The 57,671-nt window shown below is 41.0% G+C and carries 43 protein-coding genes (2 of these 43 cut by a window edge); 22 read left to right on the forward strand and 21 right to left on the reverse strand.

Annotation, left to right across the window (positions count from 1 at the left end):
- The 9 genes from BUC17_RS06695 to BUC17_RS06740 form a co-directional block, all read right to left on the reverse strand.
- On the reverse strand, positions 1-3,826 hold the 5' portion of the coding sequence (locus tag BUC17_RS06695) for a T9SS type B sorting domain-containing protein (RefSeq protein WP_073362809.1). The gene continues 1,274 nt to the left of window position 1, outside the view; the window shows 3,826 of its 5,100 coding nt (coding positions 1-3,826); it begins with the start codon at positions 3,824-3,826; its stop codon lies beyond the left edge, outside the window.
- Positions 3,827-3,900: 74 nt separating this feature from the next.
- Positions 3,901-4,737: an ABC transporter permease gene (locus BUC17_RS06700; protein ID WP_073362811.1), complete on the reverse strand. Its 837-nt coding sequence runs from the start codon at positions 4,735-4,737 to the stop codon at positions 3,901-3,903.
- 3 nt (positions 4,738-4,740) lie between these two features.
- Positions 4,741-5,640, reverse strand: coding sequence for an ABC transporter ATP-binding protein (locus BUC17_RS06705; protein WP_073362813.1), 900 nt, complete (start codon positions 5,638-5,640; stop codon positions 4,741-4,743).
- A 419-nt stretch (positions 5,641-6,059) separates the two neighbouring features.
- Positions 6,060-7,466: a Fic family protein gene (locus tag BUC17_RS06715; RefSeq protein ID WP_073362816.1), complete on the reverse strand. Its 1,407-nt coding sequence runs from the start codon at positions 7,464-7,466 to the stop codon at positions 6,060-6,062.
- A gap of 153 nt (positions 7,467-7,619) precedes the next feature.
- A complete protein-coding gene (locus tag BUC17_RS06720; RefSeq protein WP_073362818.1) occupies positions 7,620-9,557 on the reverse strand; it encodes a hypothetical protein in 1,938 nt (645 codons plus the stop codon).
- Positions 9,558-10,814: 1,257 nt separating this feature from the next.
- Positions 10,815-11,564, reverse strand: a complete 750-nt coding sequence (tpiA, locus tag BUC17_RS06725; RefSeq protein ID WP_073362819.1) for a triose-phosphate isomerase — start codon at positions 11,562-11,564, stop codon at positions 10,815-10,817.
- Positions 11,564-12,070, reverse strand: a complete 507-nt coding sequence (locus BUC17_RS06730; protein WP_073362821.1) for a TlpA family protein disulfide reductase — start codon at positions 12,068-12,070, stop codon at positions 11,564-11,566. The genes tpiA and BUC17_RS06730 overlap by 1 nt, the downstream gene beginning before the upstream one ends.
- 3 nt (positions 12,071-12,073) lie before the next feature.
- Positions 12,074-13,171 (reverse strand): MauE/DoxX family redox-associated membrane protein, encoded by a 1,098-nt coding sequence (locus BUC17_RS06735; RefSeq protein ID WP_073362822.1) that lies wholly within the window; start codon positions 13,169-13,171, stop codon positions 12,074-12,076.
- 59 nt (positions 13,172-13,230) lie between these two features.
- Positions 13,231-13,773: a DUF1599 domain-containing protein gene (locus BUC17_RS06740; protein WP_073362823.1), complete on the reverse strand. Its 543-nt coding sequence runs from the start codon at positions 13,771-13,773 to the stop codon at positions 13,231-13,233.
- Positions 13,774-13,879: 106 nt separating this feature from the next.
- Between BUC17_RS06740 and folP the strand changes: the two genes are divergently transcribed.
- The 5 genes from folP to BUC17_RS06765 all read left to right on the forward strand — a co-directional run bounded on the left by folP (position 13,880) and on the right by BUC17_RS06765 (position 17,522).
- A complete protein-coding gene (gene folP / locus BUC17_RS06745; protein ID WP_073362825.1) occupies positions 13,880-14,701 on the forward strand; it encodes a dihydropteroate synthase in 822 nt (273 codons plus the stop codon).
- Complete coding sequence (locus BUC17_RS06750; protein ID WP_073362826.1) at positions 14,698-15,336, forward strand: hypothetical protein; 639 nt, start codon at positions 14,698-14,700, stop codon at positions 15,334-15,336. The genes folP and BUC17_RS06750 overlap by 4 nt, the downstream gene beginning before the upstream one ends.
- A 46-nt stretch (positions 15,337-15,382) precedes the next feature.
- Positions 15,383-16,615: a helix-turn-helix domain-containing protein gene (locus tag BUC17_RS06755; protein ID WP_073362828.1), complete on the forward strand. Its 1,233-nt coding sequence runs from the start codon at positions 15,383-15,385 to the stop codon at positions 16,613-16,615.
- Positions 16,616-16,683: 68 nt separating this feature from the next.
- Positions 16,684-17,172, forward strand: a complete 489-nt coding sequence (locus tag BUC17_RS06760) for a DoxX family protein (RefSeq protein WP_073362829.1) — start codon at positions 16,684-16,686, stop codon at positions 17,170-17,172.
- Entirely contained in the window at positions 17,169-17,522 is a 354-nt protein-coding gene (locus tag BUC17_RS06765) for a hypothetical protein (protein WP_073362831.1), read from the forward strand. Before BUC17_RS06760 ends, BUC17_RS06765 begins: the two co-directional genes overlap by 4 nt.
- A gap of 8 nt (positions 17,523-17,530) precedes the next feature.
- Here the strand turns inward: BUC17_RS06765 and rlmH are convergent, their stop codons facing one another.
- Positions 17,531-18,004 carry a 23S rRNA (pseudouridine(1915)-N(3))-methyltransferase RlmH gene (gene rlmH / locus BUC17_RS06770; RefSeq protein WP_073362832.1) on the reverse strand — a complete coding sequence of 158 codons (474 nt, stop codon included), beginning with the start codon at positions 18,002-18,004 and terminating at the stop codon, positions 17,531-17,533.
- A gap of 95 nt (positions 18,005-18,099) precedes the next feature.
- Here rlmH and BUC17_RS06775 point away from each other — a divergent pair, with 95 nt between their 5' ends.
- The 3 genes from BUC17_RS06775 to guaB all read left to right on the forward strand — a co-directional run bounded on the left by BUC17_RS06775 (position 18,100) and on the right by guaB (position 21,664).
- Positions 18,100-19,122, forward strand: coding sequence for a quinone-dependent dihydroorotate dehydrogenase (locus BUC17_RS06775; protein WP_073362834.1), 1,023 nt, complete (start codon positions 18,100-18,102; stop codon positions 19,120-19,122).
- A 42-nt stretch (positions 19,123-19,164) separates the two neighbouring features.
- Entirely contained in the window at positions 19,165-20,028 is an 864-nt protein-coding gene (locus BUC17_RS06780) for a hydroxymethylglutaryl-CoA lyase (RefSeq protein ID WP_073362835.1), read from the forward strand.
- Positions 20,029-20,191: 163 nt separating this feature from the next.
- On the forward strand, positions 20,192-21,664 hold the full coding sequence (gene guaB, locus BUC17_RS06785) for an IMP dehydrogenase (RefSeq protein ID WP_073362837.1): 1,473 nt from the start codon (positions 20,192-20,194) through the stop codon (positions 21,662-21,664).
- Positions 21,665-21,823: 159 nt separating this feature from the next.
- Here the strand turns inward: guaB and purB are convergent, their stop codons facing one another.
- Both purB and BUC17_RS06795 read right to left on the reverse strand, forming a co-directional pair.
- Positions 21,824-23,167: an adenylosuccinate lyase gene (purB, locus tag BUC17_RS06790; protein ID WP_073362838.1), complete on the reverse strand. Its 1,344-nt coding sequence runs from the start codon at positions 23,165-23,167 to the stop codon at positions 21,824-21,826.
- Between the two features lie 55 nt (positions 23,168-23,222).
- A complete protein-coding gene (locus BUC17_RS06795) occupies positions 23,223-23,912 on the reverse strand; it encodes an SIR2 family NAD-dependent protein deacylase (RefSeq protein ID WP_073362840.1) in 690 nt (229 codons plus the stop codon).
- A 236-nt stretch (positions 23,913-24,148) separates the two neighbouring features.
- On the opposite strand from BUC17_RS06795, the gene BUC17_RS06800 reads away from it, so the two are divergent.
- On the forward strand, positions 24,149-24,841 hold the full coding sequence (locus BUC17_RS06800; RefSeq protein WP_073362842.1) for a TrmH family RNA methyltransferase: 693 nt from the start codon (positions 24,149-24,151) through the stop codon (positions 24,839-24,841).
- On the opposite strand, the gene BUC17_RS06805 is transcribed toward BUC17_RS06800, so the two are convergent.
- From BUC17_RS06805 to BUC17_RS06825, 5 genes are all read right to left on the reverse strand, one after another.
- The gene (locus BUC17_RS06805) at positions 24,777-25,484 is read right to left on the reverse strand and encodes a hypothetical protein (RefSeq protein ID WP_073362843.1); all 708 of its coding nucleotides are present in this window, start codon (positions 25,482-25,484) and stop codon (positions 24,777-24,779) included. The genes BUC17_RS06800 and BUC17_RS06805 overlap by 65 nt on opposite strands.
- A gap of 3 nt (positions 25,485-25,487) precedes the next feature.
- Positions 25,488-26,219 carry a hypothetical protein gene (locus tag BUC17_RS06810; protein ID WP_143161741.1) on the reverse strand — a complete coding sequence of 244 codons (732 nt, stop codon included), beginning with the start codon at positions 26,217-26,219 and terminating at the stop codon, positions 25,488-25,490.
- A gap of 63 nt (positions 26,220-26,282) precedes the next feature.
- Positions 26,283-27,053 (reverse strand): carboxypeptidase-like regulatory domain-containing protein, encoded by a 771-nt coding sequence (locus BUC17_RS06815; protein WP_073362846.1) that lies wholly within the window; start codon positions 27,051-27,053, stop codon positions 26,283-26,285.
- 231 nt (positions 27,054-27,284) lie between these two features.
- Positions 27,285-29,123, reverse strand: a complete 1,839-nt coding sequence (locus tag BUC17_RS06820) for a DEAD/DEAH box helicase (RefSeq protein ID WP_073362848.1) — start codon at positions 29,121-29,123, stop codon at positions 27,285-27,287.
- 208 nt (positions 29,124-29,331) lie between these two features.
- Positions 29,332-29,907 (reverse strand): non-canonical purine NTP diphosphatase, encoded by a 576-nt coding sequence (locus BUC17_RS06825; protein WP_073362849.1) that lies wholly within the window; start codon positions 29,905-29,907, stop codon positions 29,332-29,334.
- 179 nt (positions 29,908-30,086) lie between these two features.
- Here BUC17_RS06825 and BUC17_RS06830 point away from each other — a divergent pair, with 179 nt between their 5' ends.
- The 3 genes from BUC17_RS06830 (at position 30,087) to BUC17_RS06840 (ending at position 34,886) form a co-directional block, all read left to right on the forward strand.
- On the forward strand, positions 30,087-32,453 hold the full coding sequence (locus tag BUC17_RS06830) for a hybrid sensor histidine kinase/response regulator (protein ID WP_073362851.1): 2,367 nt from the start codon (positions 30,087-30,089) through the stop codon (positions 32,451-32,453).
- Positions 32,454-32,543: 90 nt separating this feature from the next.
- On the forward strand, positions 32,544-33,803 hold the full coding sequence (locus BUC17_RS06835; RefSeq protein WP_073362852.1) for a cysteate-C-fatty acyltransferase: 1,260 nt from the start codon (positions 32,544-32,546) through the stop codon (positions 33,801-33,803).
- A 324-nt stretch (positions 33,804-34,127) separates the two neighbouring features.
- Complete coding sequence (locus BUC17_RS06840) at positions 34,128-34,886, forward strand: hypothetical protein (RefSeq protein WP_073362854.1); 759 nt, start codon at positions 34,128-34,130, stop codon at positions 34,884-34,886.
- Here BUC17_RS06840 and BUC17_RS06845 read toward each other — a convergent pair whose 3' ends face one another.
- Together BUC17_RS06845 and BUC17_RS06850 are read right to left on the reverse strand one after the other, a co-directional pair.
- Entirely contained in the window at positions 34,887-36,005 is a 1,119-nt protein-coding gene (locus BUC17_RS06845; RefSeq protein WP_073362855.1) for a GTP cyclohydrolase, read from the reverse strand.
- 4 nt (positions 36,006-36,009) lie between these two features.
- A complete protein-coding gene (locus BUC17_RS06850) occupies positions 36,010-36,993 on the reverse strand; it encodes a transporter (RefSeq protein ID WP_073362857.1) in 984 nt (327 codons plus the stop codon).
- Positions 36,994-37,105: 112 nt separating this feature from the next.
- Here BUC17_RS06850 and BUC17_RS06855 point away from each other — a divergent pair, with 112 nt between their 5' ends.
- The 4 genes from BUC17_RS06855 to BUC17_RS06870 are packed head-to-tail and all read left to right on the forward strand — an operon-like array spanning position 37,106 to position 42,605.
- Positions 37,106-37,360, forward strand: coding sequence for a hypothetical protein (locus BUC17_RS06855; protein ID WP_073362858.1), 255 nt, complete (start codon positions 37,106-37,108; stop codon positions 37,358-37,360).
- A 13-nt stretch (positions 37,361-37,373) separates the two neighbouring features.
- Positions 37,374-39,839, forward strand: coding sequence for a YfhO family protein (locus tag BUC17_RS06860; protein ID WP_317044508.1), 2,466 nt, complete (start codon positions 37,374-37,376; stop codon positions 39,837-39,839).
- Positions 39,840-39,842: 3 nt separating this feature from the next.
- Entirely contained in the window at positions 39,843-41,138 is a 1,296-nt protein-coding gene (locus tag BUC17_RS06865; RefSeq protein ID WP_073362860.1) for a glycosyltransferase family 4 protein, read from the forward strand.
- Positions 41,139-42,605 carry a lipopolysaccharide biosynthesis protein gene (locus tag BUC17_RS06870; RefSeq protein ID WP_073362861.1) on the forward strand — a complete coding sequence of 489 codons (1,467 nt, stop codon included), beginning with the start codon at positions 41,139-41,141 and terminating at the stop codon, positions 42,603-42,605.
- 68 nt (positions 42,606-42,673) lie between these two features.
- On the opposite strand, the gene BUC17_RS06875 is transcribed toward BUC17_RS06870, so the two are convergent.
- Positions 42,674-43,300, reverse strand: a complete 627-nt coding sequence (locus BUC17_RS06875; RefSeq protein ID WP_073362862.1) for a hypothetical protein — start codon at positions 43,298-43,300, stop codon at positions 42,674-42,676.
- Between the two features lie 234 nt (positions 43,301-43,534).
- Here BUC17_RS06875 and BUC17_RS06880 point away from each other — a divergent pair, with 234 nt between their 5' ends.
- Positions 43,535-44,716 (forward strand): M20/M25/M40 family metallo-hydrolase, encoded by a 1,182-nt coding sequence (locus BUC17_RS06880; protein WP_073362864.1) that lies wholly within the window; start codon positions 43,535-43,537, stop codon positions 44,714-44,716.
- Between the two features lie 41 nt (positions 44,717-44,757).
- Here BUC17_RS06880 and uvrA read toward each other — a convergent pair whose 3' ends face one another.
- Positions 44,758-47,547, reverse strand: a complete 2,790-nt coding sequence (uvrA, locus tag BUC17_RS06885; RefSeq protein ID WP_073362939.1) for an excinuclease ABC subunit UvrA — start codon at positions 47,545-47,547, stop codon at positions 44,758-44,760.
- Positions 47,548-47,897: 350 nt separating this feature from the next.
- Here uvrA and BUC17_RS06890 point away from each other — a divergent pair, with 350 nt between their 5' ends.
- The 5 genes from BUC17_RS06890 to BUC17_RS06910 form a co-directional block, all read left to right on the forward strand.
- Entirely contained in the window at positions 47,898-49,664 is a 1,767-nt protein-coding gene (locus BUC17_RS06890; RefSeq protein ID WP_159433933.1) for a T9SS type A sorting domain-containing protein, read from the forward strand.
- A gap of 81 nt (positions 49,665-49,745) precedes the next feature.
- The gene (locus BUC17_RS06895) at positions 49,746-52,562 is read left to right on the forward strand and encodes a helix-turn-helix and ligand-binding sensor domain-containing protein (protein ID WP_083544784.1); all 2,817 of its coding nucleotides are present in this window, start codon (positions 49,746-49,748) and stop codon (positions 52,560-52,562) included.
- A gap of 262 nt (positions 52,563-52,824) precedes the next feature.
- Positions 52,825-55,956, forward strand: a complete 3,132-nt coding sequence (locus BUC17_RS06900; protein ID WP_073362867.1) for a glycoside hydrolase family 2 TIM barrel-domain containing protein — start codon at positions 52,825-52,827, stop codon at positions 55,954-55,956.
- A gap of 12 nt (positions 55,957-55,968) precedes the next feature.
- Positions 55,969-57,369, forward strand: a complete 1,401-nt coding sequence (locus tag BUC17_RS06905) for an Ig-like domain-containing protein (RefSeq protein WP_073362868.1) — start codon at positions 55,969-55,971, stop codon at positions 57,367-57,369.
- Positions 57,370-57,388: 19 nt separating this feature from the next.
- Positions 57,389-57,671, forward strand: the start of a protein-coding gene (locus BUC17_RS06910) for a glycoside hydrolase family 16 protein (RefSeq protein WP_073362870.1). 545 nt of this gene lie beyond the right edge of the window; only the first 283 of its 828 coding nucleotides appear in the window; the start codon lies at positions 57,389-57,391; the stop codon falls past the right edge of the window.

The raw sequence follows: 57,671 nt of genomic DNA on the forward strand, positions 1-57,671 counted from the left end.
GGTCATCATCGCAAGCGCGAATAACATTGCCATTGCCCAAGGGGAAAATAGTGGGTAAGGCTTGTACGGTCAAGGTAATGTACGGGCCCAATCCAAAACAGGCATTGTCTACATTACTGTCAACGCGAACCCAGATCTGTTGTGTGTTGGGGTACCCGATATTGGCATAATTGGCGGGATTGGTGATCGCTAAGGAATTTCCATTGCTATCATTTTCGGCCAAAGCATCGGCTTCGTTTCTATAATACGAAATCGTATACGTGGCAGTATTGGGTAATAATGCTTGAATCTGCCCGCTAACACTACTGAAATTAAAAGTTGCAATGCCATCGGTGTCGGTGTCTTGGGGACTGACGTAAAAATCACATTGGGTAAATTGCCAACTCGTTCCGGCGGGAATTTGAGTGGCCGAAACAATGAGATTCAAACGGGCTACGCGGAAACATTGGTTGGCATTTTCAACGCGAACCCATACCGTAGTATTGGTCGTCGTGTATGCAGTAACCCCCGTAATTTGTTGGGTTACATCGTTGGTTTGGGCTGCCGTTTGAGAAGTAAAATAAGTAAACGTTTCGTTGGCGGCATTGGCCGAAATCTGATTATTTTTTTGCGTTAGGTTGAAACTCGAAATACCGTCCGTGTCGTTGTCACATTGGACCAATGTAAGCGGTGTAGTCACGACAGGTAGTGCATAGGTTGTCAATACCGCACTCTGCGAATTAAGGCCACAACTGTTGCCATTTCGGTTGAGTACCACACGATAGCGATAGCCAACCATAGCCGGCGTTACGGCAAGAGCTGTCAACGTATTGGAGGTTACTCCGGTGTAATTGGGACCGTTGGTTAACGTTGTCCATGTCGTGCCATTATCTGTTGAAACTTGCCATTGATAGCTATCCACGGGCGTTGCGGGAACTACAGTAAAGACGGCGTTTTGCAATTCACAAACCGTAACATCTTGGGGTGCTGTAGTGATGCTGATCGGCGCACTAATGCTGTAATTAGGATTTGGGGGCGTATATCCTCCTGCGCCCGTAACCACTCCATTAGCATTCACGGTGACACTGCCTGTTCCCAAAACTCCATTGGCATCTGGATCAGCAAAACCTGCTTCAATCACATCGGCACATAAATCGTTGTCCGCGTCCAAAGCAACATAATTAAATATACCATCGCCATCAGAATCGGCTAACGTGTAATTCAAGGTTCCTGAATCAACAGCGTTTTCTAATCCGTTATGCAACCCATTGGCTCCAATTTGAATTGCATCAATAATTCCATCGAGATTGGCATCCAAAGCGCCACTTTGGGCTTCGGTTAGATCGTAAATCCCATCATTATCTGAATCCAAATCCAAATAATTGGGAACGCCATCCCCGTCAAAGTCGTTGGGGACATAAGCGGGGCCGAAAATATCATCCAAACCGTCATCGTTGGCGTCATTTCCAGAAAGTGCTACAAACGTAGGCCCTTGCGACTCCACTACATCTAAAATTCCATCATTATCCGAATCGATGTCCAACGCATCGGCAACACCATCGGCATCACTGTCTTTGGGGACACATACGGCATAAAAGCGAAACGTAGCGCGATTGGGCGCATCATCAACTAAATTTTTATGTTGGATGGCCAATGAAGTTGTCAAGTAGGTTTGGAATTTAAACGTACCACTCCCTGCGGCCAAAGGAACAGCACTATTCAATCGAAAACGAATTTCAAACGAGGAAAATCGAGTCACGCCGCTCTCAAAGAAACCGTCGTAATTGGTGTCAATCAACAACTGATCATCTGGATTGTCAACGGTAATGGTTTGGTTGATGGGACAGGTGATAATGTACTCTCCTTTGTCATTGATCAAATCGGCAGTGTTGGCAACGGCAGCGTATTCCAATCCCAAACTAATGGGTTGCGTAAAGTTGACTTGGTATTTCACCCAATTTGTTTTTCCGGGGGGAACATCTGTCACGATAGTGCCATCATTTGTCGATGTAAACGGAAGCGTACTAGCAGTAGTAGACGTACTTACCGTTCCAGTAAAGGGTCGGCTAAAGGCCCCAACCGTCAGGGTTCCTGTGCTGGGATTTTGTAAATTCAAGTACTGGTTCCCATACGATTCTGTGCAATTGGCAATCCCGTCGTTGTCCATGTCCACATCAATGTTGTCATTGACCAAATCTCCATCCAAATCATTGGGACAGGTGCTGACAGGAAATTCATCCGAGAAAATTTCAATCCCGCAAGTCGCCAAAGCAGCTTTCACTTTGTAATAGCCAGGCTGTGTCGGAGAATAACTGTTGGTTGTTGCACCAGGAATTGGCACATTGTTGAAATACCATTGGTAAGTGTCAAATCCACTTTGCGCATTGACATTCAACGACACATTGGGAATACAGTTGGTGAGGTTAACATCAACTTCTTGAAAAACTACTTCAGGTTTGAACACAAATCCCGAATAATAGCCTCCAAACGTAGCGGCACCATCACTTCCATAAGCGGCCAAATAGAGTTCGGTAGTGGAAAAAACGGAAACATTTCCCGTCAAACCTGTAATGATATAACATTCATAGTCAGGATTTCCTATTACAGCCAAGGGACCACTTACGCCAAAAGCCCCTGCCAATCCCGCTAGCGTGTAGGGGACTCCATCGATGATAAAGTTAAGGGTTGATCCGGTTTTGGTGGTAATGGTTACCCGCCCGCTGAAATTTCGATTCCCCACTTTTTCAATAAACGGAATGTTATCGAGGGATTTCGGGGTTTGACAGCTCAAAGGCGGCACAAAAAACATTTCTTGATTCGCTTGGTTATTCTGCGAACCGTCGCCGACCGCTTGGTACGCAAAAATATTTTTATCCGAACGAACATATAAATTGCCATTCACATTGTAATCGGCTCCAGTAAGTTGCACATAGTCCCCCGCATTCAATTGATAGCTCGGCGTAGTACTCCCATTGAGAAAGATGGAGGTGTTGTTTTCGTGGGCAATCAACAATACGCGCTCCACATTGTCCATCCCCGTACTTTTGATAAAAATATAGTCTTTCCCGGTTCGCTCTACCGATACAATTTGGTCAAAGCCTGTATCGATATTCGACATTTGGCCATTCGTTCCCCCAACCGATCCACAATTCACGGCAATGGGTTTGTCTGCGGTTACCAGTGACCCAATGAGGGCATCGCGGTTGGCCGCTAAGGGTCCTTGAACGGCAATGACAAAAGTTTCGCCACTGTTGAGTAAAACAGGAGGCGGTGTATTTCCCGTGGTATTGACAAGTTGGGCACCAGGGCCGATGTCGCTAAAAGTAACCGTAGTATTATTCTCGGTAGCCATCACACTCACAAAAGTGTAATGCAATTCAAAGTAGTTGTTAACCAGCAAATTGGTCATCCCACCAATGCGAAATTGGGTGCCCAATGCCGCCATCCCTTTCGAAACCACACAACCCGCTTGGTTTCCTGACGCGTCGACAATACGACCCGAAACCGAAATTAAATCCTCGGCTTCGATCACATAACCCGCATCTTGTAAAATGGTATTCGCCGCCGACTGATCCACGACAAACTGAAACGGACTCCCACTGCTATCCATATCAAAGACATAAGGGATATCACGCGAAACCGTTCCGGTGATGTTAACACTCCCCAATTGTTTGATGGTAAATTGAATGGGCGTGATACTCGGGGTTGAAATGTATAGAAACTTCGATCCAATGGGCATATTTTGCGAATTGGATATCGGAGGGATGTAATGCGTTTTACTAAATTGAGCGAAACAAATCGCTGAAAATAAAAGCGTTAATAGGTTCGATAAAAATTTTGCATTCATAGCCCAAAAATAAACAATACCCCGCTATTAGGCGTGCATACTATTTATTTTTTGACGATTTTAACACTCGTAGGCTACAAATCTCTTTTTTGAATCAACGCATACGAACCCCATACAAAAAGGCCGGTCCACACCAAGACAACCGCCACCAAACCGTAATCCACAGCATAGTCTTTGATTTCAAGTACACCAACCTGATTTCCAACGGCTTGAATCATATCCAATTTGGTGAAGGGTTCAATCAATACCCCCGACATCGCTTCCAAAGGCATGTATCGGAAAATACTACGCGCCAATTCAAAGTCGTTGACAATCAGTTTTCCAAAAATCAAGTAACCAATATTTTCAATCAAATACCAAACAAACAAAAATCCAATCGCAAAAGCCGACCGTTTGATCAGTACCCCCAAGAACAAACAAAAACTAAAGAACCCAGTTAACTTGACAAAAAAGGCCAATAAATAATCCATTTCCGAGAAAATAATGCCTACCTCGTCATAGGTTGAATACATTAATCCCAAAAGCAAGGAAATCACAAATATAAAAACCGTCGACAAACCCGAAAACACCAAGACCGTCAAGAACTTAGAGAGGACAAATTCTTTCTTACTCATCCCGTCAATCAAGTTCTGTTTTAAGGTGCCGTACGTGTATTCATTGGCCATCATCGAAACAATCACCAAAGCCAAAAAAATCTTCGGCGACGCCCCAATGTAGCTGTTCAAATGCCAAATGTAGGGGAAGTTAAAAATACCCTGCTCGGAAGCATCAAAGTGTATAGGACCCAAATCAAACTCAATCGAGGCAATCAGTGCAATCAAACTCAAAATTCCAAAATAGGTCAGGGTCAAGATGCGACTCGCGCGATTCAACCAAATTTTCTGTAATTCTATGGCTAATAAACGTTTCATGTCTTAGGATTTTGTTTCGGTTAAGGTTAAAAATTGCTGTTCCAACGAGCGTTTGCGTTCCATCAAGTGATGCACGTAAATCCCGCGCTCACTCAAAAATTTGTTCAACAAACCGGCATCCAAGCCGCTTTTCGCCTGAACCACTACGGTATCTTGTTCAAGGGTAATCGAACTCAAATCGGGATACTGGGCCAAGGCCGTTTGCAGTGCTTCGAGCGAGGCTGACCGTAATTCCCAATAACTCTGTTGCGATCCCATGCCTGCAACCGTACCCGAATACAATACTTTTCCATATTGCAAAACCAAAACATGTGAACACACTTTTTCCACTTCGTCCAATAAGTGCGAAGCCAATAATATCGTCGTTCCTTGCGAAGCGATCAACTGAATTATTTCGCGAATCTGTCGTATCCCTTGCGGATCTAAACCGTTGGTGGGTTCGTCCAAAATCAAAATCTCAGGGTCGTTCAACAAGGCCGAAGCAATCGCCAACCGCTGTTTCATTCCCAACGAAAAGGTGCGAAACTTACTGTCTTTGCGCTCCCACAAGCCCACAAGTTCCAATTTCTCCTGCACTTTGTGGTACCCGATGCCTTTGATTTTACACACCAGCTCCAAGTTTTGCTGTGCCGACATATAGGGATAAAAATTGGGACGTTCAATGATGGCCCCCACTTTCTTCAAAGCTTCGTGGGTAGGCAATTTTCCATCAAACCAAGCATAGTCGCCCGAACTGCGGTTAACCACATTCAACACGATACCCAGGGTAGTAGATTTTCCCGATCCATTCGGACCCAATATCCCGTAAACGTTGCCTTTTTGAATGTCCAACGACAAATCATTCACCGCATGCACGCGGCCATACCGTTTGTTTAAATTCCGAATCGATAGTATTGTTTCCAAGCGTATAAAAAGTTAGGTTTATGTTTTAGACGATACAACAAACGGTTTGTTACTTGGTTGTTCATTTTTTTGGGCACTCCCCCGAATCCCGCCACGTTTTCAAAGCACTTTTGTGGTCGGGGTCCGGCTTTCGGCCGTCGCTGGCCTTGGGCTCCCGCCCCGGCCGAGCTCCCCAAGGCCTCTATCCGTAGTGCAAAAAAACGCCCGGAAAAATCGGGAGTGTAATTCATAGGTAGCTCGGGAGTTTAGGAGCTTTCTTTACCTAGAACTTGAAACCTTAAACCTAAAAAACTGCAACGCCAGGTGACGGTAGCGGCGGCTGGCTTTGTTTTTACTGCTTGAAAGGATTGACTTCGTCGAATTTTGTTTCACGCAGGAGTAGGGTACCAGGTATTTGTGTCTAAAATATGTTAACATACTTACTGATTGAAATCCATATAAACCTCGAGTAACTGATCTATTAATTTTCTGATTATTGGAGTAGCTAAATGAGTTTCTTTGGATTCCACATAACCTTTTCGATTAAAATCTTTGACACCCACCATCATTTTATCACCTTTCATACCAACATTAACAAATTCAATCTTATCGTCAAGTTTTTTTGTATGACCGGCCTCTCTCACTGATGCGTACAATTTGATGAATGGGAAACGAGCTTTTTTCTTTACAACTTTAACTTTTTTCTTGCCTTCTTCGTAGAAAGGCTTTCTAACTTGAATAGGAGGATAAAATCTCTCAAAATAAAAAATTACAGTTATTTTTTTATATTTTTTTTGGTTAACAAGCGCAAGAGTAAAATACCATGTATTAGAAACTTGTCTATTCTCAATAATATCTAAATATTGGTTAAAACTTATAATTGGAAAATCTCTAAATTGAAGTTCTATGCCATCAACTTTATCTGAAATTAGAGATATTGACTGATGGAATCTTGTTTTAAAGACGTCCATAGATGAACGCCAAACTTCATAATCGTATTTATGAGTTTCTATTTTCTTGGTAGCAACTGATTGATTAAATTTCCCAATCCATTCTTTTTCTCTTTCTTCCTCATTTAAAAATTCCTCATAAATTGATGTTGTTTCATATAATTTATCTGTAATTAATTCTATCAAAGGACTTAAGTCTTTTTTATCAGCTGCAGTTAAAGCATTATAATATCTATCTCTGTCTTCAATTCGGATGATTATTTCTGGATATCCATTTTGTAATAAATAAAAATTCATAATTAATCTACTTATCCTCCCATTTCCATCTTCAAAAGGGTGAATCCAAGTAATCCAATGGTGAAGTATTGCTGCTTTAACTATTGGAAATATACTCGTAGTTTGATCATACCATTGATACATTTTTTCTAAATGTTCTTCCACCAATATCCATTCTGGAGGCGAATGGTCTGAATTCTTAATTTTCACATCTTTTTTTCTGCAAACTCCTGGCGCTATATTTGGTATTCCAGTAAGTAGAATTTGGTGGAGCTCCATCATATTTCTCTTGTTTAATTTTTCATTACCATTAATTAAATCATAAAGAAAGTCAATAGCATTACTTAGAGTCTTTGCCTCTATTTGATCTTTTAAAGGTTTATCATTTAACTCAAGATTATCTAAAATAACTTCAGTTTCTCTTAAAGTTAAAGTATTCCCCTCTATTGCATTGCTATTGTATACATGAGAAATTTTAATTTGTTTAAAGATTTTTTTCTTTAATTCAAGATTTAACCCATTTTCCCTTCTAGCATTGAGTCTGTTGACTACATTTTGAATATCTTTTATTACGCTTTTTAAATCTTCATCAACGATGTAATTTGTAATTGGGTATTCCATTTTTTACTTATTTGAATTAGAATTGTAATTAACTTAAAGTTGAAAGTCAAAAGTTGCGATTAAGCTCAACGATATTTTTCTTACTAAGGTAAATGTTTTATGAGTAAACTCAATGTTGAATTTATACATTTAAGCAATAGCGGCTTATTACTTTCAACAGTGGTTTCTTCTACTTAAATTTATATCATCCTCAATTTTAAGCAAAATGAGAATAATTATTTTGAGTATTAAATTGTAATCACTTTTATGTTTTTCACTAGATAGAGTGTTAGTACCATGCGAATATTTATTTCTTAAGTCGTATCCGTTTGTATATATCTTTTGATTTAAATAAAAATTGAAATATTTTACTTCTTCCCTAGAAAATAAAGTACTTTCAGCTAATAATTTTTTATCCTTAATTAATAAGTCAACTTCATCTCTTACGAATTTTGGATAATGCCAATAACTTAGTAATTCATTTCTATGAATTTCTCTAATAATGTATAACAAAGTAATTTTTTCAATTTCAACTATATTTTTACTATTTAACTTTAAGTAACCATCTTTAATGAGACTTTGAATTGTATCTTTTTGATAATTAGCAAAATCATCTAAGTTGACTTTCTCGAATGTTAATAAGTCAAAGAGGTTAGAATATTTTGTTCCGTAAGTTTCTGTATGAAACAGATGACTTTGGTCTGAAAAAAATATATGTTTAAGATTTATGATTAGTCTGTCATTCGGGTAAATATACTTTATTTTATTTTTACTTGTAACTTGACTAAATCCAATAGGTTTTGAACTTACATGTAGAAGATCTATATCTATCATTCCGTATTCAGCTAAATTTTTGTATTGTTTTAGCAGAAAATCTAAATCGGGTAATAATGTACGAATTTTATCTAATTCAGGTGTATCTGAAACTCTTAAATTAAAAATTATTTTATTAGGTACAATCATTTGATTTATATGTTCTATAAAGTAATTAATTAAAAGTTCAATTCCACTTCCTTTTCTATTTAAGTAATATTCAATGATAAGTAGTTGTAAATTTGAAAGTATTTCTTTTCTAGTAAAAAATTCCCCTATTTCATATTCATTTTTTGATTTTAACCCAATTACACGCTCTATCACATCTAATTCACATGATTTACTAACTAAATAGATTAGTGAAGTTTCATCAATGTAATTAAATAATGAATTGAAAGATTTGAATAAATCTACATAGTTTTCAATTCCATCTAAATATTTTTCACTGTAAATAACTTCGAATAATCCATTTTCATTTTTCAATTTTACAGGTTCATTTTGGTCTTTATTGAGTCCAACTTGAACCCTTACATTCCAAACGTGTCCACTCTCTAGTATTTCTTTATTTTGCTTCTCTGACTTTTTTTTAGCTTTGTATCTAGTTTTATCTTGAAGCTTCATTTCATTAGAATCTTTAGATTTTTCGATTAATCTTACATAATTTAAGTTGCAAAAATCTGAGTCTAGATAAGTATTTATTATGCTTTCTTTATCTTCAAGACTCAAGCTTTTAGGGAAATAATATTTACATGATTTTTTGTTATCATTTTTTTTTTCAAATTGAGAAAGCAAAATTTCAGCTGTGGTTTTGTAAGTCAATAAAAATTCACGAATCTCTTTATTGAATTTCTGAACAATCTTCTCTTGTTGAAGTATATAATTTATTTGATACGAATAATTTTCAATAATTTCAGCAAATTTTTGATTAGAGATATTTTTATAAACTGATAGTTTGCTAATTAGTTCCCAAAAGCTACCAATATAAACATTCTCTAAATCATTTATGAGAGATTCTATATTTTGGTCGTTGATTTCTATAAATCTATTTTTCAGAGTTGACCATTTTTTTTCAATAATCCCAACATAATTAATTTTATCAGTTTTACTCCATTTAGGCAAAAATAATCCGTTATCGAAATGTAGTTTTATATTGTAAATTTCGAGTATATCATTTAAGGTTAAATTGTGTTTTAAACTTAAATTTTCTAATAGTTTTTCAGTTTTAATAAGGTTATGACTTAATGCCATATCCTCTTTCGAATAAAATACGATTCTTTGAATTTCTTTTCTATAATTCATGTTTTACATTTGTTCGGGTAAAATTGTTATTAAAAGATGATAATAACATTATACATTATTCATTTCCCACCCCTCTCTGCAATTTAAAAAATTCTACGACAACTCTCCTTAGTGTTTTTCCTGTTTTTTTAAGGTTTTTTTCCTCTAGGTAGTCGGTTTTTTTCCCCAAGTCATAAAATTACAGCAAAGAAAAGTGGGGAGGGTACGGTTTTCCGTAAAGGGGCGTAAAAGGAGTTCTTATTTGGGGTGGTATAGCGCTTGCCAAAAAAGGCAACGTAAGGGGGTAGCTTCGTTCAGCGGGAGTGTACATAAAACAGCGTTGGGGTAGTTTTCATGTATTCCAAATTCTGAACGCAAACGCTAGTTTTGCCCCAAATGATGGGCTGGAGTAGGGATACGCCCTAGATACTCCATAGATACTCCATGAAAAAGCCATGAAATCGAAAACCCAAAATCATAGTCGAAAACCAGCGAAAACCAGCGAAAAAGATAAAAAAGAAATCCCCCCGTTTCGGGTCTAAAGTTTCAAGAAACCAGCTATATTTTTTTAGCAAACCCGCGCGCAACATTATGGGATTTATACTTCTTTGGAAGCACAACTTAGGGGTAAAGTTTTTAGCTAGCTAAAAAATATAACGTCCTGTTGTCCTTTCGACGTAAGGAGAAATCCCATCCCTATCTTCACACAACGATTGTTCAGGAGCTCAGCGGCTCAGCGGCTCAGCGTCTCAGCGACTCAGCATCTCAGAATCTCAGAATCTCAGCCTCTCAGCAGCTTTCAATGAAAACAATCAGCTCGTCACACGATTTTACCCAACGTTATGGGATTTCTCCTAACGTCGAAATGACAATCGTATCTAAGGGCTATTGTGCTCATGAAACGAAACCTCACCTCGTTCGCATCCGGACCTAGGAGCAATTATACCTTTCCTTCAAATCCAGAAACATCATCCGTAAACAGCAGTAAATTTGTGATGTTTATGGGGTGTTTTCTCAGGAGCTCAGCATCTCAGCGGCTCAGAAGCTCAGCCTCTCAGCAGCTCAACACCTATGTCCCTATGTGGTTAAATTTAATTACTACCTTATTTTACTGTGTAGTAAACTTGAAAAATGGGTTATGTTTTTAAAAACCACATAGCAACATAGTTCGCATAGCCGTTGCATGGTGCTTAATGTAGGAGACTAGGGGAGGTTTGTCGTTGACGATTGTTCAGGAGCTCAGGAGCTCAGCATCTCAGCGTCTCAGGAGCTTATAAATTAAATCGCTTCCGCAATCGCCACAAAATCGGCCACTTTCAAAGCTGCGCCACCAATCAAACCACCATCGACATCGGGTTTGGAGAATATTTCACGCGCATTGTCGGGTTTTACACTACCGCCATACAAAATCGAAACATCTTCCGCCACTTGAGGGTAGCGTGATCGTAAGGTGTTGCGAATGAATTCATGCATTTCTTGTGCTTGATCTGGGGTCGCCGTTTCTCCCGTACCAATCGCCCAAACGGGTTCGTAAGCCAAGACAATTTGCGCCCAGTCCTTATCGTCAATATGGAACAATCCATCGCGTAACTGATTTTCAACGACGTTAAAATGTTGTCCGTTTTGACGGTCTTTCAACTCTTCCCCAAAACAAAAAATAACGGTCATATCGTGTTTCAAAGCCGTATCTACTTTATTCGCCAAGGCGGCATCCGTTTCGTTGAAGTACGCACGACGCTCCGAGTGTCCTAGAATCACCGTATTAACCCCAATGCTTTTTAACATGGCAGCCGAAATTTCGCCGGTAAAGGCACCGCTTTCTGCTTGATGCATATTTTGAGCCGCTACCGTAATCGGTGTAAATTCAACATGATCAGCCGCCGAAGCTAAATTCACAAAGGGAGGCGCAACAATCACTTCGGCCTCAATATCGTCGGGAAGCGCGGCAATTAATTCGTTTAGGAAATCTTCTGTTTCTTCAGCATTTTTATGCATTTTCCAGTTGCCGGCAACAATTTTTCTTCTCATTATTTCAACGTTTTTAAAGTAGCATTAAGTTGTTCAAAGTCGGTTTCAATCGCCCGATAGGTTACAATATTTCCTTCAGCATCCAAGACGATGTAGCGTGGAATCCAGTCCAAATCAATCGATTTTCCAAAACTTCCTTTCATGCCTTTTTCATCGTTCACCCAGTATTGATCGCCCGTGAGTTGGTGCTTTTCAATCCCCGCTTTCCATTTGTCAAGCCCTTTATCCATGGAGATAAATACATAATCAACATCGGGATGTGCCGCTTGCATTTCTTTGACTTTAGGCATGGCTTTGACACAGTCGCCGCACCAAGACGCCCAGATTTCGATAACCGTAATTTTCCCACGGTGGCGTTTGAGTAAGTCGCCAAACGATAATTCTTGGCCTTGTAAATCGGTTACTTTTTCTTGTTTTGTAGCCTCCGAAAATTGCTTGGGAGGGGTGCTTTGCGCACAGGATACGAGGGAAAGTAAAATCACAGCGAAAGGGATTATTTTTTTCATACGTTATAATTTAGGATTGGATTTTTTTAATTCTTCATAGCTCTTTTTCAACACCGTTTGCAATTCGGCGGGTTTAAATTGATTGCTGTCAATGCCCCACCAGTATTTCACTTCATTACCATTCCAAAGGTATTTTACCCCAGGCGTGTCTTTTCCACGGCCCAATTGATTCCAAAACGGAATAATCTCGATGATTTGATACGGATAGGTAGCGCCCGTTTCTTCAAAAAACTTCGGAATCAAATCGGCTTCCTCATTCATAAAGATAATGGATATAGGAGGCATAGAAGGATTCGTTTTTCGCATTTGGGTTAGCTCTTTGGCAGCATCCCGACAATGGTCGCAGCCCGGTACGAAGTAGCAGAGTATCTTTTTCCCCTGATCAATAGTAGGAAACATATTGGCATAGCCTGAGCTCACTTTTTTAGGCTCTTTGGGGGCTTGAACTACTTTGGCAGTTGCCAAGGTATCGACTTTTGTTTTCGCTACGGGGGCAGCAATAGTATCTGGAGTTTCGATGGCTACAGAGGTCGTGTCTTGCGGGACTACGGTGGGCTGACTCACTGTAAATTCAGGAGCGGGCGGTTGAATCGGTGCCAACATAAAAATCCCGAGAATGGAGGCAAAAAGGACAGTAGTCAACACCCAAAAGTTAGGCGCATCCGACCCTTTCGGAAGTAATCGGTTGAGGTACCAAAGCAGTCCAACCGCAATTACATTTTTGATAATCGCCTCCACAGGGGTCATCGGAATCAATTCGCCAAAGCAACCACAATTTCCCGAATTTCCACTGATAAAGGTTTCATAACTCAAATGGCCAATGAAAACCACTAAGAGGGCAATCGTGGCAGGAATAATAAAGCGTTTCAACCAATGGTTTTGCAACAACAAAAGGCCCAAAGCCATTTCAATTCCGATTAACGTACGTGAAAAGAATACCGCAACTTCTGGTGAAAATCCCATCGGGTACAATTGCTTCACTTCAAAAGTTGAAATCGCAAAATAGGGGGAAGGATATAATTTGGCAATGGCCGAAACGATAAACAATACGGCCACAACAATGCGCAAGCCCCACGCGATTGGGGTAGAGTTATTTTTCATACAAATTACTTTTTTGACAAAGGTAATACCCCAAACGTATAGGGGATGTTAACGATTTGTTATTGCCCGAAGCCCATTAAGATCAAGGCAAAAACCGAATAATTAATCATGTCTTGGTAGTTGGCATCAATGCCCTCCGAAACTAAGGTTTTCCCTTGATTGTCTTCGATTTGCTTGACGCGCAATAACTTTTGTAAAATTAAATCCGTTAAACTGCTCACGCGCATGTCCCGCCACGCTTCCCCATAGTCATGGTTTTTGGCTTCCATTAAGGCTTTGGTGAGGGCCACTTTTTCGTCGTAATAACGTGCCGCGGTGGCCGTATCCATGTCGGGTTGATCCACAACACCAAGTTCCAACTGAATCAAGGCCATCAAACAGTAGTTGATGATACCAATAAATTCTCCTGTTTCATCTTCATCGACTTTACGCACTTCATTTTCTTGCAAACTTCGAATGCGTTGCGCTTTGATAAAGATTTGATCGGTAAGAGAAGGCAACCGTAAAATACGCCAGGCACTGCCGTAATCGGTCATTTTTTTGACAAACAAATCACGGCAGATGCCGATGACCTTATCGTATTCTTGAGCTGTATTTCGCATTAACTCGTATCTTTGTTTGAAATTTTTTCAAATGTAACGAATTCGACCAAAACAACCCAAGTTAGCTATTGTTTTTCACCGAAATCGTTTTCCTATTTTACACCCTATGATGCTACAATGCCGAGGCCAATTGCTGGATTTATCAACGCCCAAAGTAATGGGAATACTCAATCTTACCCCCGATTCGTTTTACGATGGTGGAAAGTGGCAACATCGGGAACAAGTGATCGCACAAGTGCAACAAATGCTCGAAGATGGCGCTACGTTTATCGATATTGGCGGTTATTCGAGTCGCCCAAATGCTTCGCCGGTTGCTGAGGAAGAGGAACGCCAACGGGTGGTACCCATTATTGAAAGTTTGGTGGACTATTTTCCCGAGATTCTCATTTCTATCGATACCTTTCGCAGTAGTGTGGCCGAAGCTGCTGTTCATGCGGGTGCGTGTATGGTCAACGATATTTCTGCCGGACTGTTGGATGCTCAAATGCTCCCCACCGTAGCGCGATTGAAAGTGCCTTACATTATGATGCACATGCGTGGTACGCCGCAAACCATGACCACACTAACCGATTACGAGAATATCGTTACGGATATGCAATACTATTTTTCGGAGCGCATCGCGGCCGCAAGGGCGTTACAGATAAATGATGTGCTCATCGATCCCGGATTTGGTTTTGCCAAAACATTGGAACAGAATTATGAGGTATTGCAACGGTTGGAATTGTTTCATTTTCATAAAGTTCCTCTACTCGTAGGCGTTTCCCGAAAATCTATGATTTATAAAATCCTACAATCCACCCCGCAAGAAGCACTCAACGGCACCACTGTGTTGCATACCGTTGCCTTGCAAAAAGGAGCGCACATACTTCGGGTTCATGATGTGAAGGAGGCGGTGGAATGCATTCAACTTTTACAACAATTTCGATGAAAAAAAGTTATCTCTTATGGGGGCTTTTGGTCCTTTTAACCGCTTGTGCCAATAAGGAAGTTCTTTTGCCTGAAGCGGAAGTTACGGTGGTAGAAAAAGTCGATAATTGGTCGCCGGTGTATCTTTTTTTTGCTCAAAAAGGCAAGGATACGGTGGCCGATTTAAACCGAAAGAATACGATTACCTCCACGAATTACATTTTCAACATCGATAAGCGGTTGCCGATGCGCTTGGTGATTCCCGAAGTTAATTTGGTTTTACAAAAGAAAGAGGCGAGTCCGCACAAGAGTGAAGTGGCCCAAAATTACTTTTCCTATTCCGATACCAAAGCCCGCCGGTTGGCTTTTTTAAATGTACAACGGATAAAATTTACAACGGGGACATGTCCAAAAGGTATTGTAGTACATGTCTCAAAAGCGGGCAAAGTTCGCATCCTTGAGCAATCGGTAGCCGTGGAAGACATTCCCTCCTTTTTAGCGCAGCTTCCTTCAGATAAGCCATTTAAAGCACAGTTTCAATTTGAAGGCGATATGCCCTATGGCGCCTATATGAAGTTTCGCATTGCGGTACAGCAGTGGACGATTCCTTCCATGGGAGCGCATTGGTTTTCAGAGGATTGGTTTTCAGAGCGATAGGATTTCGTCTTTATTTTTCGTAGCTTCGACCTAAACTAGGCTTGTAATGACCTTTCAATACAACTTTTACAGCGTTTTTTTATTGGTATTTTGGATTCATACGGCAATTTATGCAGGGCTATTTTTCCGAAAGTTTGTGGTGCAACAACAAAAAGCAGCACTATGGATGGGATGGTTTTTGATTTTGGTAAATCTTTACACTGCACCATGGATGCTGGGATTTGCGGGTTGGTATGACAATCAGCCTTACCGTACGATTCTTTTTTACGTACCCTTTCAACATTTATTTTGGATTGGACCCGTCATCTATTTTTATTTGGTGACGTTACTCAATCCAAGGTTTACGTTACAAAAACGTGATTTCTTTCATTTTCTTCCAGGTTTTTTACACCTTTTAATGAGTGCTTGGGTAGCCTTGTATGACTTGGGCATTGCAAAACAGCCTTATTTTATCACCAATGGCGAAGATCCAGATTTTCAGCCGTGGTATCAGGGACTCGGACTTTTGAGTATGATTTTTTATGGATTAGCGGCGTTACGCTACTATCATTTTTACCGAAAAGCCTTGGAATCTGTACTAAGTAATGCCGCCGATTTTCTTCTGGTTTGGATGCGTTGGTTTTTAATCATTTTTCTCTCCTTATTGGTTTTTCGTGTTAGTTTTATAGTCCTTGAATTATGGGTTTCCCTCGATTATTGGGCGACCTGGTGGTATTTTTTCGGATTCATTGTCGGGGGCTATATCTTAGCCATTGCAGGATACGCCCATGCAGGAGTGTCAAGAGTCTATTTTCAATCCAAATTTTGGTCTCCCCAAATTCAATGGTATTTGGCGCCTCCCAAAGTGCTTTTGGGAACAACTACTTCATCATTTGTTGATTTTAGCGCGGATAGTAGTGAAGTAGTAGAAATGGAAAACTCCGTCGTTTGGACAGAATGGATCCAAAAAATTGAAGCAGCTATTACCGAACATCAATTGTATTTGGATCCCGATTTGACCTTATTTGCCTTAGCTCAAGTTTTTCAAATCCATCCCGTACAACTCAGTAAAATCATCAATCAAGGTTTTGGAAAAAATTTTAACGATCTCATCAACGCCTACCGCATTGATCATTTCAAACACCTTATTCTCGAGAATCGGCAACAACGTGAAACGCTTTTAGCCTTGGCTTTGGAATGTGGTTTTAATAGCAAGGCTACCTTTAATCGGGCGTTTAAAAAACAAGAAGGTATGAGTCCGCAAGCCTATATTAAGGCGCAAAAAAATCGTTACAACTAGGACTCAAATTATAATCTGAAGCGCGCAGGTCTGAATTTCAGGGCAACTTTGCTCAAAATTCAGAACGCATGAAAACATTTCTTTTACACCTTACCCGACCCACACTACAACGCTACGTATGGCAAGATGCGTTGTTATGGATTCCGAGAATCTATTGTGGCTATCATCTTGCCTTTAATTTTGGTGCCGCCAAATTTGGACTGCCTTGGAGTCCGCCCGAGAATAACCTCGGTTTCTTTGAAGTCGCTTTTTGGTTCCCCAACGACATTAATGAATACGGTGGTGTTTTTTCACTTTGCCCCGCAATTTTCGCTTGGTTGGGGGCCTTCAGTGAAGCGGTTGGCGGTTTGGCTTTGATCCTCGGATTTCAAACCCGTATTTTCTCTTTTCTCATTGCGGTAACTATGTTAGTCGCAGCTTTTGTCCAACATGCCGGCGAAGAACTTTGGCAACAATTGCCCGCTATGCATTTCTTTTGGGTGGCCTTGTACTGTATGATGTTGGGCAGTGGCCGCTTTGGTATCGATTATTTACTCACTAAAAACAAAACGCTATGAAAAATTTCGCATTCTTCTTTATTCTTGCCCTGACTTTGGTGTCGTGTGTCCAAAAAGCTTATGAACGTAAAGTTGAACTCACCTTGCGTTTGCCAAAAAAACAAACGGTAACCACAATTGGAGTTTACGGTAGTGGCAATCCGTTGTCATGGCAGCAACCGTTAGCACTCGAGCCCATTATTGCCGATTCGGTCTACCGTGTGACGTTTACCTCCAAAACGGGTTATTTACAAACCGAACTAAAATTTATGGTTAATGACCAATGGGAACTATATAACCAGCCCAATCGTATTTTGAAATACAATACTGAGGGCGTGACAAAAATGGAGGTGGTGTTTGATCGACAGTAAAAAAACTTTTACTGATGATGATACGGCTCACCTTTTAAAATCGTAAAGCCGCGGTACAATTGCTCAATAAAAAATAAACGCACCATTTGATGGGAAAACGTCATAGCCGATAAGGCAACTTTACCCTGGGCTTTTTGGTACACCGTTTCACTAAAACCATAGGGGCCGCCAATCACAAAGACGAGCGTTTTGAGTCCGGCATTCATCTTTTTTTGTAAAAATTCAGAAAAACCCACACTCGTATAGGATTTTCCGTTTTCATCCAACAAGATTAATTCCTCCCCAGGACCGACTTTCGACAAAATCAATTCGCCTTCCTTTTCTTTTTGCTGGGCTTCCGATAAGTTTTTGGCATTTTTGATGTCGGGTAAAATCTCCAATTCAAATTTGATGTAAAACGACAACCGCTTTTGATAGTCCTCCATCAATTGTTGCAATTGCTTGTTGTCGGTTTTTCCAACGGCCAAAAGTTTGATGTTCATCCCCTTTATTTTTCATCGCAAAAATAGGGAAAATTCTAAGGGAGCCTGAAAAGTTCAAATCGAATTGTATCTTTGTGCCACACAACAACACAACCATGTACCGCATTCTTATTCGTCCGATACTCTTCCGTTTCGATCCTGAAAATGTTCACCATTTTACCTTTAAATGGATAAAAATACTCGCGAAGCTTCCAGGATTTTCCCGACTTTGCCGAGCGCTTTATGACGTCAATGATCCGCGACTCGAACGGGAAGTCTTTGGATTAAAATTCAAGAATCCAGTAGGATTAGCCGCTGGTTTTGATAAAGATGCGAAGTTGTTTAATGAGTTGTCCGACTTCGGATTTGGATTTATCGAAATTGGGACACTGACGCCCGTGGGACAAGAAGGGAATCCCAAAAAACGATTGTTTCGATTGCGTGAAGACGAAGCCATTATCAACCGAATGGGGTTTAACAACGGCGGTGTGCAAGAAGCCGTTGCACGATTGAAGAAAAATAAAGGCGTTCTTATTGGGGGTAATATTGGAAAAAATAAAGTGACCCCCAACGATGAGGCGGTTTCCGATTACAAAATCTGTTTCGAAGCCTTATTCCCCTATGTGGATTATTTTGTGGTGAATGTGAGTTCGCCCAATACGCCCAACCTGCGCGAACTTCAGGATAAAAAACCCTTGACCGAACTTTTAGCCACCTTGCAAACGGAGAATCAAAAGCGTCCGCTGCCCAAGCCTATTCTATTAAAAATTGCACCCGATTTGACCAACGAGCAGTTGTTGGATATTATCGAAATTGTGCAAGATACCCATATCGCAGGGGTGATTGCTACCAATACAACGTTGTCTCGTGAGGGCTTGTGTTCGCCGAATAAGTCAGAAATGGGTGGACTTTCGGGCAAACCCTTGACCCATCGTGCGACTGAAGTTATTCGTTTTTTACATGAAAAAAGCAACGGTTCCTTTCCAATTATTGGGGTGGGAGGCATACATTCGGCCCAAGACGCCTTGGATAAATTGGATGCGGGAGCGAGTTTGGTGCAATTGTATACGGGGTTTATTTATGAAGGACCATCTTTAGTAAAGGCGATCAATCAAGCCTTGTTAGCACGGATGCGTTAATTTCCTTTACGAAAACGTTTTCTTTATTATATTTGGCCTCGGATGGAAACAGTAAAACTTATCGAATGTCCACGGGATGCCATGCAAGGCATCAAAACGTTTATTCCTACAGAGGTCAAAGTCAATTACCTTCAAGCGCTACTGCGGGTCGGGTTTGATACCCTAGACTTCGGAAGTTTTGTTTCTCCTAAAGCCATTCCGCAAATGCAAGACACGGCTGAGGTTTTGGCCCGATTGGATTTAAGTCAAACGCGCAGTAAACTCCTCGCCATAATCGCCAATACACAAGGCGCCCTAAATGCAGCGGAGCATCAAGAAATTCAGTACCTCGGTTTTCCTTTTTCGATTTCGGAAAATTTTCAAATGCGCAATACCCACAAAACCATTGCAGAAAGTTTAGTCACGTTGCAAGAAATTCTGGAAATTGCACAGGCTTCCCAAAAAGAAGTAGTAGCTTATTTATCGATGGGCTTTGGCAATCCGTATGGCGACCCTTGGAATGTAGAAATCGTAGGGGAGTGGACGGAGCGCTTGGCGCAAATGGGTGTCACAATTTTGTCATTGTCGGATACCATTGGGAGTTCTACCCCCGAAGTAATTACGTATTTGTTCAGTAATCTCATTCCAAAATACCCCAATGTCGAGTTTGGAGCACATTTGCATACCACACCCGACAAGTGGTATGAAAAAGTAGATGCAGCATACAAAGCAGGTTGCCGTCGTTTTGATGGTGCCATTCAAGGTTTTGGCGGATGCCCCATGGCCAAAGACGACCTCACAGGCAACATGCCTACCGAGAAAATGCTTTCCTATTTCACGGCTGTCAAAGCCCACACCGGATTGAGTCCGATGAGTTTTGAAAGCGCCTATAATGTCGCATCACGCGTGTTTGGGGAGTTTCATTAGAGGTTTCAAGTTTCAGGTTTCAGGTTTCAGGTTTCATGTTTCAAGTTAGACTAACCTGTAACCTGAAACTTTAAACCTGAAACAAATAACAAATTTTAAACCTTTTCCTCAAATAAAAGCCCTACATTTGCATGCAATTTAACAACAACAACTAAATTGCAACATGAAGGCACATACTACCAAAATCGTTGGTGAGGGATTAACTTACGACGATGTTCTGCTCATTCCTGGATACTCTGAAGTGCTTCCCCGCGAGGTCAATATTCAATCCAAATTCACCCGAAATATTACCCTAAATGTTCCCGTAGTTTCTGCGGCGATGGATACCGTGACCGAAAGTGCTATGGCTATAGCGATGGCGCAAGAAGGGGGGATTGGTGTTTTGCATAAAAACATGACCATCGAACAACAAGCAGCCAAGGTGCGTAAAGTAAAACGTGCCGAAAGTGGGATGATTATTGATCCGGTGACGTTACCCCTTTCTGCTACGGTTGGTGATGCCAAAATGGCGATGAAAGAGTACGGTATTGGTGGGATTCCCGTGGTCGATGAACAAGGCTTGTTGAAAGGAATTGTGACCAATCGTGATTTGCGTTTTGAAAAAGTGAATAGCCGCTCTATTTTGGAAGTGATGACGTCAGACAACTTAGTTACGGCGGCACAAGGAACAACCCTAATGGAGGCAGAAAGTATTTTACAAGAAAATAAAATTGAAAAGTTGCCGGTTGTTGACGGTCAAAATAAGTTGATTGGTTTAATCACCTTCCGCGATATCACCAAATTAATTCAGAAACCCAATGCCAATAAAGATGCCTTGGGTCGGTTGCGAGTAGCGGCCGCGATAGGCGTTACAGGCGATGCTTTGGATCGTGCCACCGCTTTAGTAAATGCAGGCGTTGATGCTATTGTAATCGATACCGCCCACGGTCATTCACAAGGGGTTATCCGTATCTTAAAAGAAGTAAAAACTAAATTCCCGCAATTGGACGTTGTAGTCGGAAATATTGCCACGCCTGAGGCTGCCTTATTTTTGGTTGAAAATGGCGCCGATGCGGTAAAAGTGGGTATCGGTCCGGGTTCTATTTGTACCACGCGCGTAGTTGCAGGTGTGGGATTTCCACAGTTTTCTGCTGTGCTAGAAGTAGCGGCTGCTCTTCGCGGCACAGGTGTTCCCGTGATTGCCGACGGTGGAGTTCGTTATACCGGCGATATTCCCAAAGCCATTGCAGCAGGAGCCGATTGTGTAATGCTCGGGTCGTTATTGGCGGGAACCAAAGAATCTCCTGGGGAAACCATCATATTTGAAGGTCGTAAATTCAAATCCTACCGCGGTATGGGTTCGGTTGAAGCCATGCAAGAAGGTTCGAAAGACCGTTATTTCCAAGACGTAGAAGATGATGTAAAAAAACTAGTTCCCGAAGGTATTGTAGGTCGCGTGCCTTACAAAGGCGAACTCAACGAAAGTATGCAGCAATTTATAGGCGGATTGCGGGCTGGTATGGGGTATTGTGGTGCCAAAGACATTCCAACCCTACAAGAAAACGGGCGTTTTGTGCGTATTACCGCCAGCGGCATCGGCGAAAGTCACCCGCACAACGTGACTATTACCAAAGAAGCCCCGAATTATTCCCGATAAAATAATAATAGGATGGCGTATCTTTTCAAAATAAGATGCGCTATTTTTTTCTTTCCTTGAAGTAATGAGAAAAGTAAGTCCAAAAACAAAAAAACGGCTCACCTCAGTAAGCCGTTCATTTAAAATTTATAATTTATAATTTATAATTCATAACACCCCTCATATTCCCAAGTAATTACTCGGTGTAATGGCCAGTAATTCGGCTTTGACAGCATCATTTACTTGTAAGGTTTGTATAAACGCTTGAATAGATTCTTGGTTAATGGCACTGTTGGTTCGGGTTAAATCTTTTAAGGCTTCATACGGATTCGGATACCCTTCCCGACGTAGAATCGTTTGTATAGCCTCAGCTACCACAGCCCAGTTGTTTTCCAAATCTTCGGCTAATTTGGCTTCGTTCAATAATAACTTGTTCAACCCTTTTAATGTAGCTTCAAAGGCGATAAGGGTATGGCCCAAGGGGACGCCCACGTTGCGCAAAACGGTACTATCGGTCAAATCCCGTTGCAATCGAGAAATGGGTAATTTGGCGGCTAAATGTTCAAATAGCGCATTGGCTATCCCTAAGTTCCCTTCTGAATTTTCAAAATCAATCGGATTCACCTTGTGCGGCATAGCTGAAGATCCAATTTCACCGGCTTTGATTTTTTGCTTAAAATAATCCATCGACACATACGTCCAGAGATCGCGATCCAAATCAATTAATATCGTATTAATTCGCTTTAACGCATCAAAAAAAGCAGCAAAATGGTCGTAATGCTCAATTTGTGTGGTAGGAAACGAATGGTGTAACCCCAAAATGCCTTCCACGAAATTGGTACCAAAATTTTTCCAGTCCGTATTCGGATAGGCTACACGATGCGCGTTGTAATTTCCAGTAGCTCCCCCAAATTTAGCGGCAAAAGGAACATTAAACAGCAATCGCATTTGTTCTTCCAATCGTTCCACAAACACCAAAATCTCTTTACCCAAGCGGGTAGGAGAAGCGGGTTGCCCATGGGTACGCGCCAACATAGGTACATCATGCCATTCCATCGACAACTGTTTAAGTTTGGCGATAACTGCAATTAACGAAGGCAAATATACTTTCTCAAAAGCCTGTTTTGTCGAGAGTGGAATAGCTGTATTATTGATGTCTTGCGAGGTCAGTCCAAAGTGAATGAATTCTTTGAAGGGGTCTAAACCTAAGGCGTCAAATTTATGTTTGATAAAATATTCAACGGCTTTAACATCATGGTTGGTCGTTTTTTCAGTTTCCTTAATCCACAAGGCATCTTCCGTTGTAAATTCGTTGTACAACTCCCGAAGACTTGGAAAAACCGATGGATTAACGTCCTTCAATTGTGGAATACCCGCTTCACACAAAGCAATAAAATACTCGATTTCCACAAGAACACGGTATTTGATTAACGCTTCTTCCGAAAAATACGCAGCAAGCGGTTGGGTAACTTTACGATAACGTCCGTCTATGGGCGATATGGCGTTCAGTGCAGTAAGTGACATAGGTTGTGTTGTTAAGGCGCAAAATTACGGATTTGATTTCGGAAACGCCAAGCGATCACAGTACTTTTTTTAACTTTTCCCAAAGCAGGGGAACGCCTATTGTAGCCGATTCTGAAATGATTTCCAACGGATTAGCCACATCATACAGGGAAGCGGGTTTGGGGTCAATATAAAACAATGGAACACCCGGTCGCGCATAGTGAATAAGTCCCGCCGCAGGATACACTTGCAAGGACGTTCCTATCACGACAACGGCATCCGCTTGTTGTACATAGTGTAGGGCTTGTTCAAGTGCAGGAACCTCCTCACCAAACCAAACGATATGAGGACGCAGTTGTGCTCCCTTTTGATCTATATCACCCCAATGCAAATCACCCGGCCAGTCGATGATGTAATTGGGGTCTTGGGTCGATCGCACTTTTAATAGTTCACCATGCAGGTGTAAAACATGCGAACTGCCCGCCCTTTCATGCAAGTCATCCACATTTTGCGTAACGATATGTATCCGATAGTCCTGCTCCATCGCGGCCAAAGTGGCGTGTCCAAAATTGGGGTGTACGGTATGCAATTGCCGTCGTCGTTGGTTGTAAAATTCCAAAACCAATTCGGGATTACGTCCAAATCCCTCGGGAGTAGCCACTTCCATAACGTCATGACCTTCCCAAAGACCATTGGCATCGCGAAATGTGGCAATTCCACTTTCTGCCGAAATACCGGCACCTGTTAAAACGGTAAGTGTTTTCAATTGTAATTATGAATTATGAGTTATGAATTATGAGTTATGAGTTATGAGTGCTGGATACAGTAGAGGGTGCGTTGTTTTTTGGATCGGATTCATGGATTGGTTAACGCAAAGTAGGAAGTTAATTGTAAAGATACAACAACGATCAAAAATCTATTGCCTTACAAAGTTTACGCTTTGCGAACAGTACTTCATTTTTATTTCAACTTCCTTATTGTATTTTAGCTAAAAAAATACCCATGGTCGATTTGAACTTGTTAACCTATCTCGAGGGGTTTTTAACCGAAGAACGCAAAGAAAAGTTTCAAAAGATATTGGCTTCCCGCACCAATCACATTACTATTGCGATGGAAGACGTGTATCAATTGCACAATACCAGTGCCGTAATGCGTAGTTGTGAAGTATTTGGCGTGCAGCAGTTGCATGTTATCGAACAAAAGTTTGGCAAGCGAATCGATCGAGAAATTGCCATGGGGGCACAAAAATGGGTCGATGTGCAGCGGTATAATTCTGTAACCTCATGCATCGAAAAGTTGCGTTCACAAGGGTATCAAATTATCGCCACCACACCGCACAACGATTCCTGTCTGCTGCATGAATTTGATATCTCCCAACGGTCAGCCCTTTTTTTTGGGACAGAAAAAGAAGGCTTATCTCCTGAAATTCTGGCACAAGCCGATGGATTTTTAAAGATTCCAATGGTTGGATTTACAGAAAGTTTAAATATTTCGGTTTCCGCTGCGATTGTTATTCAAGACCTTACGTCACGATTGCGCCAATCGGAAATCGCATGGTCATTAACCCCCGAGGAACGCCTGCATTATCGAATGCAATGGACCCAAAATTCAATCAAAGATGTGGCACGAATTATGGAACGTTATTCGCAGCCTCCTTCTTTTGAACCTTCACAAAATTCGTCAACGCAAACATAAGAAAGTGTGTTTGGAGTTGGGCTGATGTTAGTTTTGGACTTTCAACGACCATCAGTGTGGTTACTCCCTGATCGGTGGTTGATACCCCATATCCATTAAAGGTTCGATCCTCCTGTTGAAATTGGTAAAACAATTGGTCGGTGCGCTCTGAAGAAGCCTCTTTTTTACTGAGTTTAAAAGCTTCCCGATGTTGTTTTAGCCAAATATTTCCTTTTTCTTCGCCTTCGTATTCAATAACATAGGTAACTGTATTATCGGTCGACTTGAAGCCGAAGCGAATGGGCATTGGCGGATGGGTAAGGAACATTGTTTCTTTGGTCAAGCGAATACTTGTGTTGATGTCAAAAGGAAATAAACTGTCTTTAGCCAACCGTTGAATGCCGCGTTGCAACAACACAATATCTTCGGTTTCACGCAATTCTTGATACGGAGTATACAAGGCTTTGGGGGCCTGTGCATATTGGGTTTCGCGAATCCGTTGCAGGTTTTCTTGCTGCATTTGAAGGGTATTATTTACCGATTGATTTACCGGAGAAATGGTTGGCGCTTGTTGGGTTCGGCTGCATAAAAGGGCGATACGAACTAGCGCAAAAATCAAAATTCCGAACGTGAGAATTTTACGCCAAGGATTATTACTTTCCATCGCTTAAAATTCGGAGGCGTTAAATGTCATGGATTGAATGGCTTTGCCCTCTGGAGTGATTAATTGGTAGGTGACTTTAGTAATCCCCAGGCCACGCATACGGCGGAGCGTATTTTGGGTAGAGGGATCTGATTTTAGTACCTCTTTCAACAAAGGTTCTGCATTGGGTGATTTCAGAATTTCCTGCATGTCGGCAGGCATTTCTAAGGTATAGGTGAGTTCGTTTCGCGATGTGCGTTCAATTTTCATCAAGCGACTTCCATCTTCATATTTCATGGGTAAACTCGCATTCAAGGCGTTGATGGCTGTTTCTTCAGCCGATTGACCATCATTGATCGGGCTACTTTGTTGGGTTTTATCCAAATACGGTTTATCTACAAGCGCATCGGTGATGATTCGGCCGTTGGAGTCGATGATTCTAACTTTAAACTTAACGCCCTCGTTGATGAGTTCCAACATTGATTCTTCGCGTTGAAACATGGCTGGAAGTGCCGAAATCATTAACTGCGCTGCTTGCGAAGCCGTGGGGTCGTTGATGTCCAAAGGGGAAGCCAAATTTAACTCGATAACGTCCAAACCTTCTACTTTGGCTTGGGTGCCCGAAAGTCCACTGTAGGACATGGCAGCGGTTTGATTAAAACCATTGACAAATTCGTGCATTTTTTGAGTGCGCGATTTACAAGAAACGGTAAGCATTGCTATCGATAGTATAGCAAAAAGAGCGAGTTTACGCATGGGTCTAGGATTTTAAGAGCCCAAGGTAGTGCAATTTAGGGAGAAAAAATGCAGCAAGGGAAATTATTTGGACTTGCTCAATACTTTATACTGCTCATAGCATTGGCTAATGGCTTCCATGATTTGCAAATCGTTGGCGGTTTCGATAAAGGCTTCCGAGTAACTACAGCGGCTGAGAATTTCGGCAATATCTTTTTTATCGACGCCCAAAAGAATAGCAATGGTTTCCCGATCGTATTTGGTTTCTAAAAGATTTTTCACTGTATCATCTTTTTTCATTTCCCGTAATTTTCGCAGTTCTTTTGGTTTTTTTCCAAAGAAATTATAGAGCATATCGGCCGGATTAAATACCGAGTTGACCACACGAGTAAAGGCGTTGGGGGAGGATTCTCCCGCTTCATACGCTTGTGGTAAGCCAGAAATGCTATAGCGATAATTTTCAGCAATGGGAATTAATTTGGTGTCGACCTCAAGATACCCCGTGAGCTTGTATTTTCGGATCACTACTTCTTCAAGCGCAATCGCCTTTTCGGTGAGTTCCAATCGAGCGGTTCCGGTTTTTATCCAGTCGTTGGTGACACGAACCCGAAGGGATTGAAATCCAATCATGGTGATGTGAAGTGTATCGTTGACGGAAGCATTGATTTCAAACTCTCCTTTGGTATTGGTTTGTGTTCCTTTGACTTTATTAATATTAATGATATTTACATTAGCCACAGGTAGGGTAGAGGCACTATTGACAATAGTTCCTTTCACCAAGCGATCGGTAGGGGTGGTTTGGGCAGAGACACCAAGAAAAATACAAAAGAAAAGTAATAAATAGCGGTATTGCATGGTCACCAAATTCAGTGTTAAAAGTAGCAATTTTAACAGGAATTCCAATTTCGTATCGAAAGATTATCAGAAAATTAACAGCCCATCGTTAGAGGAGTGTCTTTTATATTGTGCTGTCACAGCCTCCAATAGAAGTATCATAGCCTTGTGGATTAAGGAACAGAGAGGTATCGTGGATTGAGGGGGATCAAAGTTTTATTCAAAAAAAAACCCTCCGAAGAGGGCTTGTATCTAACTTTTACGGCGGCGTTTGGCTGCTTCAAATGCTTTGTTGGCGGGTTGTCGATCGCGACTCGCATCACTACGGCGTCCCAAAGGTCTTGCTTCACCAACACTACGGCGTTCACCACGAGGTTCAAAACGTCCTTCGCTACGGCGTTCACTGCGGCGTTCAGAATGGTCGGCAAAACGATCACGACGTTCGCGTTTACCGCCAAAATCACCACGACCACTTTTACGTCCACCGTTGTCATTTTTAGAGATTTCCACGTTAATTTTTCGGCCTTCCAATTGGAAGTTGCTAAAAATATCCATAACACGTTCAGCATGTTCTCCGTCGGTATTGAAGAAAGAGAACCCTTCTTTTACATCGACTTTGAAAACATCGTCACGTCCTAAATCTAAGGCTTCACGCAAGAAATCTTTCAATTTCATCCAATCAAAATCATCGCGTGTTCCGATATTGATAAAATAACGAACGGCATCGCCAGCTTTAATTGAACCGCCCGACGTACGTTCACTGCTGCGTTCGCTCGATAGGTCTTTTTTCTTTTTGTAGTAATTCAAGAAGCGGTTAAATTCTACCGATACCATTTTACGAATCAAATCCTCTTTGCTTAGGTTTTCAAAAACCTGGTAAATAGCAGGGAGGTAATTGTCGATTTCATGGTCGATTTCGGTATCATGAATTTTATTGGCTAAATGCAATAATTGAATTTCGCAGATTTCGATACCACTAGGAATCGCTTTTTCTTCAAACTTTTGTTTGATGATTTTCTCGATGGTGTGGATTTTTCGTACTTCTGATTTGGTAATGATTACAATGGAAGTCCCCAATTTTCCAGCACGTCCAGTACGCCCCGAACGGTGGTTATAGGTTTCAATTTCATCGGGTAATTGGTAATTGATAACGTGGGTAACGTTGTCCACATCAATTCCACGAGCCGCCACATCGGTAGCAACCAACATTTGGATTTGTCGTCCACGGAAGGATTTCATCACCGAGTCGCGTTGCGCTTGTGACAAGTCGCCATGCAAAGCTGCGGCATTGTAACCGTCTTCGATAAGTTTTTCAGCAACAGCTTGGGTATCGCGTTTGGTACGACAAAAAATTACCGAGAAAATATCGGGATTGGCATCGGCCAACCGCTTTAATGCTTCGTATCGATCGCGGGCATTGACTACATAAAATTCATGGGAAACCGTTGCTGTACCTGAGTTTTTTGCACCCACAGTAATTTCAACGGGGTCGGCCATAAATTTTTTCGCGATGCGCGCCACCTCGGCAGGCATAGTCGCCGAAAATAACCAAGTAGACTTGTCATCGGGGGTATCGGAAAGGATAGCACATATATCGTCATAAAATCCCATATTCAACATTTCATCGGCTTCATCCAAAATGCAGTAAGCGATGTTTTTAATGTTGACAAATCCACGGTTAATCATGTCTTGCATACGTCCGGGAGTTGCTACAATAACCTGAGCCCCACGTTTTACTTCACGGGCTTGTTCGGTAATGCTTGCGCCCCCATACACGGCCACGACATGAAGTCCTTTGATGTATTTGGAGTACTGTTTAAGTTCGTTCGTAATTTGGAGACAAAGTTCGCGGGTGGGCGATAAAATCAAGGCTTGCGTACTGCGGTCCTCGACATCTATTTTTTGAAGTAACGGAAAGCCAAAGGCTGCTGTTTTTCCGGTTCCGGTTTGGGCCAAAGCCACAAGGTCAGTCTCCTGTTCCAAAAGCACAGGAATCGCTTTTTCTTGAACCTCCGATGGAGTTTCAAATCCCATATCGCCAATCGCTTGAAGAAGCGCGGCGTTCAGGCCTAATTGTTCAAATTTATTCATAGATCGTATTAATTCGGGGGCAAAGGTAGACTTAATAATTGGATATAGCTAATTATTAAGTGATTAGTAAGCGGACATTCGGGATTAGTTGGCTTGAAATTCAATAAATTACATCAAATTCTACTGCGATTAATGCAGTTATTTTGCAAGAAAAATGACGAATGCGTTTTTAAAACGGGGTTTATCTACCCAAGATGTAGTTTTTTCTCTATTTATCGGTCAAAAATGCAATTAGCTGCGCCACTGCTTTTCCGCGGTGACTGAGTCGGGCTTTTTCGTCTTGATTCATTTCGGCAAAGCTGATCGTAAAGCCCTCGGGGACAAAAATCGGGTCGTAGCCAAATCCCTGCGTTCCTTTTTTTTCATGGCTAATTTCGCCTTGTACTACACCCGTAAATTGATGTGATTTTCCATTGATATTCAAAGCGATAACCGTTTTAAATTGGGCTTTTCGATTGCTTTTGTCTTCCAATGCCGTCAAGAGCTTTTGCATATTGTCTTGCGCATTTTTCTGTTCGCCCGCATACCGTGCCGAATACACGCCTGGCGCTCCGTTTAATGCCTCGACTTCCAGTCCTGTATCATCAGCAAAACAGGGAAGTCCATAATTTTCTGTAACAAAATCCGCTTTCAATTGGGCATTCCCCTCGAGGGTTAAGGCGGTTTCGGGAATATCTTCAAAGCACCCAATGTCTTGTAAACCCACCAATTCAATGGTTGGAGGTAACATGGCTTGAATTTCAGCAATTTTATGAGCATTATTGGAGGCAAAAACGAGTTTCATTTTTTTTCTTTCAAAACTAGGCAAAAGCAACCAAAAACTACCAACTTTTATTTAGCTTCCAATTTTTTTACATCTCAAAAAACAGTGTAAAATAGCTTTTTTTTAAAAAAAATAATTGAGTCGTAAAACCGAATGACCTACAATATCGTATATTTAGACACACTCTAATCAAATACATCATGCGTTGTTCCCCAAATCTCCGTATGGTACTTGGATTTATGTCTCTTTTTTGGAGCGGAATGGTATGGTCACAATTTCGTGTTACTTCGCCTTCACTTCAAGAAGAATCCTTGCACCGACATGCCGTAATTTACAAAGATGCTACTGCAAAATTAACCCTAGAAGCAGTACAGCAATTGCCTTTGAGTGCGTTTACGCCATTTGTGGTTGAAAATACCGATTTGGGGTTTACCACCGCTACGTACTGGTTGCGATTTTCGATAAAGAATGAATTGAATCATCCTGTTTCCTATTATTTAGAAACCGCTCGCCCCATCATTGATAAAGCTACGCTCTATGGCTTTGAAGGAAAAAAAAGAGTGGTTTTTCAGGAAAGTGGCGATCGAATTCCTATTTCTCAAAAATCAGTAAAGCAGCGAAAAACCTTGTTTACGATTACCCTTCCAGCGCATCAAGAATACCAGTATTGGATACGGTTGCAAAGTGACGGGGAGGTAATTAATGCGCCTTTGTTGTTGCGCAGTTCCGATCAGTTGTTGGACACCATCGCGTTTGAACAGGTGGTCTTTGGGTTCTTTTACGGGATGCTGCTTTTGTCGGCAATCATCTATTTGTTTTTCTTCTTTGCCATGAAACAACGGGTATTTTTGAATTACAGCTTGTATGTCTTTTTTATTGGCATGTTGCAATTTTCAGTCGATGGTTTTTTTCACTATATCCTGGCACCAAATGGCGGTTGGTTTTCCGATAAGGCGGTGATTTTCTTTGCCATAATTGCGGGATATTTTTTAGGACGGTATGCCCAGTACTATCTTGAAGTTTGGAATGTGAGTACCCTCATCAATCGTCTTTTTTATGGGTTATATGTATTCTTAGCGGGATTGATGGTGATTACCCTGTGGGTACCCGATTATTTTTATCTCACCTATCCCTTGATGAACTTGGCAGGTTTGTTTGAATTGCTACTTATTATATTCACGCTTTGGGTCATTTATTTTCGAACGCGAGTGATCTACCAATTTTTCTCCTTGGGTATTTTGTCTTTGGTCACGGGATTTGTAGTGTTTATTTTGAAAAACTTAAGTGTTTTACCCGTTAGTTTTGCCACCGAAAACAGTTCGAAATTGGGAACCGGGTTGGAGGTCATCTTTTTGTCGCTTTCGATGGCGAATTTGATAAAAAAGTTGCGGGACGATCGCGAGCAGTTGCAAATTGAAGCCTTGCGTAAGTCGGAAGAGATGAACGAAATGAAAACCTATTTTTTATCCAATATTAGTCACGAGCTGCGCACACCACTGAATGCCATTTTGAACTATTCGGATGCTATTTTGCAAGAAAGTGAAGCACCAACCATTCGTGAAAAATGTGAGGTCATTCGCAGTAATTCCCGCAGTTTGTTGGGTTCGGTCAACGATATTTTGGATTTTTCTAAAATCGAAAAAGAGGCCATGACCTTAGATCCGCAGCCTTTTGATTTAAAACAATTGCTCAACGATTTGCATCAAGATTTTAAAAACCGCGCTACTGAGAAGCAATTGGACTTTCAGTGGGTTGTGGAAGGAAATGTGCCACACCAAGTCGTTGGGGATCGCGATCGAATTCGACAAGTTTTCTATAATTTGCTGCAAAATGCCCTCAAATTCACCGCCGAGGGTATGATTAAGTTTCGGGTAGAACTCACTACTGAGGGTACCCTTTTGCAAGTGAAGGGGATTATTTCTGACACAGGGGAGGGAATTCCGAAGTCCAAAATGGATCAAATCTATGAGTCATTTACCCAGCAGCGTATCGATAACAAACGGAAATATGGCGGTTTAGGATTGGGATTATACATTGTAAAAGCGTTAATCACGCAAATGAACGGTACCTTACACCTGGATAGTTTGGTCAATCAAGGGACAGTTTGTACGTTGACCTTTCCGCTTGAAATTGTTGAAGCCGAGGCGCCTATTCGCGTGGCAACCCCCGAGGAACGCGATTGGTCGGACACACGTCTTTTGGTCGTAGAGGATAATATGATGAACCAAATGGTGTTGAAAATGATTTTTAAAAAATGGCCTCATCTAACGGTCGATTATGCCATGCACGGCGAAGAAGCACTGACCTATCTTTCGCGTCAAGAATACAATTTGATTTTAATGGATTTACAAATGCCTATTATGGATGGTTATGAAACGACGCAGGCCATTCGAAAGGGACAATCGGGAATCAACTCCGCGGCAATTCCGATCATTGCTGTCACGGCCGATGTGATGGAAGCGACCAAAGTTCGGGTGCGGGAATTGGGGATGAACCATTATATGACCAAACCCGTCGACAAAGCGCAATTGTTGGAGGCAATAGTGGCGTACCGGCAAGAATTATAAACGACACGTTGTTGATATAATCGTGTTAAAGCGCTATGATTAGAAATCGATTATCGTTACTTTTGCAGCGATTATAACCTGTTTTGAATCATGGTAAAAGATTTATTTGAACGAATTCAACAAAATAAAGGGCCGTTAGGGCGATGGGCTTCTCAAGCAGAGGGGTATTATGTTTTTCCGAAGTTGGAAGGTGAATTAGGACCTCGGATGCAGTTTCAAGGAAAAGAAATTCTAAACTGGAGTATCAATGATTACTTAGGTTTGGCCAATCATCCCGAAATCCGCAAAGTAGATACTGAAGCCGCACAACAATACGGTGCTGCCTACCCGATGGGGGCACGTATGATGAGTGGTCACACTACATTACACGAACAATTGCAAAATGAATTAGCGGCTTTTGTCCAAAAAGAAGCTGCCTATTTATTGAATTTTGGGTACCAAGGAATGGTGTCGATTATCGATGCATTGGTAACCAAAAATGATGTGATTGTTTACGACGTCGATTCGCACGGTTGTATTATTGATGGGGTACGTTTGCACATGGGGAAACGTTTTACCTACAAGCACAATGATGTAGAGAGTTTGGAAAAAAACTTGCAACGGGCAACCAAAATGGCGGAAGAAAATGGAGGAGGAATTCTCGTAATTACAGAAGGTGTTTTTGGAATGCGTGGGCAACAAGGAAAAATCAAAGAAATTGTCGACTTGAAGTCCAAATACAATTTCCGATTGTTAGTCGACGATGCTCATGGATTTGGAACTTTAGGAAGAACAGGAGCTGGAGCTGGAGAGGAGCAAGGATGCCAAGACGGAATTGATGTCTATTTCTCTACGTTTGCCAAGTCGATGGCTAGTATTGGTGCCTTTGTAGCTGCCGACCAAGATGTGATTGATTATTTAAAATACAATCTTCGTTCGCAAATGTTTGCCAAGTCATTGCCAATGATCATGACCGTTGGTGCACTGAAACGCTTGGAAATGTTGCGCACTATGCCCGAGTTGAAAGACAAACTTTGGGAGAATGTAAATTATTTGCAAAGTGGTTTAACAAGTCGCGGTTTCAATATTGGCGATACCAACACTTGTGTAACTCCAGTATATTTGGAGGGTTCTATTCCAGAGGCGATGGTTATGGTAAATGATTTGCGTGAAAACTACAATATTTTCCTTTCTATCGTGGTGTATCCAGTTATACCCAAAGGAATTATTTTACTCCGCATGATCCCTACCGCTTCGCATACCAAACAAGATATTGACGAAACATTAGCAGCTTTTGAAGCGATCCGTGAAAAGTTAGAAAACGGAACCTACAAACAAATCGCTGAAGCTACTACGGTAGATGTATCGTAACCCACAACACTAAATTTTTTTCGAATTCATAGCGAATCCATCCTTCGGGGTGGATTTTTTTATTCCATATATGTAAGTCATTTCTTGTTATAAATAATTATAAGAAAAGACTTACAAATAATCTATTTTTATGCATTTTATCGAAAATTGTAGTATTTTACCGATAAAAAATTTCTCAGTTTTGTAAGATAATTCTACATTTGAGTACGTTTTGCCCTAATAACAATTCAATCTACTCGTGTAGAACGAATGGTTTCAAGCAGTACAAAAATAATGTTTAACCAACTCAAAAGCCCTAACTCTGAGTTTCAAAATTGAACGACCATGAAACAAACGTTACTACTAATCAGTTTTTTTGCAGCAAGTGTATCTTTTGCGCAAGTAGGTGTCGGAACAACAGATCCGCAAGCCGATTTAGATGTTCGAACTACCAATCCAAGCGCGCCTGATGCCGCTGCGGGGATTGCTATTCCTCAAGTGGATGCGCTCCCAACCACAGGAAATCGTGCGGGACAATTGGTGTATTTTACTACTGTCAACCGCTATTACTATTATGATGGGGTTAAATGGTTAGCCATCTACCAACAAGTGCATGATTTTGGGGACATGAAATACAGTCTCAAAACAGTGGATCATCAAGGATGGGTATTGCTCAACGGACGTGCTGTGAGTACATTAACTCCTTCTCAACAAGCAGCGGCTACGCTCCTTGGATTCGGTGAAAGCATTCCTAATTTGTCGGATAAAACATTAGTAGGTTCGAGTGTCAGCAAACCTTTGGGGGGCTACGGTGGAAACTCAACGGTAACCATTTCCCAAAATCAATTACCCGATGTAACCTTAACGACTTCTACCAATGGCGCGCATACGCACGGAGCAGGTACGGTGGGGAATTACAACTTAAATCTCACTGGGGGTATTACCTTTCAACTGTTGAATGGTTCAACAAATACGGCGCAAACCACGTCAAGCGGATCGCACTCCCATACCACTTCTTCCATCAATGGCGGAGTGTCACAAGAATCATTAAACATTCAAAATCCCTATATGGCAGCGAATGGATTTGTTTATCTCGGAGAGTAATTATAAATCTTTTTTATAGGTCCTTCTACGTCGGAAAACGGTTGGGTTGAAGTTCTTCCAGATGTTATGAATGGCCGTATTATCCTCCAATTCTGGGGTACGAACACAAGTTTGTACCCCATTTTTTTGGAACGAATCATAATACGCTTCAAAAATTAAAGCAGTTACTCCTTTGTTTTGATATTCGGGATCAACTCCAATGAGATAAAATAAAACTTCATCATGTTTTTTTTGCGCCTTCAACAAGTGATAAAACCCAAAAGGAAATAATTTCCCATTTGCTTTTTTCATCGCTGCCGATAGATTGGGCATCACAATTCCAAAAGCAATCAATTTTCCAGCACTATCGAAAACAAATTTGATGTACTCGGGTTTGATAAGACCAATATATTTTTTTTTAAAATATTCTTTTTGCTTCGCATTGATGGCTACAAATGAAGATAAAGAGGCATACGATTTGTTAAACAAATCAAACATTTCATCAACATAAGGCATGATCTCTGCCGTTTTTTTGAAATTTTTACACACCAACTGGTAGCGTTTTTGTATCAAGGTACTCGCTTTTCGGTACGGTTCGATTTCGACATTTTTAAATGAAAATACATTTTCCAAGTATTCTTTTTCTTTCACAAATCCCAACTGCTCCAAATGCGTTTTATAGTACGGATAATTATACCAAGTTATCATAGAAGCCAAACGGTCAAATCCCTCAGTGACTACTCCCACTTTATCCAAATTGGAGAATCCTATCGGTCCCTCAACATAAGTGAGGTCGTGTTTTTTTCCCAAAGCATATACTTTTTCTAAAAGTGCTTCCGTTACCGAAAGATCATCAATCACATCCCACCATCCGAAGCGTACCTTGCGTTTCTTTTGGTTGTTCACTTCTTCCCAATTGATAATCGCAGCAATGCGACCTACGGTTTTCCCCTCGCGTTGGGCCAAATAAAACAAGGCCTCTGCTTGGTCAAAGGCGGGATTTTTTGTAGCATCCAAGGTGGCCAATTCGTCCTCAATCAAGGGTGGTACCCAATTGGGATCGTTTTTGTACAAGCGAAACGGAAAAGTGACAAATTCGCGAAATAAGACTTTTGAATTGACTTCTATAAGGGTAATCATCGTATTAGGGTTTTGCAGTGGGAACTTCGTCCAAACGTTTTTTTAGCTTTTCTTTCTCTTTTTCTTTCTTTTTCTCGCCTTTGGTTTTTTTCTCTTTCTTTTCTTCTTTTTTGGGAGCGCGAATCAAATTGTCCTCATAATACGTATCCGTTCGCCACGAAACGCCCAATCCCGCATAGGTAATCGAAGGGGTATTTTTCATGTTTTGACTGATAAACGCATCGACTTGAAAACTCGTTCCCCACAAATAAGCGGCTCCTGCGGTCATAAACACATCGCTATAATAGCCTCCGCTAAGCATTTTTCCTTCAATAAATCCCGACCAACGATCAAATCCTTTAGTTATGGTTCCAATGAATCCCACAGTTTGGTTGTTGGAGGCAATTTTGTCTACAAAGGTATTCGTGACAAAAGCCCAAGCACCCGAAAATACATTTTGAGAAATCAACATCACTTTGGGACTAAAAGTACCATACGATTCGCCGGGATACATAAAAGGATAATTTCCTAGTTTAATATTGGTTCCTGCATACACCGAAACCGCCGGAATCATCATGCGCCAATTGAATTTATGGTTGGCCTTCCAGCTGTATAGGTTGGGTTTGGCATCATAGTTTTTAAACGGATCATAAATCAAATATTTAAATCCCAAAAGAACCCGTCGGAAGCCGTCTCGATGAAAATTGCCCGTCGGTGAAAAGTAGCTGTCGTTTTGGTAGGTCATTTCTAAAATCCCTTCCAATTCCTCTTTAAAAAAACCATAGCGTGTGGTCAAACTCACCAAATATCCTTCAGTATTGAAGGCATTACGGTCAAATTGTTCCTGACTGTAGCTAAATCCCGACTCAAATTGAAGGACACGTTTTCCAACCGCATAGGCATTCATCGATTCGCCAGGACGATTGGTGTTGATTTCATCGGTATACTGCGCATGGGTGAGTAATGAGCTAAGAGTGAGAACCAACAGGTATAAAGGGGTGAATTTCATGGTCAATGCGTTGTGGGTTAGGTGACCCAAAAGTACACTTTTTATTATTTATTTATGACCTACACCATGATTTCCTATATGGTTTTTAGTATTTTTGACAAAATTTATACCCATGCAGGAAGCCAGTTTACAAGGACTTCTTAAGACCTTGTTTTATATCATTCTGTTTTACTACTTATTTCGTTTTATCGCCCGCTTATTATTGCCGATCTTAGCGCAAAAAGTGGTTGAAAAAGCCAATCAACAAATGGAAGATAAATTCCGTCAACACCAACAAAATCAGTCTACTACAGCCTCAACTTCAGCGCCTAAGAAGAGCGAAAAACAAGTCGGTGAATACATCGATTTTGAAGAAGTAAAGGACTAGCAAATTTATTTTTATGATGCAAAAAATTCAAGCCTACCTTCAAAAAGGATATCCTCATTTGTTAGCCATTTCGGGATTTATCCTTGTAGCGGTAATCTATTTTTATCCCATTTTACAAGGAAGAAAAATTTACCAAAGCGATATTGTACAATATACGGGTATGGCCAAGGAGCAAAATGATTTTCGCGCTACTTATGATACCGAGCCGTATTGGACCAATAGCGCCTTTGGGGGAATGCCCACGTACCAATTGGGGGCAAAATACCCGCACGATTACATCGGTGCAATCGACGATATAGTACGGTTTTTACCGCGTCCTGCCGATTATTTATGGCTCTATTTTATAGGGTTTTACGTGCTTATGCTCGTGCTTAAAACCGATCCATTGAAAGCTTTCTTTGGGGCCTTAGCCTTTGGTTTTTCAACCTATTTGATTGTCATTTTGGGGGTGGGGCACAACGCCAAAGCCCACGCAATTGCCTACATGCCGTTGGTCGTTGCCGGTGTTTTAGGGGTGTTTCAAAAACGGTATTTGTGGGGAGGTATTTTAACGCTTTTTGCAGTTGCGCTCGAAATCAATGCCAACCACTTTCAAATGACTTACTATTTGCTCATTATACTTTTGGGATTGGGTATTTATTACGGTATCAAAATGTTGCGCGAAAAGGACTTTAACGCCTTGTGGAAAACCGCTGCCACCTTTGTCATCGCATTAATTCTGGCCATAGGGGCCAATGCCACCTCTCTTCTCGCTACCCAAGAATATGCACAATTTAGTACCCGTGGAAAGAGTACCTTGCAACTGGAACCCGACGGAAAGCCCAAAACCGATAAGGCTACTCTTGACCGCAGTTATATCACTGAGTACAGTTACGGAATTGCCGAGAGTTTAAATCTTATTGCGCCTCGATTGTTTGGTGGAGGTAACGACGAAAAATTAAGCGACGACTCAAGCGTGTATCAATTCATGTTGAATTACGGGGCAACCGAGTCGGAGGCCCGCCAGTTTACCGATGCGTATGCGCGAACCTACTGGGGAGAACAGCCTATTGTAGCGGCTCCTGCCTATATTGGGGCCGTTGTTTTCTTTCTTTTTGTTTTGGCCTTGTATCATGACAAACGTCAGCTTAAATGGGTCTTTTTTGGCGGTGCTTTGGTATCGTTGTTGCTTTCATGGGGGAAAAATTTCCCTGCCTTAACCGACTTTTTTATCGATTACGTTCCTTTGTACGATAAGTTTCGCGCGGTATCTTCAATTCAAGTCGTTTTGGAATTGTGTATACCGGTATTGGCGATTATGGGACTCCATGCGTTTATGACCACTGACGCCGAGAAGCGATGGAATAATTTGAAGAAAGCAGGGCTTACTTGTTTGGGTATTTTACTGCTGATTTTTTTCCTCAAAAGCAGTTTTAATTTTTCGGGGACTTTGGATGCGGATTTGCTTCGCATGTTTAGTGAAGGACAAGATAAATCATTCGGTATAGGTTTTATCGACGCCCTTAAAGCCGATCGGGAAACCTTGTATGCTGCCGATTTGTTGCGCTCCGGATTTTTAATGGCCTTAGCCTTTGTGTTTCTTTGGCGTTTTTCTAAAGTAAAATTAGGCGCAATGAATACCATCCTCTGTGTCGGTATCGTTATGGTAATTGATTTGGTATTGGTCGATAAAAAATATGTCGATAGTACTGATTTCGTCTCCGCTCATGAGGTTGATCGTCCTTTTCAAGCCACGCCCGCCGATGAACAAATCTTGCAAGACACTACCTACTACCGAGTGTTGGATGTAGAAGGCAATATGAGCAGTGCCCGCGCGTCCTTTTTCCATAAATCGATAGGCGGATACAGTGCTGTTAAACCCCGTGCTATTCAGGAGTTGTTTGACTATCAAATTGCCAAAAATAACAAAGAGGTATTGGATATGTTGAACATCAAATACATTATCCAAGTGAATGAAAAAGGGGAGCAGTTTCCCACATTTAACCCCAATGCCAATGGCAATGCTTGGTTTGTCCATTCGATTCAAGGCGTACCCTCGGATGATGCGGTAATGAAAAGCTTAGATACGTTGAAAACCAAGTCGGTTGCCGTTTATAATCGTAATGAGTTTAAACCCACAACAACGCGATTTGTGCGCGATACCACGGCTCGTGTACAACTCACAGCCTACCGTCCCAATCAGTTGACCTATGTTTCCAACAGCAAGCATGAAGGTTTTGTAGTGTTTTCTGAAATGTATTACAAACCGGGGTGGCAGGCCAAAATCGATGGAAAATCCGTAGCGTATGGCAAGGTAAACTTTGCATTACGGGGTATGGTTGTTCCCGCGGGTAAACACACGATCACGTTCACGTTTGAACCCCAAGTGGTAAAAACAGGCAGCATGGTATCGTTAGTCAGTTTTATCCTAATTGTGTTGTTATCCATTGTGGGTATTTATCTTGACCGTCGCCAACAGAAAGAACATTCTCCCTCGTAAGGTATGAGTACCCCTAAGGAAAAAGTTTTAATCATCACCTACTATTGGCCACCTGCGGGAGGGCCGGGCGTACAGCGTTGGTTAAAATTTGTAAAATACCTTCCCGATTTTGACGTGACTCCTTATGTGTATGTGCCCGAAAATCCTAGTTATCCTATACAAGATACGGGATTACTTCGTGAAGTGTCGGAGAAGGCTATCGTGATCAAAAAGAGAATTCGCGAGCCCTACCAATGGGCAGCATTGTTTTCAAAAAAATCGACCCAAAAAATCAGTTCTGGGATTATACCCGCAGCCCAAAAACAATCGGTGTTACAAAAATTTCTGCTATGGGTTCGGGGCAATATTTTTATTCCTGATGCTCGCTTTTTATGGGTAAAACCGTCGGTTCATTTTTTAAAAAATTATATAGAAAAAGAGGGAATTACCACGATCATTACTTCGGGTCCTCCACACAGTTTGCATTTAATTGGTCAGCAATTGCGGGCCTCGATGAATGTAAAATGGATAGCCGATTTTCGTGATCCCTGGACGACCATTGGGTACCACAAAGCCTTGAAATTATCCCGGTATGCCGCCAAAATTCACCGTGACTTAGAGCGACAAGTGTTGCAAAGCGCCGATCATATTTTGGTGACGAGCCCCACCACAAAAGAAGAATTTTCTGCGCTTACTTCCCAACCCATCACGGTCATCACCAATGGCTATGATACGGAACAAGTTCCCCCACAAACCTTGGATACGTCGTTTTCCCTTGCGCATATCGGTTCGTTTCTTTCCGACCGAAATCCGATTATATTATGGGAAGTTTTAGCCGAACTTATTCATGAAAATTCTCAGTTTGCTGCTGATTTTTCCTTGAAGTTAATCGGTAAAGTCAGTGAAGAAGTGTTGCAAAGCATTTCCCAGTATCAACTGAATCCGTACGTGAATAATTTGGGGTATGTAGCCCATGACGAAGCCGTAGCGCATCAACGTAAATCCCAAGTTTTACTATTGATCGAAATTGACTCACCCGATACCCGCAGTATTATCCCTGGAAAATTATTTGAATATATGGTTTCTGGTCGTCCGATTATTGCATTGGGTCCGAAAGGTTCTGATTTTGCCGAAATTGTGCAATCCACCAATACAGGCACGTTTTTTACCTATGCGGAAAAAGTCGCCTTGAAACAAAAAATTAGCGAACTTTACACGCAGTATCAAGCGGGTAATCTCCAGTCACATCCCGTGGGACTGCAACAGTATTCGCGAAAGCAACTCACCCAAGCGTTGGTTCAACTAATTCATTCCGTTTAAATGGGAATCGTTCAAAATCAATCCATTAAGAATACCGTCATTACCTTTTTCGGTTTTGGAATTGGTGCGATTAATGCCTTGTTTTTTTATACCCATTTTTTAGGAAAAGAACATTATGGCATTGTTTCGACCTTGCTTTCTGGGGCTAATATCATGATGCCCTTGATGGCTTTTGGCGCACAAAACACCATCATTCGGTTTTATACTCAATACGATTCAGAGGCCAAGCGAGAGCGTTTTCTTGCATTTATGGCGTTGGTTCCTTTTTACTTAATGATTCCGATTGGCGTATTGTTTTACTGTTTTTACGATAGCATCGCGTCCTATTGGGTGACTGAAAATCCTACGTTACAACCCTTTTTCGGATTAATTCCGGTTATTGGATTTCTAATGGCCTATTTTGAAGTTTTTTATGCCTGGGTTAAAGTGCATTTGCGTTCGGTATATGGCAACTTTATTTATGAGGTTTTCGGACGGGCTTTAATCATGTTTCATTTGATTTTACTTCATTTTGATTACCTCACGAAGGCACAATTTATATACAGTGTTACAGGGATTTATGCGTTACAAACGGTAGTCATGTTTGCTTATGCGATGCGGGTGCGACGCCCTTCTTTTGCCTTACAAATTCCGCATAATTTTAAAGAGATATTTTATTATTCTTCCTTCATTATCGTATCGGGAGGCATTGCGGTTATGTTGGTCGATTTTGATAAAGTAATGATTCCGCAATATCTACCTATCGCACACAATGCAGTGTATTCGGTAGCCATTTTTATTGCCACCGTTATCGCAGTGCCTTACCGTGCGATGAATCAAATTGTATCCCCCATAACGGCGCGCTTGATGGTGCAAGAAAAATGGGATGAATTGCAAGAATTATATCAAAAAACATCCATCAATTTACAAATCACGGGCGGGCTGTTGTTGGTGTTGATTTTAACCAATATCCACATGTTGTATCGCATTATTCCTGATAATTATGACGGGGGCGTTTGGGTGGTATTTATGATTGGGATTTCTAAGTATTACGATGTGCTTTTGGGCAATAACAACGCGATAATTGTCAATACCCGATACTACCGTATGGTTTTGTTTTTTGGGGTGGCTACTGTGGTGTTGATGATTGTTTTGAATGCTATTTGTATTCCTTTATATGGAATCAATGGTTCGGCTTTGGCAACATTACTGACAATTATGCTGTATAATACAGTGAAATTTGTTTTTGTCGTTAAGAAGTTAAAACTCTTTCCTTTTACCCAGCATACGGTTCGATCGGTAGTAGTTTTACTGGTAGTTTTTGGATTATTTTATGCCTGGGAATTTCCTTTCCACCCGATAATCAATATTGGGTTTAAATCGTTATTAGTTGCGCCACTGTATCTTTTTGCGCATTATTATTGGCGCGTTTCCGAGGAGGTAAATGAAGTAATGGATCGTTTTTTACCTCGTTTTTTAAAGCGATAAAAAAGAGAAAACCCTGTAATCCTAGAACTACAGGGTCTCCGAATCAAACTAACTAACCCAAACTTTATTTACTCTTCATTTGCTATAGATTCCGACGTTTCTTCTTGTCTTGTATTTTGGTCTGTTGTACGGTAGTAATAGCCTCCAGGGGTATAATGGGTGCTTGAACCGTAATAGGTGGTTGAACAGGTGGCTTGCTCATAGTAATTGGGTGTAAAACCTTGACGTTTAACGCTGCCCACGGTATGGACGATTTGACCCAAGCGGTTGTAAACGATTCGCATACCGCCAATTTGCGTTAGCGCAAAACGGTTGTAGTACATGAACACACTTCCAATTCGACTGACCCGATCACGACTATCATAGTTGATGAATGTATTACCCACGCGTCGTACACGTCCAAAGGAGTCAAATTCAATCAAAACCCCGTAATTTACAGGGCGACTTTCTCGCGCCATAGTTTTGGAGCTAGCCCCGCGGAAGTAGTAGCTACCTCCAACATCTTCGGGACGGGTATTGAAGTCAAAATCACCATTCAAGAACACATAAAATACAATCCCGCGTTCCATAAATTGAATCGGTTCGGCTTCATTGAAGTGTAGACCATGACGGTGGTTAGCAAACTCCAAAGTAGTGGCATGAGCCCAAGTGTTAAAAGCGAACACTAAACTGGATAAAAGCGTAATAGTTTTCATAAGGCATTCGGTTTACGGTTGGTGCTTACTCTTTCGATTTTCAGCTTCTTCGATCATTGTGATGTAAAGGTATTTTCAATTGCTGTGCCATCTTTATCGATTGAATTGTCAACGATTTGTTAATGATTTTTAACCTGTTGAATGCAAAAGTCTTAGTGCAAGTGACTGCTTTATTTTCAACATTATTTTAGTATATTTGACCCCACAACAAACCACTTTATTGAAGATTACCCCATGAAAAAAAACCTACTGGTCCTTATTTCTTTAGTTGGATTCCAATTTGCCTCCAATGCCCAATCTTTTATTCAAGCCTACGCCAACATTGCCAATCAGTGTTCCCAAACGAATATCACGAACAGTTTGACTGAGTTTGAAGGTTTAGGTGTAAAACGTCGTGGCACCGCAGCCTTGCAAAATACTTTAGATTGGTTGAAGAGCAAATACCTTAGCTATGGCTACACGGCCAACCAGCTTCAAGAGTTTTCCTACACCTATTCGGGTTCGTCAGCCGTATGTAAAAATTTAGTAGTTACCAAAATCGGTACCACTTATCCCAATACCTATGTCATTATATGTGGTCATTATGATTCTATTGTAGGGACAGGAACCAATGATAATGGGAGTGGGGTAGCGGCTATTTTGGAAGTCGCGCGCTTATTGCAAAATGTTCCCACGGAATATTCCATTCGTTTTATCAATTTCTCTGGAGAAGAAGATGGTTTGCGAGGCAGTCAAAATTATGTCAACACGGTCGTAAATGGCACTACTCCCAAAATGAGCATCCGTTTGGTATTCAATATTGATCAAGTAGGCGGAGTTGCCGGAGAAATCAACGATACGATTACTTGTGAGCGCGATACAGGGAGTCCAACGTCCAATAATGCAGCTTCCAATGCCATGACGCAACAATTGATTACTTGTACTGAATTGTATTCGCCCCTAAATACCAATTTGTCGTATGCCTATGCCTCCGATTATATGACATTTGAAGATAACGGTGAAATCATCACAGGGTTTTATGAAACCAATGAAACAACGCACCGACACACGGCTACCGATTTATTGGTCAATATGGATCCGGTGTACAACTATAAAGTGGCCCAAGCTGCTACGGGGGCAATGTTGCATTTTGCAGTAGCGAGTACCACCCTAAGCACATCATCGGCGCAGGAATATCAAATGTCTGTTTTCCCCAATCCAGCGACGAATGAGATTTATTGGAATTTGGGGACATTTCCCAAAAATGAGTATCAATTTAGCCTGATTGACAGCACCGGTAAAGTGGTATTATCCCAAGTGGTTACCGATGCACCTTTGGTCAAGGGGTTTGCCGTAGGTCATTTGGCCCGTGGCATGTACATGGCGGTGATGGAATCGGATTCCACCCGCGTTACCCGCAAGATTGTTTTAGAATAAAAAATAGCAAAAACCCCTTCCTGATACGAAGGGGTTTTTCATTATAACTTTGCTTTTAAGTATTGGCCTGTAATCGATGCGGGATTTTTAACAATTTCCTCAGGAGTACCAAAAGCCAACAATTGGCCTCCATTTTCGCCACCCTCAGGGCCCAAATCAATAATCCAATCGGCACATTTGATTAAATCCAAATTATGCTCAATTACGATGATAGAGTGGCCTTTTTCGATGAGTGCATCAAAGGATGCGAGTAGCTTCTTGATGTCGTGAAAATGAAGTCCAGTAGTAGGTTCATCAAAAACAAATAGTGCTTTTTCTTTGGTTGCGCCTTTCACAAGAAATGAAGCGAGTTTTATGCGTTGCGCTTCACCGCCCGATAAAGTGGACGAAGACTGTCCCAGCTGCACATATCCTAAACCGACATCTTGTAAGGGTTGTAATTTTTGTACAATTTTATTTAGTTCGTGTTTTTTAAAAAAGGCAATGGCCTCATCAATGGTTAAGTTGAGTATCGCATCGATGTTGAGACCGTTACATTGAACTTCCAAAATTTCTTTCTTAAAACGTTTACCACCACAGGTTTCACAGGGCAATTCCACATCGGCCATGAATACCATTTCCACATTAATCGTTCCGTCACCTTTGCACGTTTCACAGCGTCCACCCTCTACATTAAACGAAAAATGTTTGGGTTGGTAGCCGCGTATTTTGGATAGTTTTTCCTTGGCAAACAAATCCCGAATGTCATCGTAGGCTTTGATGTAAGTAACAGGATTTGAACGCGAGCTACGGCCAATTGGATTTTGATCGACATATTCAATATGATGAATCCGATGGTAGTGGCCTTGCATATCGCTAAATTGCCCCGCTTTTTCGCCAATACCTTCAAGTTTTTTTTGCAAAGCAGGGAAAAGAATTCGTTTGACCAATGTACTCTTACCACTACCCGAAACCCCGGTAATTACGGTAAGACACTCCAATGGAAATCGGACGTCTACGTTTTGTAGGTTGTGTTCTCTAGCGCCTAAAATGTCGATATAAGCCGACCATTTTCTACGAACTTTTGGCACTGGAATTTCCATTGTACCGTTTAAATATTGAGCCGTTAACGAGTTGGCCTCTAAAATTTCAGAAAAAGTTCCTTGCGCCACTAATTCGCCTCCCAAACTCCCCGCTTCGGGACCGATATCGATTATCATATCGGCTTCCCGCATGATATCTTCGTCATGTTCAACCACAATGACCGTGTTGCCCAAATCGCGAAGGTTTTTTAACACTTCAATAAGCAATTCCGTGTCCTTGGGATGCAAACCGATACTGGGTTCATCAAGAATGTACATCGAACCCACTAAACTGCTGCCTAATGAGGTTGCCAAATTAATACGTTGCGATTCTCCGCCCGAGAGTGTGGCCGAGTTGCGGTTTAATGTAAGGTAATCTAAGCCTACATTTTTTAAAAAACGCAAACGGTTTTTAATTTCCAACAAGAGTCTTTTGGCCACTTGCGCATCGTGTTCCGATAATTGCAGTGTTTCAAAAAATGGTAATAACGTCCGAATAGGCATGCCTACGAGTTCGCCGAGGGTTTTCCCGCCAACGTGCACATATTGCGCTTCCTCACGTAGCCGTTTTCCTTTACATACGGGACATTTCGTTTTCCCGCGGTAACGGGATAGCATGACCCGATTTTGTATTTTATAGTTTTTTTCCTCTAATTCCTTAAAAAAATCATGCAGCCCGACAAAGAAGCTATTTCCCTGCCACACCAACTCCTTTTGGGCAGGTTCCAATTGGAAAAACGGTTTGTGAATGGGGAAATCGAATTTGTAAGCGTTATTTACCAATTGATCGCGATACCAACTCATGCTTTCGCCACGCCAAGGAAAAATTGCATTTTCAAATACCGATAAAGCCGTATTTGGAATAACCAGATATTCATCGATACCGATAATATTTCCATAGCCTTCACAACGTGGGCAAGCGCCATAGGGATTATTAAAGCTGAACAAATGAATGTTGGGTTCAAGGAAAGTCAACCCATCAAGTTCAAAGTTGGTATTAAATTCAGTACAAATTTCGTGATCTGCCGACGCAATGTAGCAGGTTCCTTTTCCTTCGTAAAAAGCCGTTTGAATGGCATCGGCTAAACGGTTGTAAAAGGCCTCTTCCTCTTTGACCACAATGCGATCAATAACTAAACGAATATTTTCCTTGGGGACCGATTTTAGGTCAATTTCATCCAAACGCAACATTTCATTGTCCACCAAAATACGGATAAAACCTTGTTGTAGAAGAACGTTGAGTTTGTCCTCTATAGCTCTCCCTTCTTCCACATGAATAGGAGCAAGCAGCAACCAACGGGTTTCGGGCGCTAAGGTCTTCACATGATCAATAACAGAAGAAACGGTATCTTTTTTTACTTCATTTCCCGAAATCGGTGAAATAGTTTTCCCAATGCGTGCGTAAAGCAATTTTAAGTAGTCATAAATTTCTGTAGAGGTGCCTACGGTCGAACGCGCATTGGTGGTGTTAACTTTTTGCTCAATGGCTATAGCTGGCGCGATTCCTTTGATATACTCAACCTTGGGTTTATCAAGGCGACCCAAGAATTGACGGGCATAAGCCGATAAACTCTCTACATAACGTCGTTGACCTTCCGCATAGAGCGTGTCAAAAGCAATTGACGACTTACCAGAACCTGATAGTCCCGTGATAACGACCAATTGATTACGAGGAATGGCGAGGTTAAGATGTTTAAGATTGTGAATACTAGCCCCTTTGATTAGAATGTTTTTTTTGGGCTCTAATTCGACTAACTTTTCCGAAAGCATTTCTTTTTTTTTCAAAGATACACATTCCCCATTTTTTTGCCTCTATTGCCAAAGCTTTTGCGTCTATTTTTGAGAGAATTTTAGCGATGTGGGATTATTTTTCATTCCTTCGTTCTTATTTTCCAATACAACTCGCTCAAAAATTCACTATTTTAACTATACATTACCTATACAAATAGTATTTCTGTATTTTTAACACCTAGGTCTTGTTAGCGCTTGATTTAAAGCGAAAACCAGCTTTTTCAATCGTTTTCGCTTCATTTTATTTTGTATAGTTTTTATATAGTGAGGGATATTTTTTTTGGAGCATGCTATTGCTAATTTTACAATTCAACTAAATGAAAAAAATTATGAAAAAAATTACTGTATTCTTTTCATTGTTACTGGTACAATTGGGGTTTTCTCAAAATCTAATTACCAACGGTAACTTTGAGAGTGGTTCAGCCGGATGGTCTGGAAATGCCTTAAACGTAGTCGTGGAAGGTGGAAATAGCTACAATGCAGCCAACGTTACCGCTGCAGGGAATCCTTGGGATGTTAACTTAAGTTATGTATTACCTTTGGGTCCGGTAGGGAAAACCTACAATTTAAAATTTGATGCCTTCTCCGATACCAATCGTATTTTGGTAGCAGGAATTGGTTTGAACCAAAGTCCATTTACAAGTGTAGTACAAACGGTAAATTTGACGCCAACCTCTCAAACATTCAATCTTACTTTGGTCGCTAGTTTTGAAAGTGCTACAAGTCGTATCATCTTTGATATGGGTAATGCTACTGGTTTTGTTGGGATAGACAATGTTGAGTTGACTGAAGTTCCTACACAACTTCCTTTAATCCAAGATTTTGAAAATGCTTCTACCTTTAACTTTGCTGGATTTGAAGGTTTGGCTAGTGCTGCGGTAGTAGCTGATCCTGTTTCAGGAGGAACACGCGGAAATGGTTTTCAATTGACCAACCAAACTTCGGGTAATCCATGGCAAGGAGCGGAAATTGTATTGACTACAAAACGTGTTAAATTAACAACGAACAAAACAATGCAAGTAGATGTCTATTCTACACAAGCTTTTAATTTATTAGCGAAAGTAGAAGTAGGCGCACCCGCTTCTGCAACTTCACAAGCCTATACAACACCGGGGCAATGGCAAACACTTACCTTCTCCTTTACTACAGGTATGGATAACACCGGTGTAGCTAATGGTGAATACCAAAAAATTGTTTTCTTCGGAAACTGGAATGCGACCAACACAGGGTTTAATCCTCCAGCCAACTTTGCATTTCATGTAGATAATATCCGTGCTGAAGAAGCAGCAATTACGCCAGATCCAGAGCCAACAACAGCGGCTCCAACTCCACCAAACCGTGCAGCAGCTGATGTGCGTTCAATTTTTAGTGATGCTTACCAACCCGTTGCTGTAATGGGATATACAGGAGATGATAATACCTACAATAACTCTTGGTGTGGTGGAATCACTTCCTTGGTGAGTATTCAAGGAAACCCAACCAACAAAGTAACAGGTTTGGGTTGTGAAGGGGTAACCTTCTTGAGCGGTCGTTTTGATGCGACTTCGTTCACGCATTTCCACATTGATTTTTGGACACCCACCGCGACTCAAGATAAGAGTTTCAATGTAAAATTCTCTAACTGGAATGGTGGTGCAGGGGAAGCAAATGCTATCGAATTGTCGATGACCAATGCCAACTTGTTGACCAACCCTAATCCTGGAACTTGGTATTCTATCGACGTGCCTTTATCGAGTTTTACGCCTATCAATGGCGCTAATCGTAATGACTTAGTTCAGTTTGTAATTACTTCTGACTTAGGTACAGTGTACTACGATAACGTGTATTTACACAAAAATACAGTATTGAACAATGCTGAATTTGAAGCAACTCAAGTAAAAGTTTTCCCAAATCCTGCTGAATCAGTATTGAATATCCAAGCGGCTAATGTGATTGAAAAAGTTACTATCGTTAACATTATGGGACAAACTGTTTTCCAATCGGCAGCACTTGAAAATACAATTTCTTTAGATGTAGCTGGATTCCAACCTGGTATGTACATCGTAAAAACAACTGTTAACGGAATAGAATCTTCTCGAAAATTCTTGAAAAAATAATCGTTGTACCTCTTTATTTATTAATTTTAAAAACCTTGATTTGAAAATTTCAAGGTTTTTTTTATCTAAAAAATTGTACACATGGGTAGGAGAAAATATTGGGTTTTTGCAGGGTTGATTTTGGGAATGTTTTTTGGCTTTTCCCAAGAATATCCACCAATTATCAAGTTTACCAATGCCACTTACAATGCAGGGAATCAAAATTGGATGATTGCCCAAGATGCGCATCACTTTATTTATTTCGCCAATAACGAAGGATTACTGGAATATAACGGTTCTACATGGCGTTTGTACAAATCGCCTAACGAAAGTATACTGCGTTCGGTGAAAGTGATTGGAAAACGCATTTACACGGGTTGTTATATGGATTTTGGGTATTGGACGCGAAACACCAATGGAAATTTAACCTATACTTCACTCACTACCAAAATGAAGTCCAAAATTCTGGATGACGAGCAATTTTGGAACATCATCAGTTATGATCAATGGGTTGTTTTTCAATCTTTGGATCAACTTTATATTTACGATACACAACGCGAGACCTTTCAAATTCTAAAACCCGATGCCAAAATTCTAAAATCCTTTTTAACAGGAAATACAATTTACTACCAAACAAGTGATTTCAACCTTTATGAAATCGCTCAAGGCAAGGGCAAGTTGATCGCGTCGGCCGCTACGTTAGCCAATAATAAAATTGTCAATATCTACGCTCAAAATACGGGGCTTTTAGTGCATACCCAGTTTAATGGTTTTTATAATTTGCTAGGCAACACCTTTGTAAAATTCAATACCGAGGCCGATAAAGAAATCGCTAATTCCAGTATTTACAGTAGTCAACAATTAAAAGACGGCAGTTTTGCAGTGGGAACAATCTCCAATGGCGTTTATATTTTATCACCGCAAGGGAGCGTGCGATTCAATTTGACACAATCCAAAGGCTTGTGCAACAATACCGTGTTATCCTTGTTTGAGGACATGAGTAATAATCTTTGGGTGGGATTGGACAATGGTATTAATTGTATTAATTTAAACTCGCCAGTACGCAGTTATATCGATGAAACGGGGACCTTAGGAACGGTCTATTCGGCGATCGTATTTAACGGAAATCTTTATTTGGGTACCAATCAAGGCTTGTTCTTTAAACCTCAAAACAGCAATAGCAGATATCAGTTTGTGAGTGGAACAAAAGGGCAGGTTTGGTCTTTATTTGTTCATGATAACACCTTGTTTTGCGGACATGATTCGGGTACGTTTACCATTCAAGAAGGAACGTCAAAACTCATTTTTTCGCAATCGGGAACATGGAAGTTTGCTGTTGTTCCTTTTGATAAAAACAAATTGTTACAAGGGAATTATTATGGCATTTCGGTTTTGGAAAAAGTCAATAATCAATGGCAGTTTAAAAACCGCATTCAAAATTTTAACTATTCTGCCCGATTTTTTGAATTCAACGCCCCCAAAGAAATCTATGTTAGTCATGAATACAAAGGTTTGTTTCGCTTACAAGTCGATCCAACGTTGACCAAAACATTGGATATTTTTACCTATTCAAATCCAACAAAGAGTAAGAATGCAGGATTGTTTCGTTACAATAACGGAATTTATTACGCCTACAAAAACGGAATTTTTCGGTTGAATACGCAAACAAAAGCGTTTACAAAAGATCTGGTGCTTAGTGAGGCTTTTCAAAACAAAGAATACACTTCGGGAAAAATCACTGTCGATGCTGCGGGTAAACTTTGGTTGTTTTCAAAAAATTACATCAATTACTTTTCGTCCAATAAAATTAATGCGCAACTCAAACGAACGATTTTACCCATTCCCTCACGTTTGATTAATCCAATGTTGGGTTTTGAAAATATTTCACAAATTTCCTCCAACGAGTATCTTCTTGGTACTACCGATGGGTATTATATCTTTGACAACAACGCCTTGCGCTTAAAAAGTCATAAAATCGCCCTTACCGACGTTAGTGTAGGCAAACAAAATCAAGCGTCAATCGATGTTCCTCTTCAAGCAGAAGGTGATTTTAGTCACGACGATAACAATGTCTCATTCAACTTTACCGTACCGCAATACAACAAATACATTTTTACAGAATACCAGTATTTACTCGAAGGTTTTCAAGACGATTGGAGCGAATGGACGACCAAATCGGCTATTAATTTCAGAAATCTTCCTCCAGGCGATTACGTTTTTAAAGTGCGAGCCCGGATTACCAATTCCCTCTCCGAAAACACAGCGATCTACCGGTTTACCATTGCTAAACCCTGGTATGCTACAAACTTGGCGCTCTTTTTCTATCTCATTGCTGGCATTTTTCTTTTCCGATATATTAATAAGCAATACCGAAACTATTATATGCGTCAACGCGAAAAGTTGATCGAAGAGAATAATCGCTTGTTGGAAATCAAAGAGTTGGAAAATGAACAGCAATTAATGAAACTGCGCAATGAGCAATTGGCACAAGATGTTGATGCCAAAAGTAAAGAGTTGGCCGTTTCTACAATGAGTTTACTTAAAAAGGACGAGTTACTGGCCTTGATTAAAGAGGACTTAAAGAAAACGACCGATGAACCCAATAGCAGTCGCAGTATTAAGTCGTTGATTTCTACCATCAATCGTAACATAGGCGAAGAAAATACCTGGAAAGTGTTTAAAGAAGCCTTTGATACTGCGGATAAAGACTTTTTAAAGAAAGTCAAAGAAGCACATCCCTCATTAACCCCTAATGATTTAAGACTTTGTGCTTATTTACGCTTAAACCTATCGTCAAAAGAAATTGCTCCTTTATTGAATATTTCGGTGCGTAGTATTGAAATTAAGCGATATCGTTTGCGTAAAAAAATGAATTTACCGCACGAAAAAGGACTCGTGGAGTATATTCTCTCCATTTAAATTAGCTAAATAGAGTTAAAATTTCCTATACAGCACCTCTACAAATTATTTATTTAATTCGGCAGAGTGCGTGAAGTAAATTTAAAAATAATCGTTTAAAGCCCTTGTTATATAAGGGTTTTAGCGCAAATGAAATGAAAATCAAATTGTATGTTTTTTGTTGAGGTGAATTCTTTTTCTCAATTAAAGACACTAGTTAATTTTATGAAATTATTAATTCAACCAAATTTCAACCTTTAAATTATCTAATCCTTAATAACCAATGAAAAAAATTATTATTCTACTCTTTTTTGGCTGTTCTTGGTTCGGTTTTTCGCAATCCGAGCGCGTAACGCTAGATAAGACGAACGCAGAAGTACGTTTGAAAGTAAACGGCAAAGATTTCATGATCAATGGAATGAACTGGGATTACTTTCCAATCGGTACCAATTACAATTACAGTTTATGGAATCAACCCGATTCATTTATTCGTCAAGCTTTAGACGATGAAATGGGGATGTTGAAAAATATGGGTGTGAATACCATTCGCGTCTATACGGGAATGCCCAAAAAATGGATTGAATACGTCTATGCAACCCACGGGATATATACAATGCTAAACCATTCCTTTGGTCGTTATGGGTTAACCATTGATGGCGTTTGGACACCCATTACAGAGTATTCCGATCCCAAAACGCAAGCCCTATTGTTGCAAGAAGTTACACAAATGGTGGCTGAATACAAAGACACCAAGGGATTGTTACTTTTCTTGTTAGGAAACGAAAACAACTACGGATTGTTCTGGGACGGTGCGGAAACTGAAAATATTCCAATGCAAGATCGCAAGTCAACCATACGTGCCAAGTCAATGTACCAACTCTTTAATCAAGCAGTGGTGAAAATGAAAGCGATTGACAGTTCGCGACCCATTGCCATTTGTAATGGAGACCTACTTTTTCTCGACATCATAGCCAAAGAATGTAAGGATGTAGATATTCTCGGAACCAATGTATACCGCGGAGTGTCTTTTGGAGATTTGTTTGAGCGCGTGAAAAAAGAATACGGAAAACCTGTACTTTTCACTGAGTTTGGTGCTGATGCGTTTAACGTGCAAACCAACAAAGAGGATGCAAACGCTCAGGCTTTCTACTTAAAAGGAAACTGGAAAGAAATATATGAAAATGCAGCAGGTATGGGTAAAACCGGCAACTGTATTGGAGGGTTTACCTTTCAGTTTAGTGACGGTTGGTGGAAATTTGGACAAACCAAAAATCTGGATGTACACGATACCAACGCTTCATGGTCTAATGGAGGATACCAAAAGGATTTTACCGAAGGCGAAAACAACATGAATGAAGAGTGGTTTGGTATTTGTGCCAAAGGAGCTACCGATGAAAATGGATTTTACCAACTTTATCCTAGAACAGCCTACTACCTTTTAAAAGACATTCATCAATTTGATCCCTATGCTCCAGGAGCAAATGCAGCGCAATTGCAAAGTGTTTTGGACAAAACGCAAATCATGGATGCAGCCCTGCGTGCCCGTAGCGATAAAGCGGCTGCTGAAGCCTCTCAAGGAAGTAAAATTCGCGTTACGCGATTATCCGCTGAGTTCACTACCTTCAATACAGGCGGTTCTTTAATTACCACGCCCGAAAGTCCAACACCCAATTTTAACGATTTCCCCAACCAACAAGGGTTTGACAATATGGAATCGTATTTTGTAGGGATTGGCGGAAATCCTTCGGCCAATTCAAGTGCCAATATCGAATTCAACGTGCTTGGGAATGTAGCCCAAAATCCCATCGATCAAATTTTTTATGAAAATCGCGGGCGTCCCGTTATTGTTGACGGACCTAATGGCCCTGTTCAATTGCAAGACAATAACCGTGTACAAGTGTATCGTGCAAGCTACAACTGGAATAGCAAATATTTTAACTTAACCGGATTTTACCGAACCGGACATTACCATTGGGGTTATGAAGGCGATTTCTTCGGATTGTACCCTGAGGCCAACTATGGACCACAAATGGATATCTACAACGGTATTGCTCCTTTTGGTTTTGAAGTTGAGGGTAAGAAAATGCTCAACGGATTGAAAGTAGCTTTCGGACCTCAATTATGGTGGGGTGCCAACCCTGCTATTTTGGTAAAGTATAGCCGTAAAATAGCAAACACCGATTTTACTACCATCTTCCATGAAGATTTAGAACAACAAGGTGCTATCGTGAGTTCGTTTGCCGTTCCCCAACCGAAAACGCGTCGTCTTACGCTTCACCTCAATCGTAAATTTGGAAAATTGGCCGTTGATTTAGGCGGTATTTGGGCGGGACAACCTTTAAATGGTCGCGAATATCAAGTGTCTCGTGGGGATGAAAATAACCCGCAAGTATTTTTGACTCAAGTTGAATCTAAAGACAACTGGGGTGGAAAAATGAAACTAACCTACACCGGGGGACGTTTTAATTGGTATGGACAAGGAGCAGCCATGGGCTTAGTAGCCAATGGAGGAGCCGATTTGACGCAAACTTTTACCGGATGGCGTTTGAAAGATAGTGGAAGCGGGAACCAATACAATGTGTTGACTGGTTTTACGTACACTATCGGAAAACTACAAATTGCGCCTAACTTTTTATGGCAAAAACCATTAGAAGGACCGATGACCACGAATGTGCCGGCACCCGGTCGCCCACGAAATATTTTGGACGATCCCTTTGTCGTGCGTTCCAACCGCGAGCAAACGGCCGCAGAGATTTTATTCACTTTCGATCAAACCCCAGGAACTTGGATGTACGAGTGGGATAACGATCGTACAGAAGATTCAAAATTCTCGGTAAGTGCTGGTTTTGTATACCGTCATTTACCTACTTCACAAGATGCCGCTATTGGTATTTTGGGGAATGGAAGAACATTGTTTGCCTTTGACGGGGCTGCACCTGCCGCTGATTTGTGGGAAGTGAATACCCGTATCGTTTCAAAATTGAATAAAGATTTTGGAATTATTGCAACGCTGTATGCGGGTGATGCTCAAGCCAACGGAAGTGATGCGCGAAAAATTACCCGTATGGGAATGGATTTACGTGCCATTTATAAAAACGTAAAATTTAATTCAGCCCTAAAAATCAACGATTGGGGTCCATATGACTACCACCGCGATTTCAACTTAACGTTCCCTTTACAGCTCATGGCAGATTTATCTACAACGATTGGAAAGCCAGATTGGTTTATTCTTCCAGGAACCCGAATTGGGATCCGTGGCACTTGGCGTTCTTTAGATAAGTATTCGCCGCGTTATAATCCAACTCAAATTCAAAATCCAGCAGGGGAGTGGGTACCCGACCCCAATGCGATTGGTTTTGATAATGGACAGGAGTGGGAAATTCGAACCTATATTCATATTAATATCATAAATTAAAAAAAATACCCTATGAAAACGAGATTTATGAACGCAATGACAAAAACCCTTACCGGTTGCTTATTGGCTGGTTTTGTGGTGGGTTGTGAAAACGATCCGAATGACTTCAAAGAAGCCAAGTATTCTTCAAATCCTGATGTATTTATCGATACCTTCAGTGGTGGATTAAATTATGCCGCTTTCGGTGGATCGGTTTTGACCGCTTTCCAAGTGGATAATGACGTAACCTACAACAACACCGAAGCTTCGATGCGTGTTGATGTGCCCAATGTAAATGATCCCGCGGGGTCCTATGCTGGAGGTGCTTTTTTTACTTCGGTAGGTCGTGACTTATCGTCCTACAATGCCCTTACCTTTTATGCCAAAAGTTCGGTAGCGGCTACTTTAGATGTGGTAGGTTTTGGAATTGATTTGGGTGAAAACAAATACCAAGCAGCTATCAACGGATTGAGTTTGTCTACCGTTTGGAAAAAGTACATCATTCCTATCCCAGACCCTTCTAAATTGAAAATGGAAAAAGGAATGTTCTATTTTTCTGAAGGTCCTGAGAACGGCAATGGCTACTCGTTTTGGATTGATGAAGTGCGGTTTGAAAATTTAGGCACGATCGCTCATGCGCAAGCCCGAATTTCCAATGGACAAAATGCTTCGGTAACAACATTTAGCGGCGTAAATACCCCAATCACCGGCATTGGTTCGGTTTTCAATATGCCGAATGCCATCAACCAAGCAGTATCCATGTCGCCCGCATATCTTAATTTTACTTCCTCCAATACTGCAGTGGCCACAGTAAGCAACACGGGAGTAGTGACTACCGTAGGAGCTGGAACAGCGGTCATTACGGCAAAATTAGGGACACAAAACGCGACGGGTTCTTTAACCATCAACTGTCCCGGAGCTTATGTCAATGCGCCCACACCTACGTTGAACCCAATTAATGTGATATCCATTTTCAGTGATGCCTATACCAATGTTCCCGTAAATTATTACAACGGTTATTGGCAACCTTGGCAAACTACCGTTTCTAGTGATTTTACGGTTAATGGAGATAATGTTTTAGGCTATAGCATTTTCAACTTTGTGGGAATGGAGTTTAGCAGTCCAACCGTGAATGCCACCGCGATGACACATTTCCATTTAGATGCATTTATTCCGGGTCCTATTGCACCGGGGCGTCAATTGCGTGTTATCGTTGTAGATTTTGGTGCCAATGGTGTATTTGGAGGAGGAGACGATACCCGTCATTCAACCACATTCACAGCACCGTTCTTGGTGTCACAAAATTGGATGTCTATCGAAATTCCATTTACAGCCATGCCTAATTTGGCGAGCCGTTCCAACTTAGCCCAAATCATTTTAGAAGGTGGCGACGGTTCGGTTATTTACGTGGATAATGTGTATTTCCACAATTAATCATTTTTTAGTAAACTCTATGAAAACACTTATCAATAGTACAAAAGCAGTTGCCCTTCTCACTCTGGGTTGGTTTTTTACCGGCTGCGAAACCGATACCAAACAAAACATCGAAAGCCGTAATTGGCAATTGGTTTGGAGTGATGAATTTGATGGCGCGTCAGGACAATCACCCGATGCTACCAAATGGGCTTACGATATCGGAACAGGGTCAAATGGCTGGGGAAACCAAGAACTTCAATTTTACACCAATCGGGTACAAAACGTTTCAACCGATGGTGAAGGAAACTTGGTTATTACCG

The sequence above is a fragment of the Flavobacterium fontis genome, from assembly GCF_900129405.1.
GTDB lineage: Bacteria > Bacteroidota > Bacteroidia > Flavobacteriales > Flavobacteriaceae > Flavobacterium > Flavobacterium fontis.

What these genes read in the sequence shown, in the direction of transcription:
- tpiA (WP_073362819.1), bottom strand. Translation starts at nt 11,564, where the DNA reads ATGAGAAGAAAAATTGTTGCCGGCAACTGGAAAATGCATAAAAATGCT.
- BUC17_RS06715 (WP_073362816.1), bottom strand. Translation starts at nt 7,466, where the DNA reads ATGGAATACCCAATTACAAATTACATCGTTGATGAAGATTTAAAAAGC.
- BUC17_RS06860 (WP_317044508.1), top strand. Translation starts at nt 37,374, where the DNA reads ATGATGCAAAAAATTCAAGCCTACCTTCAAAAAGGATATCCTCATTTG.
- BUC17_RS06775 (WP_073362834.1), top strand. Translation starts at nt 18,100, where the DNA reads ATGTACCGCATTCTTATTCGTCCGATACTCTTCCGTTTCGATCCTGAA.
- BUC17_RS06850 (WP_073362857.1), bottom strand. Translation starts at nt 36,993, where the DNA reads ATGAAATTCACCCCTTTATACCTGTTGGTTCTCACTCTTAGCTCATTA.
- BUC17_RS06780 (WP_073362835.1), top strand. Translation starts at nt 19,165, where the DNA reads ATGGAAACAGTAAAACTTATCGAATGTCCACGGGATGCCATGCAAGGC.
- rlmH (WP_073362832.1), bottom strand. Translation starts at nt 18,004, where the DNA reads ATGAACATCAAACTTTTGGCCGTTGGAAAAACCGACAACAAGCAATTG.
- BUC17_RS06730 (WP_073362821.1), bottom strand. Translation starts at nt 12,070, where the DNA reads ATGAAAAAAATAATCCCTTTCGCTGTGATTTTACTTTCCCTCGTATCC.
- BUC17_RS06870 (WP_073362861.1), top strand. Translation starts at nt 41,139, where the DNA reads ATGGGAATCGTTCAAAATCAATCCATTAAGAATACCGTCATTACCTTT.
- BUC17_RS06880 (WP_073362864.1), top strand. Translation starts at nt 43,535, where the DNA reads ATGAAAAAAAACCTACTGGTCCTTATTTCTTTAGTTGGATTCCAATTT.
- BUC17_RS06765 (WP_073362831.1), top strand. Translation starts at nt 17,169, where the DNA reads ATGAAAAATTTCGCATTCTTCTTTATTCTTGCCCTGACTTTGGTGTCG.
- BUC17_RS06720 (WP_073362818.1), bottom strand. Translation starts at nt 9,557, where the DNA reads ATGAATTATAGAAAAGAAATTCAAAGAATCGTATTTTATTCGAAAGAG.
- BUC17_RS06800 (WP_073362842.1), top strand. Translation starts at nt 24,149, where the DNA reads ATGGTCGATTTGAACTTGTTAACCTATCTCGAGGGGTTTTTAACCGAA.
- BUC17_RS06855 (WP_073362858.1), top strand. Translation starts at nt 37,106, where the DNA reads ATGCAGGAAGCCAGTTTACAAGGACTTCTTAAGACCTTGTTTTATATC.
- BUC17_RS06830 (WP_073362851.1), top strand. Translation starts at nt 30,087, where the DNA reads ATGCGTTGTTCCCCAAATCTCCGTATGGTACTTGGATTTATGTCTCTT.
- BUC17_RS06740 (WP_073362823.1), bottom strand. Translation starts at nt 13,773, where the DNA reads ATGCGAAATACAGCTCAAGAATACGATAAGGTCATCGGCATCTGCCGT.
- BUC17_RS06750 (WP_073362826.1), top strand. Translation starts at nt 14,698, where the DNA reads ATGAAAAAAAGTTATCTCTTATGGGGGCTTTTGGTCCTTTTAACCGCT.
- BUC17_RS06820 (WP_073362848.1), bottom strand. Translation starts at nt 29,123, where the DNA reads ATGAATAAATTTGAACAATTAGGCCTGAACGCCGCGCTTCTTCAAGCG.
- BUC17_RS06815 (WP_073362846.1), bottom strand. Translation starts at nt 27,053, where the DNA reads ATGCAATACCGCTATTTATTACTTTTCTTTTGTATTTTTCTTGGTGTC.
- BUC17_RS06825 (WP_073362849.1), bottom strand. Translation starts at nt 29,907, where the DNA reads ATGAAACTCGTTTTTGCCTCCAATAATGCTCATAAAATTGCTGAAATT.
- BUC17_RS06890 (WP_159433933.1), top strand. Translation starts at nt 47,898, where the DNA reads ATGAAAAAAATTACTGTATTCTTTTCATTGTTACTGGTACAATTGGGG.
- BUC17_RS06760 (WP_073362829.1), top strand. Translation starts at nt 16,684, where the DNA reads ATGAAAACATTTCTTTTACACCTTACCCGACCCACACTACAACGCTAC.
- BUC17_RS06865 (WP_073362860.1), top strand. Translation starts at nt 39,843, where the DNA reads ATGAGTACCCCTAAGGAAAAAGTTTTAATCATCACCTACTATTGGCCA.
- BUC17_RS06755 (WP_073362828.1), top strand. Translation starts at nt 15,383, where the DNA reads ATGACCTTTCAATACAACTTTTACAGCGTTTTTTTATTGGTATTTTGG.
- BUC17_RS06895 (WP_083544784.1), top strand. Translation starts at nt 49,746, where the DNA reads ATGGGTAGGAGAAAATATTGGGTTTTTGCAGGGTTGATTTTGGGAATG.
- guaB (WP_073362837.1), top strand. Translation starts at nt 20,192, where the DNA reads ATGAAGGCACATACTACCAAAATCGTTGGTGAGGGATTAACTTACGAC.
- purB (WP_073362838.1), bottom strand. Translation starts at nt 23,167, where the DNA reads ATGTCACTTACTGCACTGAACGCCATATCGCCCATAGACGGACGTTAT.
- BUC17_RS06835 (WP_073362852.1), top strand. Translation starts at nt 32,544, where the DNA reads ATGGTAAAAGATTTATTTGAACGAATTCAACAAAATAAAGGGCCGTTA.
- BUC17_RS06900 (WP_073362867.1), top strand. Translation starts at nt 52,825, where the DNA reads ATGAAAAAAATTATTATTCTACTCTTTTTTGGCTGTTCTTGGTTCGGT.
- folP (WP_073362825.1), top strand. Translation starts at nt 13,880, where the DNA reads ATGATGCTACAATGCCGAGGCCAATTGCTGGATTTATCAACGCCCAAA.
- BUC17_RS06805 (WP_073362843.1), bottom strand. Translation starts at nt 25,484, where the DNA reads ATGGAAAGTAATAATCCTTGGCGTAAAATTCTCACGTTCGGAATTTTG.
- uvrA (WP_073362939.1), bottom strand. Translation starts at nt 47,547, where the DNA reads ATGCTTTCGGAAAAGTTAGTCGAATTAGAGCCCAAAAAAAACATTCTA.
- BUC17_RS06905 (WP_073362868.1), top strand. Translation starts at nt 55,969, where the DNA reads ATGAAAACGAGATTTATGAACGCAATGACAAAAACCCTTACCGGTTGC.
- BUC17_RS06845 (WP_073362855.1), bottom strand. Translation starts at nt 36,005, where the DNA reads ATGATTACCCTTATAGAAGTCAATTCAAAAGTCTTATTTCGCGAATTT.
- BUC17_RS06875 (WP_073362862.1), bottom strand. Translation starts at nt 43,300, where the DNA reads ATGAAAACTATTACGCTTTTATCCAGTTTAGTGTTCGCTTTTAACACT.
- BUC17_RS06700 (WP_073362811.1), bottom strand. Translation starts at nt 4,737, where the DNA reads ATGAAACGTTTATTAGCCATAGAATTACAGAAAATTTGGTTGAATCGC.
- BUC17_RS06840 (WP_073362854.1), top strand. Translation starts at nt 34,128, where the DNA reads ATGAAACAAACGTTACTACTAATCAGTTTTTTTGCAGCAAGTGTATCT.
- BUC17_RS06735 (WP_073362822.1), bottom strand. Translation starts at nt 13,171, where the DNA reads ATGAAAAATAACTCTACCCCAATCGCGTGGGGCTTGCGCATTGTTGTG.
- BUC17_RS06810 (WP_143161741.1), bottom strand. Translation starts at nt 26,219, where the DNA reads ATGCGTAAACTCGCTCTTTTTGCTATACTATCGATAGCAATGCTTACC.